General features: G+C 58.6%; 60 protein-coding genes (2 of these 60 only partly in view). 24 read left to right on the top strand and 36 right to left on the bottom strand.

Features of this window, described 5'->3' with window-relative positions; translation table 11 throughout:
• Nucleotides 1–25, top strand: the end of a protein-coding gene (locus U5K34_RS08970; RefSeq protein ID WP_322568045.1) for a hypothetical protein. The gene continues 377 nt to the left of window position 1, outside the view; 25 of the gene's 402 nt are visible here — the last part of the coding sequence; its start codon lies beyond the left edge, outside the window; the stop codon is at nt 23–25.
• 142 nt (nt 26–167) lie between these two features.
• On the opposite strand, the gene U5K34_RS08965 is transcribed toward U5K34_RS08970, so the two are convergent.
• Nucleotides 168–1,094, bottom strand: a complete 927-nt coding sequence (locus U5K34_RS08965; RefSeq protein ID WP_322568044.1) for an adenylate/guanylate cyclase domain-containing protein — start codon at nt 1,092–1,094, stop codon at nt 168–170.
• Nucleotides 1,095–1,186: 92 nt separating this feature from the next.
• Nucleotides 1,187–1,879 carry a DUF2786 domain-containing protein gene (locus U5K34_RS08960; RefSeq protein WP_322568043.1) on the bottom strand — a complete coding sequence of 231 codons (693 nt, stop codon included), beginning with the start codon at nt 1,877–1,879 and terminating at the stop codon, nt 1,187–1,189.
• Nucleotides 1,880–2,162: 283 nt separating this feature from the next.
• Between U5K34_RS08960 and nadA the strand changes: the two genes are divergently transcribed.
• Nucleotides 2,163–3,254 (top strand): quinolinate synthase NadA, encoded by a 1,092-nt coding sequence (nadA, locus tag U5K34_RS08955; protein WP_416224069.1) that lies wholly within the window; start codon nt 2,163–2,165, stop codon nt 3,252–3,254.
• Between the two features lie 72 nt (nt 3,255–3,326).
• A complete protein-coding gene (locus U5K34_RS08950; RefSeq protein ID WP_322568041.1) occupies nt 3,327–4,544 on the top strand; it encodes a GGDEF domain-containing protein in 1,218 nt (405 codons plus the stop codon).
• A gap of 256 nt (nt 4,545–4,800) precedes the next feature.
• On the opposite strand, the gene U5K34_RS08945 is transcribed toward U5K34_RS08950, so the two are convergent.
• The 10 genes from U5K34_RS08945 to U5K34_RS08900 form a co-directional block, all read right to left on the bottom strand.
• Nucleotides 4,801–5,802, bottom strand: coding sequence for a hydrolase (locus tag U5K34_RS08945; protein ID WP_416224047.1), 1,002 nt, complete (start codon nt 5,800–5,802; stop codon nt 4,801–4,803).
• 25 nt (nt 5,803–5,827) lie between these two features.
• Nucleotides 5,828–7,405, bottom strand: coding sequence for a glutamate synthase-related protein (locus tag U5K34_RS08940; protein ID WP_322568039.1), 1,578 nt, complete (start codon nt 7,403–7,405; stop codon nt 5,828–5,830).
• Between the two features lie 76 nt (nt 7,406–7,481).
• Complete coding sequence (gene arfB, locus U5K34_RS08935) at nt 7,482–7,901, bottom strand: alternative ribosome rescue aminoacyl-tRNA hydrolase ArfB (RefSeq protein ID WP_322568038.1); 420 nt, start codon at nt 7,899–7,901, stop codon at nt 7,482–7,484.
• A 7-nt stretch (nt 7,902–7,908) separates the two neighbouring features.
• The gene (locus U5K34_RS08930) at nt 7,909–8,244 is read right to left on the bottom strand and encodes a hypothetical protein (RefSeq protein WP_322568037.1); all 336 of its coding nucleotides are present in this window, start codon (nt 8,242–8,244) and stop codon (nt 7,909–7,911) included.
• Nucleotides 8,245–8,250: 6 nt separating this feature from the next.
• A complete protein-coding gene (locus U5K34_RS08925) occupies nt 8,251–8,706 on the bottom strand; it encodes a YaiI/YqxD family protein (RefSeq protein ID WP_322568036.1) in 456 nt (151 codons plus the stop codon).
• Nucleotides 8,707–8,715: 9 nt separating this feature from the next.
• On the bottom strand, nt 8,716–9,003 hold the full coding sequence (locus U5K34_RS08920) for a hypothetical protein (protein ID WP_322568035.1): 288 nt from the start codon (nt 9,001–9,003) through the stop codon (nt 8,716–8,718).
• 55 nt (nt 9,004–9,058) lie between these two features.
• Nucleotides 9,059–11,725, bottom strand: a complete 2,667-nt coding sequence (gene pepN / locus U5K34_RS08915; protein ID WP_322568034.1) for an aminopeptidase N — start codon at nt 11,723–11,725, stop codon at nt 9,059–9,061.
• Between the two features lie 266 nt (nt 11,726–11,991).
• Complete coding sequence (dinB, locus tag U5K34_RS08910; protein WP_322568033.1) at nt 11,992–13,167, bottom strand: DNA polymerase IV; 1,176 nt, start codon at nt 13,165–13,167, stop codon at nt 11,992–11,994.
• 169 nt (nt 13,168–13,336) lie between these two features.
• Entirely contained in the window at nt 13,337–13,960 is a 624-nt protein-coding gene (locus U5K34_RS08905) for a lytic transglycosylase domain-containing protein (protein ID WP_322568032.1), read from the bottom strand.
• A 64-nt stretch (nt 13,961–14,024) separates the two neighbouring features.
• Nucleotides 14,025–14,690 carry a thiopurine S-methyltransferase gene (locus tag U5K34_RS08900; RefSeq protein ID WP_322568031.1) on the bottom strand — a complete coding sequence of 222 codons (666 nt, stop codon included), beginning with the start codon at nt 14,688–14,690 and terminating at the stop codon, nt 14,025–14,027.
• A 355-nt stretch (nt 14,691–15,045) separates the two neighbouring features.
• Between U5K34_RS08900 and U5K34_RS08895 the strand changes: the two genes are divergently transcribed.
• The gene (locus U5K34_RS08895) at nt 15,046–15,753 is read left to right on the top strand and encodes an MBL fold metallo-hydrolase (protein WP_322568030.1); all 708 of its coding nucleotides are present in this window, start codon (nt 15,046–15,048) and stop codon (nt 15,751–15,753) included.
• Nucleotides 15,754–16,016: 263 nt separating this feature from the next.
• Here U5K34_RS08895 and U5K34_RS08890 read toward each other — a convergent pair whose 3' ends face one another.
• Nucleotides 16,017–16,859, bottom strand: coding sequence for a class I SAM-dependent methyltransferase (locus tag U5K34_RS08890; RefSeq protein WP_322568029.1), 843 nt, complete (start codon nt 16,857–16,859; stop codon nt 16,017–16,019).
• 250 nt (nt 16,860–17,109) lie between these two features.
• Here U5K34_RS08890 and ispG point away from each other — a divergent pair, with 250 nt between their 5' ends.
• Nucleotides 17,110–18,336, top strand: coding sequence for a flavodoxin-dependent (E)-4-hydroxy-3-methylbut-2-enyl-diphosphate synthase (gene ispG / locus U5K34_RS08885; protein ID WP_322568028.1), 1,227 nt, complete (start codon nt 17,110–17,112; stop codon nt 18,334–18,336).
• Between the two features lie 236 nt (nt 18,337–18,572).
• Here the strand turns inward: ispG and mltF are convergent, their stop codons facing one another.
• From mltF to U5K34_RS08870, 3 genes are all read right to left on the bottom strand, one after another.
• Entirely contained in the window at nt 18,573–19,916 is a 1,344-nt protein-coding gene (gene mltF / locus U5K34_RS08880; RefSeq protein WP_322568027.1) for a membrane-bound lytic murein transglycosylase MltF, read from the bottom strand.
• Entirely contained in the window at nt 19,913–20,815 is a 903-nt protein-coding gene (locus U5K34_RS08875; protein WP_322568026.1) for a DMT family transporter, read from the bottom strand. Before U5K34_RS08875 ends, mltF begins: the two co-directional genes overlap by 4 nt.
• A gap of 501 nt (nt 20,816–21,316) precedes the next feature.
• Nucleotides 21,317–21,886 carry a hypothetical protein gene (locus tag U5K34_RS08870; RefSeq protein WP_322568025.1) on the bottom strand — a complete coding sequence of 190 codons (570 nt, stop codon included), beginning with the start codon at nt 21,884–21,886 and terminating at the stop codon, nt 21,317–21,319.
• A gap of 162 nt (nt 21,887–22,048) precedes the next feature.
• On the opposite strand from U5K34_RS08870, the gene U5K34_RS08865 reads away from it, so the two are divergent.
• On the top strand, nt 22,049–22,354 hold the full coding sequence (locus tag U5K34_RS08865) for a hypothetical protein (RefSeq protein WP_322568024.1): 306 nt from the start codon (nt 22,049–22,051) through the stop codon (nt 22,352–22,354).
• A gap of 3 nt (nt 22,355–22,357) precedes the next feature.
• Here U5K34_RS08865 and U5K34_RS08860 read toward each other — a convergent pair whose 3' ends face one another.
• The gene (locus U5K34_RS08860; RefSeq protein ID WP_322568023.1) at nt 22,358–24,250 is read right to left on the bottom strand and encodes an ATP-binding cassette domain-containing protein; all 1,893 of its coding nucleotides are present in this window, start codon (nt 24,248–24,250) and stop codon (nt 22,358–22,360) included.
• 123 nt (nt 24,251–24,373) lie between these two features.
• On the opposite strand from U5K34_RS08860, the gene U5K34_RS08855 reads away from it, so the two are divergent.
• The 3 genes from U5K34_RS08855 to U5K34_RS08845 all read left to right on the top strand — a co-directional run bounded on the left by U5K34_RS08855 (nt 24,374) and on the right by U5K34_RS08845 (nt 25,650).
• Nucleotides 24,374–24,580 carry a YdcH family protein gene (locus U5K34_RS08855; protein WP_322568022.1) on the top strand — a complete coding sequence of 69 codons (207 nt, stop codon included), beginning with the start codon at nt 24,374–24,376 and terminating at the stop codon, nt 24,578–24,580.
• Nucleotides 24,581–24,657: 77 nt separating this feature from the next.
• Entirely contained in the window at nt 24,658–24,951 is a 294-nt protein-coding gene (locus tag U5K34_RS08850) for a PilZ domain-containing protein (protein WP_322568021.1), read from the top strand.
• A gap of 51 nt (nt 24,952–25,002) precedes the next feature.
• Nucleotides 25,003–25,650, top strand: coding sequence for a thioredoxin family protein (locus U5K34_RS08845; protein WP_322568020.1), 648 nt, complete (start codon nt 25,003–25,005; stop codon nt 25,648–25,650).
• Here U5K34_RS08845 and U5K34_RS08840 read toward each other — a convergent pair.
• Complete coding sequence (locus U5K34_RS08840) at nt 25,641–26,516, bottom strand: HDOD domain-containing protein (RefSeq protein ID WP_322568019.1); 876 nt, start codon at nt 26,514–26,516, stop codon at nt 25,641–25,643. The two genes, U5K34_RS08845 and U5K34_RS08840, sit on opposite strands and share 10 nt — an antisense overlap.
• Nucleotides 26,517–26,561: 45 nt before the next feature.
• Entirely contained in the window at nt 26,562–26,861 is a 300-nt protein-coding gene (locus U5K34_RS08835; protein ID WP_322568018.1) for a hypothetical protein, read from the bottom strand.
• A gap of 273 nt (nt 26,862–27,134) precedes the next feature.
• Here U5K34_RS08835 and U5K34_RS08830 point away from each other — a divergent pair, with 273 nt between their 5' ends.
• Entirely contained in the window at nt 27,135–27,374 is a 240-nt protein-coding gene (locus tag U5K34_RS08830; protein ID WP_322568017.1) for a hypothetical protein, read from the top strand.
• A gap of 23 nt (nt 27,375–27,397) precedes the next feature.
• The gene (locus U5K34_RS08825) at nt 27,398–27,859 is read left to right on the top strand and encodes a hypothetical protein (RefSeq protein WP_322568016.1); all 462 of its coding nucleotides are present in this window, start codon (nt 27,398–27,400) and stop codon (nt 27,857–27,859) included.
• A gap of 237 nt (nt 27,860–28,096) precedes the next feature.
• On the opposite strand, the gene U5K34_RS08820 is transcribed toward U5K34_RS08825, so the two are convergent.
• The 4 genes from U5K34_RS08820 to U5K34_RS08805 form a co-directional block, all read right to left on the bottom strand.
• Entirely contained in the window at nt 28,097–28,525 is a 429-nt protein-coding gene (locus U5K34_RS08820) for a hypothetical protein (RefSeq protein ID WP_322568015.1), read from the bottom strand.
• 199 nt (nt 28,526–28,724) lie between these two features.
• Complete coding sequence (gene fliB / locus U5K34_RS08815; RefSeq protein ID WP_322568014.1) at nt 28,725–30,008, bottom strand: flagellin lysine-N-methylase; 1,284 nt, start codon at nt 30,006–30,008, stop codon at nt 28,725–28,727.
• A 21-nt stretch (nt 30,009–30,029) separates the two neighbouring features.
• The gene (locus tag U5K34_RS08810; protein WP_322568013.1) at nt 30,030–31,451 is read right to left on the bottom strand and encodes a M14 family metallopeptidase; all 1,422 of its coding nucleotides are present in this window, start codon (nt 31,449–31,451) and stop codon (nt 30,030–30,032) included.
• 49 nt (nt 31,452–31,500) lie between these two features.
• Nucleotides 31,501–32,283 (bottom strand): M15 family metallopeptidase, encoded by a 783-nt coding sequence (locus U5K34_RS08805; RefSeq protein WP_322568012.1) that lies wholly within the window; start codon nt 32,281–32,283, stop codon nt 31,501–31,503.
• A 255-nt stretch (nt 32,284–32,538) separates the two neighbouring features.
• Between U5K34_RS08805 and U5K34_RS08800 the strand changes: the two genes are divergently transcribed.
• Nucleotides 32,539–32,934, top strand: coding sequence for a hypothetical protein (locus U5K34_RS08800; RefSeq protein WP_322568011.1), 396 nt, complete (start codon nt 32,539–32,541; stop codon nt 32,932–32,934).
• 15 nt (nt 32,935–32,949) lie between these two features.
• On the top strand, nt 32,950–34,452 hold the full coding sequence (locus tag U5K34_RS08795; RefSeq protein ID WP_322568010.1) for a 2Fe-2S iron-sulfur cluster-binding protein: 1,503 nt from the start codon (nt 32,950–32,952) through the stop codon (nt 34,450–34,452).
• A gap of 6 nt (nt 34,453–34,458) precedes the next feature.
• Here the strand turns inward: U5K34_RS08795 and U5K34_RS08790 are convergent, their stop codons facing one another.
• A complete protein-coding gene (locus U5K34_RS08790) occupies nt 34,459–34,749 on the bottom strand; it encodes a hypothetical protein (RefSeq protein ID WP_322568009.1) in 291 nt (96 codons plus the stop codon).
• Nucleotides 34,750–34,944: 195 nt separating this feature from the next.
• Between U5K34_RS08790 and U5K34_RS08785 the strand changes: the two genes are divergently transcribed.
• The gene (locus U5K34_RS08785; protein ID WP_322568008.1) at nt 34,945–35,925 is read left to right on the top strand and encodes a lysylphosphatidylglycerol synthase transmembrane domain-containing protein; all 981 of its coding nucleotides are present in this window, start codon (nt 34,945–34,947) and stop codon (nt 35,923–35,925) included.
• Here the strand turns inward: U5K34_RS08785 and U5K34_RS08780 are convergent.
• Nucleotides 35,879–36,796: an AEC family transporter gene (locus tag U5K34_RS08780; RefSeq protein ID WP_322568007.1), complete on the bottom strand. Its 918-nt coding sequence runs from the start codon at nt 36,794–36,796 to the stop codon at nt 35,879–35,881. The genes U5K34_RS08785 and U5K34_RS08780 overlap by 47 nt on opposite strands.
• A gap of 105 nt (nt 36,797–36,901) precedes the next feature.
• Between U5K34_RS08780 and gloA the strand changes: the two genes are divergently transcribed.
• Nucleotides 36,902–37,288 carry a lactoylglutathione lyase gene (gene gloA / locus U5K34_RS08775; RefSeq protein WP_322568006.1) on the top strand — a complete coding sequence of 129 codons (387 nt, stop codon included), beginning with the start codon at nt 36,902–36,904 and terminating at the stop codon, nt 37,286–37,288.
• 94 nt (nt 37,289–37,382) lie between these two features.
• Here the strand turns inward: gloA and U5K34_RS08770 are convergent, their stop codons facing one another.
• From U5K34_RS08770 to ilvD, 3 genes are read right to left on the bottom strand one after another with little or no spacing between them, the layout of a single operon-like run.
• Nucleotides 37,383–37,745 (bottom strand): nucleotide pyrophosphohydrolase, encoded by a 363-nt coding sequence (locus U5K34_RS08770; RefSeq protein ID WP_322568005.1) that lies wholly within the window; start codon nt 37,743–37,745, stop codon nt 37,383–37,385.
• Entirely contained in the window at nt 37,738–37,971 is a 234-nt protein-coding gene (locus U5K34_RS08765; RefSeq protein ID WP_322568004.1) for a hypothetical protein, read from the bottom strand. The genes U5K34_RS08770 and U5K34_RS08765 overlap by 8 nt, the downstream gene beginning before the upstream one ends.
• 27 nt (nt 37,972–37,998) lie before the next feature.
• Nucleotides 37,999–39,678 (bottom strand): dihydroxy-acid dehydratase, encoded by a 1,680-nt coding sequence (gene ilvD / locus U5K34_RS08760; protein ID WP_322568003.1) that lies wholly within the window; start codon nt 39,676–39,678, stop codon nt 37,999–38,001.
• A gap of 274 nt (nt 39,679–39,952) precedes the next feature.
• Between ilvD and U5K34_RS08755 the strand changes: the two genes are divergently transcribed.
• From U5K34_RS08755 to U5K34_RS08745, 3 genes are all read left to right on the top strand, one after another.
• Nucleotides 39,953–41,944: a transglycosylase SLT domain-containing protein gene (locus U5K34_RS08755; RefSeq protein ID WP_322568002.1), complete on the top strand. Its 1,992-nt coding sequence runs from the start codon at nt 39,953–39,955 to the stop codon at nt 41,942–41,944.
• Nucleotides 41,945–42,025: 81 nt separating this feature from the next.
• A complete protein-coding gene (locus U5K34_RS08750) occupies nt 42,026–42,163 on the top strand; it encodes a hypothetical protein (RefSeq protein WP_322568001.1) in 138 nt (45 codons plus the stop codon).
• A gap of 282 nt (nt 42,164–42,445) precedes the next feature.
• Nucleotides 42,446–42,586, top strand: a complete 141-nt coding sequence (locus U5K34_RS08745) for a hypothetical protein (protein WP_322568000.1) — start codon at nt 42,446–42,448, stop codon at nt 42,584–42,586.
• Nucleotides 42,587–42,695: 109 nt separating this feature from the next.
• Here the strand turns inward: U5K34_RS08745 and U5K34_RS08740 are convergent, their stop codons facing one another.
• Both U5K34_RS08740 and U5K34_RS08735 read right to left on the bottom strand, forming a co-directional pair.
• Nucleotides 42,696–43,157, bottom strand: a complete 462-nt coding sequence (locus tag U5K34_RS08740; RefSeq protein ID WP_322567999.1) for an Rsd/AlgQ family anti-sigma factor — start codon at nt 43,155–43,157, stop codon at nt 42,696–42,698.
• 69 nt (nt 43,158–43,226) lie between these two features.
• Nucleotides 43,227–43,955: a SprT family zinc-dependent metalloprotease gene (locus U5K34_RS08735; RefSeq protein WP_322567998.1), complete on the bottom strand. Its 729-nt coding sequence runs from the start codon at nt 43,953–43,955 to the stop codon at nt 43,227–43,229.
• Nucleotides 43,956–44,055: 100 nt separating this feature from the next.
• Between U5K34_RS08735 and yegQ the strand changes: the two genes are divergently transcribed.
• Nucleotides 44,056–45,414, top strand: a complete 1,359-nt coding sequence (yegQ, locus tag U5K34_RS08730) for a tRNA 5-hydroxyuridine modification protein YegQ (protein WP_322567997.1) — start codon at nt 44,056–44,058, stop codon at nt 45,412–45,414.
• 10 nt (nt 45,415–45,424) lie between these two features.
• On the opposite strand, the gene U5K34_RS08725 is transcribed toward yegQ, so the two are convergent.
• The gene (locus U5K34_RS08725) at nt 45,425–46,873 is read right to left on the bottom strand and encodes a S41 family peptidase (protein ID WP_322568095.1); all 1,449 of its coding nucleotides are present in this window, start codon (nt 46,871–46,873) and stop codon (nt 45,425–45,427) included.
• 107 nt (nt 46,874–46,980) lie between these two features.
• Here U5K34_RS08725 and U5K34_RS08720 point away from each other — a divergent pair, with 107 nt between their 5' ends.
• Together U5K34_RS08720 and U5K34_RS08715 are read left to right on the top strand one after the other, a co-directional pair.
• Nucleotides 46,981–48,450 (top strand): FGGY family carbohydrate kinase, encoded by a 1,470-nt coding sequence (locus U5K34_RS08720; protein ID WP_322567996.1) that lies wholly within the window; start codon nt 46,981–46,983, stop codon nt 48,448–48,450.
• 392 nt (nt 48,451–48,842) lie between these two features.
• The gene (locus U5K34_RS08715; protein ID WP_322566909.1) at nt 48,843–49,973 is read left to right on the top strand and encodes an IS110 family transposase; all 1,131 of its coding nucleotides are present in this window, start codon (nt 48,843–48,845) and stop codon (nt 49,971–49,973) included.
• A gap of 656 nt (nt 49,974–50,629) precedes the next feature.
• On the opposite strand, the gene U5K34_RS08710 is transcribed toward U5K34_RS08715, so the two are convergent.
• Nucleotides 50,630–52,543: an FAD-dependent oxidoreductase gene (locus tag U5K34_RS08710; RefSeq protein ID WP_322567995.1), complete on the bottom strand. Its 1,914-nt coding sequence runs from the start codon at nt 52,541–52,543 to the stop codon at nt 50,630–50,632.
• 43 nt (nt 52,544–52,586) lie between these two features.
• A complete protein-coding gene (locus U5K34_RS08705) occupies nt 52,587–52,808 on the bottom strand; it encodes a DUF2835 domain-containing protein (RefSeq protein WP_322567994.1) in 222 nt (73 codons plus the stop codon).
• 196 nt (nt 52,809–53,004) lie between these two features.
• Between U5K34_RS08705 and U5K34_RS08700 the strand changes: the two genes are divergently transcribed.
• The gene (locus U5K34_RS08700) at nt 53,005–53,466 is read left to right on the top strand and encodes a hypothetical protein (protein ID WP_322567993.1); all 462 of its coding nucleotides are present in this window, start codon (nt 53,005–53,007) and stop codon (nt 53,464–53,466) included.
• Nucleotides 53,467–53,698: 232 nt separating this feature from the next.
• Here U5K34_RS08700 and U5K34_RS08695 read toward each other — a convergent pair whose 3' ends face one another.
• Nucleotides 53,699–54,055 carry an FKBP-type peptidyl-prolyl cis-trans isomerase gene (locus tag U5K34_RS08695; RefSeq protein ID WP_322567992.1) on the bottom strand — a complete coding sequence of 119 codons (357 nt, stop codon included), beginning with the start codon at nt 54,053–54,055 and terminating at the stop codon, nt 53,699–53,701.
• Nucleotides 54,056–54,079: 24 nt separating this feature from the next.
• Nucleotides 54,080–54,490, bottom strand: a complete 411-nt coding sequence (locus U5K34_RS08690; protein ID WP_322567991.1) for a hypothetical protein — start codon at nt 54,488–54,490, stop codon at nt 54,080–54,082.
• Between the two features lie 145 nt (nt 54,491–54,635).
• On the opposite strand from U5K34_RS08690, the gene U5K34_RS08685 reads away from it, so the two are divergent.
• Both U5K34_RS08685 and U5K34_RS08680 read left to right on the top strand, forming a co-directional pair.
• Nucleotides 54,636–55,118 (top strand): CDP-archaeol synthase, encoded by a 483-nt coding sequence (locus tag U5K34_RS08685; RefSeq protein WP_322567990.1) that lies wholly within the window; start codon nt 54,636–54,638, stop codon nt 55,116–55,118.
• Nucleotides 55,119–55,184: 66 nt separating this feature from the next.
• Complete coding sequence (locus U5K34_RS08680; protein WP_322567989.1) at nt 55,185–55,544, top strand: thioredoxin family protein; 360 nt, start codon at nt 55,185–55,187, stop codon at nt 55,542–55,544.
• A 216-nt stretch (nt 55,545–55,760) separates the two neighbouring features.
• On the opposite strand, the gene U5K34_RS08675 is transcribed toward U5K34_RS08680, so the two are convergent.
• On the bottom strand, nt 55,761–55,998 hold the 3' portion of the coding sequence (locus U5K34_RS08675; protein WP_322567988.1) for an FHA domain-containing protein. 185 nt of this gene lie beyond the right edge of the window; 238 of the gene's 423 nt are visible here — the last part of the coding sequence; the start codon falls outside the window, past its right edge — the gene reads right to left on this strand; it ends in the stop codon at nt 55,761–55,763.

The following is a 55,998-nucleotide window of genomic DNA, read 5'->3' as shown; positions in this document are numbered from 1 at the left end:
TGTGCGCAAATTCATGCGTGCCTGAAACCAGTTCCAAGTGCTGAGCCGTAGGCCGGACATAGCAACGCGGTGTCCGGCTTTTTGGAAAATGCCCGATAGCGCGTTGCTATATCGGGCCTACCACTACCGGCTCAGTACTGAGTACTGAGTACTAAGTACTAAGAACTTTAAGTCATCTCCTCAAGGATCTGCCTGACCTCGTCGAACCCCAGGCTGCAGATCCGCACCGGATCGCGTTTACCCTTGATACGTAAATGGTGTGTCTTGCCCTCCAGCCGCCCGGGCGGCAAATGCCGGTAGGCGCTTTCACTCAATACCATATCGCTGCCGAGGATCTTGGTGGCACTTTCCAGGCGAAAGGCAATATTCACGGCATCGCCCAATGCGGTATTGTCGTGCCCGATCCCCATCGAGGCGGCACCGGTATTGATCCCAACGCCAATTTTGACCGGCTCGGGCAACTCACTGAAAGCATCGTTCAGTTCCCGGGTGATGCCGTTGATCAGTAACGCGGCACTCAAAGCCTGTTTAAGCGTTCTGCTCTGATCTTCATCTGATTCCCAGCGCGCGAAGACGCAATCACCAATGAACTTGTCCACCGTTCCGGCGTTATCGAAAATGGCGTTACTGACATTGTGAAACCAGCGATTCATCAGTTTGGTAAGGGTGCGGATATCGACCTGTTCGGACAGGGACGTAAAACCGCGGATGTCCGCCACCAGGACGGTGATCTGCTTGATATCCGGACTGTCGGAGATGACTGTATCCTGCAGTGACAGTTTGTCGAAACTGCCGGTCTCTTTGCTGCTTTGCTCGAACAGGATCTCGAACCGGCCGATCGTAATGCGATCGCCGTTTTTGAGCAGCTTGGGCATGGCCACCCGCTGGCGGTTGACAAAGCTGCCGTTGGAGCTGCCACTGTCGATCAGGTAATAATCGCCGTTGCCAATGCAGCGGATCATGGCGTGGTTACGGGAAGCGTGCAGATCCGGCAGCACGATGTCGCTGTTCATATCGCGCCCCAGCGTCAGCACCGATTTGCACGGTACCTTGCGGACGACCCCGTCGAGTTTATAGGTAATATAGGTGGACATCGGTCATGTCTGCCCCACACAGACCGGAATCAGTAAGCTTACAGAAAATGTAAAAATTTCGCCCGCCCGTCAAGCGAAATCCGCCGGCAAAATCAGGCGGACTGCTTGAGGGGCGGCAGGGAGGGGCGTAGCGAGCGGGCCATGGAGCGAAACAGGGTCACCTGCTCGCCGGCACGCATGCCACTGAGAATATCTTCGTAATCCTCGCCGTCGGTCTGCAGCGTCTCCTGGTACCACTGCTCGCCGGCATCACTGTAGTGCGACCGGATATAGGCGTCGATCGTCTCGCGCGTGGCGGCATGGGCACTGAATTCGGCCACGGTCCGGGCCACCCGCACCAGCCAGGCCTGGACAAACACCTCGCCGCGTCGTGCCTGCTCGGCCCGGTCTTCCACCTCCAGATCGGCGATAAATGCTTCCCGGGCCGCCTCGAGCTGGCGATAAAGCACGCTGAAGCAGTAGCCCGCCACCCGTGGCGCCTGCTCCAGCCCGATAAACCGGAATTCGGGGGCCCGGCCATAGCGACGCGAGACCAGGACCCGACAATCAAAGGCCTCGCAGATCAGATTCGACAGGGCCACGGCCCAGAACGGCGGATTATAGCGATTGCCCGAATCGATCACCGCCTCGGCCACCCCGGCAGCCCGAATCTGGTCTTCCCCGATGCGGTGTTTGTGCATCAAACGGTGCGCCTGACGCAATGCCGCGGCCGCCTCGTTGGGGTTGCCCGACTCGGACAGGCGCAAACACTTGCAGATTTTGTCGATGATTTTCTCGTTATTCACGGCGCTCTTCCTTGCGTGACTTTCCTTAATAATACTATATAATCAGCCCCTTACAAGGTCTTTTTCTCATAATACTTTAAGAATTGCATACCGCTGGTGGTTTGGTGACCAGTCTCATGGATCCCCCCCCTTGAGCGCCGGCTGCACAGGACATAGATCTAAGAGTAGACTGGCAATACAGCCTCGCAGCTCCCCCATCGGCTATATACCGCCAGAATGACTCCGCTGGGTAAGCTATAGCAGGAAACCGGTCACAAAACGCGTTAACCTCTTGGTGAAGATGATGAATTCCACCCAGGCACCCAGTATCGATATTGAACCCATTCGCCAGCAGGCGTTGCTGACCCCGCCGGCCAAACCGCCGAGCGAGGCCGAGCGCCAGGCGCTATTCTCGCGCATCAAGGGATTGCTCAAAGAGAAGGATGCCGTGCTGGTGGCTCACTACTATACCGACGACGATCTGCAACAGCTGGCCGACGAGACCGGCGGCTGCGTCTCTGATTCGCTGGAGATGGCCCGCTTCGGCCACGATCACCCGGCCAGCACCATCGTGGTCGCCGGGGTCCGCTTCATGGGCGAGACCGCCAAGATCCTCAATCCCGAAAAACGGGTGCTGATGCCGACCCTGCAGGCCGAGTGTTCACTGGATCTCAGTTGCCCCGCGGACCAGTTCAGTGCCTTCTGCGATCAGTATCCCGACCGTACCGTGGTGGTCTATGCCAACACCTCCGCCGAGGTGAAGGCGCGTGCCGACTGGGTGGTCACCTCCAGCATCGCCACCAAAGTCGTGCAACACCTGCACGATAAGGGCGAGAAAATCATCTGGGCGCCGGATCGCTATCTGGGCGATTACGTGCAGAAGGTCACCGGCGCCGATATGATCCTGTGGCAGGGGGCCTGCATCGTGCACGACGAGTTCAAGGCCGCCGAGCTGCGCAAACTGCGCGACAAACATCCCGGGGCAGCGGTACTGGTACATCCCGAATCCCCGGCCGACGTGATCGAGCAGGCCGATGTGGTCGGCTCCACCACTCAGCTGATCAATGCGGTGCACGACCTGCCCAACGAGACCTTTATCATCGCCACCGACCGGGGCATCTTCTACAAGATGCACGAAGCGGCACCGGACAAGAAACTGATCGAAGCGCCCACCGGCGGTATCGGCGCCTCCTGCGGCAGCTGCGCTCACTGCCCGTGGATGGCCATGAACGGCCTGCAGAACCTCGCCGACTCACTCGAACAGGGGACTAACGAGGTTCATGTGGATCCCCAAATCGCTCGCCAGGCCAAGGTCTCGGTCCAGCGTATGCTCGATTTCGCCGCCGAACTGAAAACCGGCGCCATCGGGGAAAGCAACATCGCCTCGCCGGCCTGAACAAGCGACATGATTCGGGCCGGATGTCGTTACCGGCAAACAATAAAATAATAAACCAACCAGGGAGAACCGGTGGCGCTCGATCTGCAACGCTCACTCAAAAGTCTCCTGCTGCCTGCCCTGTTATTGCTTGCGGTGTATCTGCTGCAGCAACCGCTCAGCGAACAACTGCTGCCTCTGGACAAGACGCTCGCACGTCTACCCTATGCCCTGTTTATCACCGGCATGGCGTTCGCCCTGCTGTTTCGTCACAGCCGCGAATTTTTCAACCTGCTGATCCTGTTGCTGACCGTACTGGTTCTGGATATCGCTGTCTGGTCAGCCGCGCCGAACCCGCAAAGCGCATTGATTCATGCCCTGCTCTGCCTGCTGGCCCCCGTTAACCTGGTCGTCAATGACCTGTGGCGGGAGAGAGGAATACTCAATCGTTATGGCCTGCAACGCACGGCCGTCATCGCGAGTCAGGTACTGCTGGCATTCTGGATAGTCCACAATCCCCCCGGCGAGTTGGCGGAAAGCCTGGCCTTTACCCCGCTGCCGATCGTGGTGGCCTCCCCCGTGCCGGCGCTGGCGCAACTGGCGATCCTGATCTGCAGTATCGTCCTGCTGGTTTATGTCTTTACTCACCCGACACTGCTGCAGGGGACGCTATTTATTACCTTCGTCGCCCTGGTACTCGCCCTGCATCAGGTCGAGGCGCCGGTCATGGCACAGCTCTATTTATTGTCAGGCGGCCTGCTGATTCTGCTGGCCCTGTTATTCAACATTCGCCAGCTGGCCTATTACGATGAACTGACCGGCTTGCCATCACGTCGCTCCCTGCGACAGACATTACTATCTCAGGGCAGCCGTTACAGCCTCGCCATGGTCGATGTGGATCATTTCAAAAAGCTCAACGATACCTACGGCCATGATGTCGGCGACCAGGTATTGAAAATGCTTGCCACCCATCTGCGCAGGATCAAAGGCGGCAAGGCGTTTCGCTACGGCGGTGAGGAATTTACCCTGGTCTTCCCCGGTAAACTGGCCGATGAAGCGCAGGCCCCGCTCGAACAATTACGCGAGACCATCGCCAGCACGCCCTTCAAGGTGCGACACAAGTCCCGCCCTGCCAAACGTCCGGAAAACCCTCAACCAAAGAGCGATCCCCCCGAGCTGTCGATCAGCGTCAGCATCGGCGTCGCCGACACAACCCTTGCCGACGACCCCCAGTCGATCATGAAACGTGCCGACCAGGCGCTCTACCAGGGCAAGAAAAAAGGCCGCAACCGGGTGGTCGTGGCAGGTTGAGATAAAACTATGAGAAGAATCAACTTTGGCATGTTCACCGCCAAAACCCATTATCTCTCGCAAAGACGCCAGGGCGCGGAGCAACATAAAACTTTTTATTCTCAGCGGACTCGGCGCCTCAGCGAGAGTTAATTTTATCTGGCGTGGGTCAGGCCGGGGTTCAGATGGAACCGCTTCGCTTGTTCCACCCTACAGCGGAGGGGACGGGGATTGGGAACGTTTATATAGTTTCACCTGATGTCGTCATCGACCCGGATCAGAAAAACCGGGCGAGATAATCGGGCACCGCCTCCGTCAACCAGTAACGGGGTCGTATCAGCGAACCGCTGACAAAGCCGACATGCCCGCCGTGCGGACTGACCGCCAGTTGCACGTTGTCGGGCAGTCGCTGCGCATCGGGCAGAATCGCCGGGGTCATGAACGGATCATCAAATGCCTGGATCATCAACGCCGGTTGCCGGATATCGCCAAGATAGCCAAAGGCACTCGACTGCCGGTAATAATCATCGGCATCGGCAAAGCCGTGGATCGGCGCGGTGAACAGGTTATCGAAACGACGAAAGGTGCGTGCTTTTTCGATCTGTTTCGGCGTCAATCCAATCAATTGTTTGTAATCGTGGTCGGCAAATTTCGCCAACACCCTGGCCACCAGGCTTTTGACCAGGTGGCGTTCGTACACTTTCGAAAAGCCCTGATTGATGCGATCGGCGCAGACGTCCAGTTTCAGGGGCGCCGACACCGACACTGCCGCACGCAGCGGCGATACGTTACCCCACTCGGCCTGCAGCTTGAGCAGCATGTTGCCGCCCAGCGAATAACCCACGGCCGCCAGCGGCGCATTCGGATACTGCTCGTGCAACCCGCTGAGAAAATAACGCGCATCGCCGGTCTCGCCGCTATGATAGGAACGCGGCAGGCGATTGATCCGCCCGGAGCAGCCGCGAAAGTGCATCAGCACCCCGTGCCAGCCGCGCTGTTCGATGGCGCGCAATATGTCGCGCGCATAGGGCGAACCGAGCGACCCTTCCAGGCCGTGGAATACCGCCACGATCGGCGTCGTCGTGGATGACTCCGGCTGAGTACGCCAGGCAAGGTCGACGAAGTCGCCGTCGGGCAGCGGCAACGCCTGCCAGGTTACATCCAGCGGACGGCGATTGATAAACCGGGGCAACAGAGTCTGCAGATGGGGATTGCCCAACCCCCGGGCCGGTATAAAAGCGGACGGGCTGTTGGCTTGAGACTGGCTCACATCAATCATTGCTCAGCTTGTTTATCGCTCGGTGTCATGGCTGACCGGCCATACCGGCATAAACGATACCCGACAGCCGCGCCATTTCGTAATCGAAGCTCGCCAGATCTTTTTGATTGAACTGATCAAGCCGCGCATGCCCGCAGGCCCGCGCCATCACCTGCATCAGGCGCGTCGACGATTGCAGAAAGCGCGCCAGCCGATGGGCGCCGTCATCCACGTCCAGTCGCTTGCGCAGTTCGGGATTCTGGGTGGCGACCCCCGAGGGACACTGATTGGTGTGACAGATGCGCGCCGCCACACAACCGATCGCCTGGATGGCGCTGTTGGCCAGAGCGATGCCATCGGTCCCCAGTGCCAGCGCCTTGATAAAGTCGGCCGGGGTACGTAACCCGCCGGTGATGATCAGAGTCACCTTGCCGCTGACACCCTGTTGATCGAGATAACGCCGCGCACGGGCCAGCGCCGGAATGGTCGGCACGCTGATGTGATCCCGAAACAGTAACGGTGAAGCCCCGGTGCCGCCACCGCGTCCGTCAAGGATCACATAATCAGCACCGGCCTGCAGCGCAAACTCGATATCCCGTTCAATATGGTTAGCGCTCAGTTTGAACCCGACGGGAATCCCGCCGCTGATCTCGCGTACCCGATCGGCGAAACGCCTGAAGTCGGCCGGCTCGCGCAGTTCGGCAAAGGTCGGCGGCGAATAGGCCGACTTCCCTTCGGGTATGCCGCGCACCGCAGCAATTTTCTTGCTCACCTTGGCGCCGGGCAGGTGCCCACCGGTGCCGGTCTTGGCCGCCTGCCCGCCTTTGAAGTGAAAGGCCTGTACTTTTTCCGGAATCGACTCGTCATAGCCGAATTGCGCGCTGCCCAGCTCGAACAGATAGCGGCTGTTGGCCTGCTGTTCTTCCGGCAGCATGCCGCCCTCCCCGGAACAGATCCCGGTGCCGACCTGCTCGGCCCCTTTGGCCAGGGCCAGCCGCGCCTCTTGCGACAGCGAGCCGAAACTCATGTCGGAGACCAGCAACGGGGTTTTCAAACAGAGGGGTCTTTGACTTTGCGGGCCGATCACCAGTTCGGTATCGACCGTCGCGTCATCGTCCAGTGGCTTGTCGTGCAACTGCGCCACCATGATCTGGATATCATCCCAGTCCGGCAACCTGTGGCGCGGCACACCCATCGCCGCCACCGGTCCATGTCTGCCCAGCGTCTCCAGACCGTCTTTCGCCAGCTGATGAATCAGCTCAAGGGTCGGCTCCTCCTCGGTGGCTTTCGGATCGGGCTGTTTTGACTTTTTATGATTTCCCAGCTTGTCATTATCGCTACCGCTATCCGCACCGGGACCTTCCTTGCCCACCTGGCTCTCACCAAACCGATTATGGCTGCCGTCGCAATAGGGCAGATTTGCGCTGTGCTTGCAGTTGCATAAAAAGGCCTCGCCCTCTTTTTGCGGCGTAAAGGCCAGCGGTTCAAAACCGGTGCCGGCATGCGAACCGTCGCAAAACGGCTGGTTCTGTGAGCGACCGCAGACGCAAAAATAGTATTCCTGATCGGTGGAAAGATTAACTTTGGCGGGTTTGTTATCGGCGATAACCGGTTTGTTTGCCATAGGCGCCACAGCTTCCGTGATTCAAAAACCAGCGGATAGTATAGGAATCTGTCGATTCCGGTACAACCGACACAAGCTACTCGTCGGGACGAACCTTGCCGCGATTACGCTTGATTTTACTGCGCTTTTGTTTGGTTTCCAGGCGGCGCTTGACCGACGCGCGGGTCGGTCGGGTCGGCTTGCGCTTTTTATGTGTCACCAGCACCGAGCGGATCAGTTCACGCAGCCGTTCCAGTGCCGCCTCGCGGTTTTTCTCCTGACTGCGATAACGTTGTGCCTTGATCACGATCACCCCATCACTGGTGATACGCTGATCGGCGAGCGTCAACAAACGCTGTTTGTAAAACTCGGGCAGGGATGAGGTATTGATATCGAAGCGCAGATGAATGGCCGAGGCGACCTTGTTGACATTCTGACCGCCCGCTCCCTGGGCGCGGATCGCCTGCATCTCGATCTCGCTGTCGGGGATCACCACATTCTGGGAGATGCGCAACATGCTCTGTTCAATCCCCAAGTACCGTGGCGGTGGCCGCACCGGTGAGCCGATCGATGACCAGCATCATCTCGCAATAAGCCGGTTTGTGTACCGGCTCGTCTCCGCAACTGCAGTTGGCCACGACCTCGGTAAAAAAGACCCCGATGCGGGCATGCAAGACCTGAGCATCCTGATCGATACCCAGCACGGTCACCTGCAAACCGCTCGCATCACTGTAACCGCCCTCAGAGGTGCCCTGATCCAGCGGCAGGTTCGCTCCGACACCCGATTCCAGTTCCCGCTTCAGGGTCCGGATCAGGGTATCGGTATCCTGTTGTTCGATGGTGTGCAGCAATTTCAGCATGATGGTTCAGCCCCGGGGTTGGCTGTGGGTGAGGAGCCTGTCCAGGTGATTGGCAAATGCCTGGCGCTCGGTCTGGCTCATCGCCGCCTGTCCGCCGGTGTCCACCCCGCTGGCCCGCAGCGTGTCCATGAAATCGCGCATATTCAATCGCGAGCGGATGTTCTCGAGAGTAAACAACTCGCCGCGAAAACTCAGTGCCTGCGCCTCTTTTTCGATCACCTCCGCCGCCAGCGGGATGTCACTGGTGATGACCAGATCACCCGCTTCGACGCGCCGGACAATCTCGTTATCCGCCACATCAAACCCGTGCTCGACCCGCAGGGATTTGATATAGCGGGATTTGGGCGCCCTGACATACTGATTCGCCACCAGCGTGGTCAGCGTTTGCGTGCGCTGCGCGGCGCGAAACAGGATCTCCTTGATCACCGCCGGACAGGCATCGGCATCGACCCAGATTTGCATGCTGAATAATTATTTGAAGCGTGAAGTCGCTGATTTGATTGAATCACGCAGATCATCCCAGGCAATTTCAATACCAGCTTTGAGATCTTCCCAGGCATCCTCGCTGGCATTTTCCAGTTCTTCCAGTTTATTGCGCGCGACTTCCTGTTTTTCTCGCAATGACTCGATCTGTTTGTAGTATTCCAGCTGCACATCAGCCTCGGCTTTGTCCGCCCGGGCTTTGAGCTTGTCGATTTCGGTTTTCCATTCATCCAGCTGGGCTTTCAGTTTCTGTTCATAAGCTTGCTTGAGGCTCATGGTCTTCTCCTTTTTTCCGGTAGCTTTTATGTAGTAGTCACAACCTGTTACAACTTCAAGCATCAAGGCTCTTGGAGGCCACCTCGTAGACGTCTTTGGATAACCCTTCCTTGTCCAGAATGCGCTCCAGCTGCTGCTTCATCAACCCCTGGCGTTTTTCATCGTAACGCTTCCAGCGACTGAGATTTTGCACCAGCCGGGCGGCGATCTGGGGATTGAGGCTGTCGAGTTCCAGCACCTGATCCCCGAGGAACCGGTAGCCGCTGCCGTCGGCGGCATGGAAGTTGATGGGATTGCCGGCGCAGAAGCGGCCGATGAGCGCTCGCACCTTGTTGGGGTTTTTGATGCTAAAGGCTTCGTGTTCCATCAACTGCCTGACGTGCTGCAGGGTCCGCGGCAGACGCGATCCGGCCTGGATGGCGAGCCATTTTTCCACCACCTGCTGATCATGCTGCCATTTCTGGTAAAAGCCCTCCAGCGCCTGGTGGCGTTTGGGGATAGCGAAATTGGCCAGCATCGACAGGGCCGCCAGGGTGTCGGTCATATTGTTGGCCCGGCTGTACTGTTGCATAGCCAGATCGAACATGGCCTGCTCCTCGGTTTCCAACAGGTAACCCAGGCAGAGATTGCGCAGGGCACGACGCGCCATCTCCTCGGCATTGAATGCATAGGGTTTATCGCTGCTGTTGGCCTGATAGATCTGCTGCCATTCGTCCTTGAGTTCAAAGGCCAGGGTCTGACGCATGAAATGACGCACTTCAAAGATTGCCTCGACATCCACAACCTCGCACTGATCGGCGATATAACCTTCCGAAGGCAGGCTCAGGGCCTGGGCGATCAGGGCCTTGTCGAGATCAGCATTGAGCAGGGTCTTGCGAAAGGCAAGGATGAAAGACTCATCCAGCGTCAGCGGCTTTTTCTGTTGATACTGCTCGATCAATCGCAGCAGGATGTTCATCGCCAGTTGCTGGCCGGCATCCCAGCGATTGAATTCGTCGCTGTCGTGGGCGAACAGAAAAGCCAGCTTGTCATCATCGTAACCGGCCTGGATCCTGATTGGCGCGGAGAAGCCCCGGCCCAGCGAGGCCACCGGCTGATGGGTCATGCCGGTAAAGGTAAAGCTCTGTTCCGGTTCGGTAACCGACAGCACCCGGGTGCGGGCTTCGGCCGGGGCACTCTCTCCCTCCAGCTGTAGCACCAGATCGTCGCCCTGGCGATCCAGCAGGCCGACGGCCAGGGGAATATGAAACGGCTGTTTCTCCGGCTGGCCGGGTGTGGGCGGACAGTTCTGTTTGATATGCAGGGTGTAGGTCTGCGCCTGTTCGTCGAATTCCTCACCAACCTTGAGTACTGGCGTACCCGCCTGGTTGTACCAGCGCATGAACTGACTCAGGTCGATATGGTTGGTCTCTTCCATCGCCCTGACAAAATCCTCAATCGTGACGGCCTGACCGTCGTGCCGGGCAAAGTAGAGATCAGTTCCCCTGCGAAAGCCCTCGCGACCGACCAGGTTCATGATCATGCGCACCACTTCGGCACCCTTGTTGTAGACAGTCACCGTGTAGAAGTTGCTGATCTCCATGTAGCGGTCCGGGCGCACCGGGTGGGCCATGGGGCCGGCGTCCTGAGCGAACTGATGGGTGCGCAGGATGTTGACATCGTCGATGCGTTTGACCGCGCGCGAATTGAGATCGGCGGAAAACTCCTGATCGCGGAACACGGTAAAACCTTCCTTGAGACTCAACTGGAACCAGTCACGACAGGTGACGCGATTGCCCGACCAGTTATGAAAATATTCATGGGCGACGATACTCTGGATATTATAAAAGTCGTGATCAGTCGCGGTTTCGGGACTGGCCAGCACGCAGGAGGAGTTGAAAATATTCAACCCCTTGTTCTCCATGGCACCCATGTTGAAGTCGTTGACCGCCACGATCATGTAGATATCCAGATCATATTCACGGCCATAGGTCTCCTCATCCCAGCGCATGGCCTGTTTGAGCGAGGTCATGGCGTGATCGCATTTGTGACGATTTTCTTCTTCCACGTAGAGGCGCAGTACCACCTCACGGCCGCTCATGGTGGTGTAAGTATCTTCCTGACAAACCAGTTGCCCGGCCACCAGCGCAAACAGGTAACTGGGTTTGAGACTGGGGTCCTCCCAGCGGGCCCAGTGGCGACCGTCATCGGTCTCGCCGGCTTCCACCCGATTGCCGTTGGAAAGCAGCACCGGATATTTGGCCTGATCGCCGACCAGCGTGACGGTATAGCACGACATCACATCGGGGCGGTCGGGGAAATAGGTAATGCGGCGAAAGCCCTGCGCTTCGCACTGGGTGCAGAGCATATTGCCCGAATAATACAACCCTTCCAGCGCGGTATTGGCGGCCGGATTGATGCGGGTTTCGATAATCAATTCAAATTGCTCAGGCACGTCGGAAATCGTCAGTTTCTCTTCAGCGAGCCGGTACTGTGCTTCGCTTAGCGGCTCGCCTTCCAGACGCAGGCTCAACAGTTCAAGATGACTGCCATCCAGAGACAGGGGCGGATTGGTGTCAGGGTGTTCGGGATTGCGTCGCACTTTCAGCGTGGCCCGGACCTGGGTGGTGGCGGCATCCAGGTCAAAATGCAGATCCACCTTGTCGATCAAATAGGCCGGCGGGGTGTAATCCTTGAGATAAACCACATTGGGACCGGACTGATTACCTGCGAGATCGGCCATGAATACTCCTTGAATATAGGGTGCCACTTTGCCTCATTGTAACCCAAGAAACGTGAGGGCGTGAGGGCGTGAGGGCGTGAGGGCGTGAGGGCGTGAGGGCGTGAGGGCGTGAGGGCGTGAGGGCGTGAGGGCGTGAGGGCGTTTAAAGTATGAGTCGATGGATCAATATGTCAACAAAGAAACTGCAAATAATTCTGTGTAACTGCCCGGATCCCGATCTTCATACCTCACAATCTCACGAGCTCGCGATCTAACGCCCTCACGCCCTAACGCCGTGTAATTCCGCCGCCGCGGCGCAATTGCTGTTTGCCGAACCGGTTGTTGATCGCATCGGCCAGCTCATCGAGCTCCTGTTGTTTCTTTGTGGACGTCTCTGCCCCGGCGAACAGATCCCCCTGCTGTGGTGCCAGCCGCACCTCTGCCAGGCCGCTGACACCGACGCCGAGCAGGCGTATTGCCGGTGAGCGCGGTGTCCAGGCTTCCTCCAGCAGGGCGAGTGCGGTATGGCAGATCGCCTGCGTCGATCGGGTGGCCTCATCAAGCGTATGGGCACGCGTGATGGTTTTAAAATCGGCGAAGCGCAACTTGATCTGGATGGTGCGTCCGTAAAAATCCTGCCGGCGTAACCGACACGCGACCTGTTCGGCCATATCCATCAACCAGGCACGCAGAATCGATGCCTCGCGAATGTCCGTGGCAAACGTATTTTCCATGGAGATCGATTTGGCCCGATGATCGCTGATGACCGGGCGGGGATCCAGGCCGTGCGCCAGCTCCCACAGGTGAGCGCCGAACTTGCCGAACTCCATCTGTAAAAATTCAGCAGTACGCCCGCGCAACTGACCGATGGTGCGAATGCCCAGTTGTTCGAAGCGGGCGCCGGTGGCCTTGCCCACGCCCCATAAACGGGAAACCGGTAACGGATCGAGAAAGGTCTGCACCTGGTCCTGCGCCACCTCGACCAGGCCATCAGGCTTATCGAGGTCCGAGGCAATCTTGGCCAGGAACTTGTTGGGCGCAATGCCCACCGAGGCGACCAGCGACAATTCATCCCGAATATCCTGCTTGATCCGCAGGGCAATCTCCCGGGCCGTCCCGAACAGCTTTTCACTGGCGGTCACATCCAGAAACGCCTCGTCCAGCGACAACGGTTCGATCTCGGGGGTATAACGGGCGAAGATCGCGCGGATCTGCTGCGAGATTTGCTGGTAGAAATCGAGCCGCGCCGGCAAGCGCACCGCCTCGGGACACAAACGCAGCGCCCGGGCCATGGGCATGGCACTGTGCACCCCGAACCGGCGCGCCTCGTAACTGGCCGCCGCCACTACGCCCCGTCCCTCGGCCGAGCCACCGACGATCACCGGCCGACCGGCCAGCGCCGGCTGCTCACGCACCTCCACCGAGGCGTAGAACGCATCCATGTCGACATGCAAAATAGCCATACAGCGATACTACCTACCCTGTAAAATATCTTAACGCAGAGGAACGCAAAGTCCTTGGGTTAATTATATCAGTACGTGCACCGGCTTTCGCTGTATAACAAACCATAAAAAAGCAGGTCCGTAGCCTGCTTTTCCTCGTCACTCGTTACTCGTACCTCGTCCCTTTTATCTAGGGCCAGTTACTGTAAAACGTATGTTTTTTCAGAACTTTTTTGACGTACTTGCGGGTTTCGGGATAGGGAGGAATGCCCTGATAGCGGTCCACGGCCTGTTCGCCGGCGTTGTAGGCGGCCAGCACGAGTTTGAGTTGCCGGGGATAGCGTTGCATCAGATCGCGCAGATAGCGCACACCGCCTTCGATATTCTGGCGCGGGCTGTAGAGATCGGTGACGCCATAACGCTCGGCGGTGGCCGGCATCAACTGCATCAGGCCGGAAGCCCCCTTGTGCGAGGTGGCATTCGGGTTGAAGAAGGACTCGGTGTGGATCACCGCCTTGACCAGCGCCGCGTCGATCTTGTGCCGGTTGGCCACGGCATGGATGATGTTCTCGAAGCGCAGATAGTTGGCGGCGGGCGCAGTATTAAAGGTGCTGTGACCGGCGGCATAGCGCCCCAGACCGACCGGATTGCCGCTTTTGCGCACCAGCTTGTGCGCGCTGTCGAATTTGGGGCGATCGGTGATTACCCGGGAACCGTCGGGCAACTGGTATAAATAGTATTCGGCCTGGACCGGCGAGGCGATTCCCCACAACAGTCCCAGTGACAGCACGGTGGCGATGACAGGCAGTTTCATGGCGCGCTCGGTTCCTGTTTTTCTTTCACGGGCAAGATTATATCGGTCGCCGACCGGGAGGAGTTTAGGGCTTTTTTAGCGGCGTCAACCGAAAGACCGACTCCTGCAGCCAGTCCAGCCCCCGTTTGCGGAAGCGCTCGTTCTGTGCCAGCACGTCTTCCGATTCCAGGCAGTCGATTTGATAGTGCTGCCCGTACAGCTCCCGGACCTCCGCGTCACTCACGGCAAAGGGCGGTCCGTCCATTTTGGCGGGATCGTAATCCAGGGTGATGAGCAGATGCGGGACTGTGGCTGACACCAGGGTATCGAGCGTCTCGACATAACGGCGACGCAGCGCCGACGGCAGGGCGATGAGCGAGCCGCGGTCATAGACTGCATCGATCACCCCCAGATCCTGCGCGGTCAGGATAAACAGATCGCCGCATAACAGGGTGATCGATTCGCCCCGCCAGATATCGCAGCGCTGGTTTTCGATGCGGTTCGCCCGCAAATGGTTCTCGGCAAAAAAATCCTTGACCGCAACCGGGCTGACCTCCACGCCGATCACCTCGTAACCCTGATCCGCCAGCCAGATCAGATCCAGACTCTTGCCGCACAACGGCACCAGGACCCGGGCACCCGGCTCGACTGCCAGACTGCCCCAGTGGGCGCGCAGATGGGGATTGACCTCATCGAGATGAAACCCGATCAGGTTATTCTCCCAACGCTCGTGCCAGAACTCCGGTTCCATGCTCTGCTCCATCAATCAAACGGCCCGACAGTTTACCCTTTCCCGGTCCGGATCCGAACCCCGCAAAGAGCCCATGACACCGATTTTCATCGGGACTACCGCCGGAATAAAACCCGTGATGACGACTCACCACCGAAACACCGACGACACCGAAAGCACTGAAACAGTGCCGTCAGTCCATTATCTGGCTGTTTCGGTGTATTCAGTGAACTCGGCGTCGTCGGTGGTTAACTTTGCCGTGCAGCGGCCCAAGCCGTATCCCCGACAATCAGGGCAACATCATCGCGTACGGGTTTTATCCGATGGGCTGATTGGCCTATGATGAGGGGACGATGAATTGAAGCGGAGATGCGCCATGACCCAGATTATAAACAACGAGCAGTACCGAATCGACGCGCTGGAACTGGGGCCGATGGAGAACTTCATTTACGTGATCACCGATCACGCCAGCGGGCGTGCCGCCGTAGTGGACCCGGCCTGGGAAGTGCCGGAGATCCTGGCGCTGGCCGAACAGCGCTGCATCAATATCAGCGACATCCTGCTCACCCACAGTCACCACGATCACATCAATGGTGTCGAACAGGTGTTACAGCAATACGACGCCCAGCTGCATCTGCTCAAACCCGAGGCCGAATTCTGGGGCAAGCACCTGGACCTGCCGACCCTGCATCACGGCGGCGATACCATCAAGGTCGGCGATACCGAGATCCGGATCCTCCACACGCCGGGCCACACCCCCGGTTCGGCCTGTTATCACATTCACGATCAGCTGATCACCGGCGACACTATGTTTGTCTGGGGTTGCGGACGCTGTGATCTCAGCGGCGGCGATCCGGAACAGATGTACGACACCCTGAACAAGCTGGCCAAGCTGCCAGGAAACACCGTCACCCTGCCCGGCCACAACTACGCGGATAAGACCACCGCGACCATGGAAGAACAGGTCAGGGGTAATCCCTTCATGCACTTTCACGACAGGCACAAATTCGTCGACTACCGCATGCACATCCACGACCGCGTCCGCGAAGAGCCCTACCATGCCGAGCCGGCGGACGACGAATGAGACGCTTTTGGGGTAATAGCCTGGGCGGTGGAAATAACGCGGAGAACGCGGAGACGCCAAGGACGCAAAGAATAAAAATCATTATATGAAAATAAAAAGGCGCCAAGGCGCCTTTTTATTTTTTTGGGCATCATCAGAACACCATGATTATTCCACTAAAGCCACCCATTGCAGTTTCCGGTAAAAACATATTATTTATTCTGCTTTGCGTTCTCCGCGTCTTTGCGTCCTTTGCGTTACTTACAGAAACATAAAGAAGTGAGTTATTTCTCGGCGACGATGTAGATCATCCAGGATTCCTGGTTTTCCACTTCAGTCACTTCTTCGTATTCACCGGTGCCTTCCAGCTCGTCTTCGTCGTCATCGCTTTCTTCGTATTTTTCCCAGTAGACCCGTGACTTGCTGAAGCCGGCTGCTTCGAGCATTTCGCGGACTTCGGGAATGGCCCACAGGCGCCATTCGTAGGTGAAGGCGTTTTGCATGCGCGAGCCGTCGTCGAATTCGAAATGGATGGCGCATTTCATGTGATGGTCGATGGGGTTGAAGGCGACGTGTTCCCAGATGTAGGTGGCCGGCTCGTCCTCGAGCTCGGTCTCCTCTTCGATCACGTCTTCGCACTCGGTGCCGCCGAACAAATCCAGAATCAACAGGCCGTCGTCCACCAGACTCTGGCGGGCCTTTTTGAAGTAGTCGATCAGTTCATCGCGCTTTTCGAACAGGCAGTAGCTGAAATTGAAGGCGCAGACGATATCCACCTGCGGCTCAGTCACGTTGCGCACGTCATCGATGTGCAGGGTAATACGCTCGGCCAGGTCGCCGCCTTCGGCTTCGATGTTGTGCTTGCGGCCCCATTCGACGGTCTCTTCGTCATAATCCACGCCGATGGCGGTACGTTGCGGATCCGACTTGCACCATTCGGCGGCCAGATAGGCGGTACCGCAGAAGTCTTCTTTCATGCTCAGCGCCTTGCGGCCACGCAATTCGGGGAACACCTGGTCAAAGAAAGCGACTTCCGCCTCCGGGGCCTGCACCGACTTCTGGTACAACACATGCCGGTCTGCCTGATCGGCCATGGTCGGTTTCTTGCCTGCCTGTTGTTTTGCCATTTCCTGTCCCCTGTTTCGATTGCGTTGGTATTCGTATTTCGGGCGCTATTATATAGGGTTTACACTGTTTTTGTATGAGCGATTGCGCGGAAATTGCCTGTTTCCGGTAATGGCGCTGGTCGCAGGTTGTTCGGTGCATTCGGTGGTAACCCGATATCCACTGGCGCCGGCGAAATTTTGTCTCAGGCCCCACTGGTATAAAATGGATATGGTATGATCCTGCCTTTGCGGTCAATGGCTTACAGATAACATGAGCAATCCGGTTCAGCGCCAGCGTACGGTTCCCGTCCAGGTCGGCCATGTCACGGTCGGCGGCGATGCTCCGATCGTCGTGCAATCAATGACCAATACGGACACCGCCGATGTGGCCGCCACGGTCCGGCAGGTCCGCGAACTGAGTCAGGCCGGCTCCGAGCTGGTGCGCATTACCGTCAACAGCGCCGAGGCCGCCGCGGCCGTTCCGCGGATTCGCGCGGCCCTGGATGAGGCCGGCTGCAGCACCCCGCTGGTGGGCGATTTTCATTTCAACGGCCACAAGCTGCTGAGCGACTATCCCGACTGTGCCGCCGCACTGGCCAAGTACCGCATCAACCCCGGCAACGTGGGCAAGGGCAAAAAACGGGACGAGCAATTCGCGCGCATGATTGAAACGGCGATCCATTACGACAAGCCGGTGCGCATCGGGGTCAACTGGGGCTCGCTGGATCAGAGCCTGCTGGCCCGCATGATGGACGAAAATGCGAAACTGCCCGAGCCGCGCGAGCCGACCGCGCTGATGCACGCCGCGGTGGTCACCTCGGCGCTGGAGAGTGCCCAGCAGGCCGAGGAGCTGGGCCTGCCCCACGATAAAATCATTCTTTCCTGCAAGATGAGCGGCGTGCAGGATCTGATCAGCGTCTACCAGGATCTTTCGGCCCAATGTGATTATCCGCTGCACCTGGGGCTGACCGAAGCCGGTATGGGCTCCAAGGGCATCGTCGCCTCGACCGCCGCGCTGGCAGTGCTGTTGCAGCAGGGCATTGGCGACACCATTCGCATCTCCCTGACCCCGGAACCGGGCGGCGACCGCTGCCAGGAAGTGGTGGTCGCCCAGGAGATCCTGCAATCGATGGGATTACGCGCCTTCACACCGATGGTCGTGGCCTGCCCCGGCTGCGGTCGCACCTCCAGCACCTACTTCCAGCAACTGGCGATGGATATCCAGAGTTACCTGCGCCAGCAGATGCCGCAGTGGCGCCAGCAATATGCGGGGGTCGAAGAGATGAGCGTGGCGGTGATGGGTTGCGTGGTCAACGGCCCCGGCGAAAGCAAACACGCCAACATCGGCATCAGCCTGCCCGGCACCGGCGAAAAACCGGTCGCGCCGGTCTACGTGGACGGCGAGAAAACCGTCACCCTCAAGGGCGACAACATCGCCGGGGAATTCCAGCAAATCATCGACGACTACATCCAACGCCACTACGCACGTCATGACTGACACTGCCATTTCTTGAATTTCTGGAGATAACGCGGAGAACGCAAAGACGCAAAGAACGCAGAGAAAGATTATCTATGGAGTTACTTGCCAACATGTGGCTTACTGACAACAAGACAATACTCCTGTACTCCATACAATACCTACTTTGCGTCCTCTGCGCCTCCGCGTCCTTTGCGTTTATTTCCAGAGCATCGGAGAAAGGGGATATATCTCGTCCCTCGTCCCTGCTCTCAAGGTCATTCGACCTTGAGAGCCTGTAATAGCATGTCGTGGTAGTTGCGGATGCGCCGCACGTAGCGTACCGGCTCCGAGCCGCGGGCATAACCGTAGCGTAAATCCTTGTAATATTTTTTCTGCGACAGCAACGGCAGAACTTCACGGAATTCGTGCCATAAGTTTGGATCCATCCCCTGTTCACGCGCCAGTTTGCGGGCGTCGTAGACATGGCCCATGCCGACGTTATAGGCCGCCAGGGCGATCCAGGTGCGATCCGGTTCGCTGATCTCATCCGGTAACCGACCAAGCAGGTTCGCCAGGTATTTGGCCCCGCCCATGATGCTCTGCTCGGGATCCAACCGGCTTGAGACCCCGACTTCCCTTGCCGTGGTGCGGGTCAGCATCATAATGCCACGCACCCCGGTGGGGCTGCGTGCCAGGCGATCCCAGTGAGATTCCTGATAGGCCTGGGCCGCCAGCAGAATCCAGTCGATACCGTATTTCCTGCCGGCTGCCTGGAACATTGCCTTGTATGTGGGCAGGACGCGCTTGACCTTGCGCTTGAAGGCACGAGTGTCGACATAGTCGAACACCTCGATAAAGCCATAATACTTGTTGATCAGGTGTTCCAGAACGCCGTCGTCACGAAACCCGGACAGCCAGTTATTAACTGCACTTTGCAAGCCATGGGCTTCGGCAGGCATGGCCCAGGCCAGCGGCTGGGGTTTGCTGATATCAAAGCGCACCAGCAATTCAGGCATGTATCGCTGGTTGACCTTGACGATATTCGAATCAGCGACGGTACAGTCGAGCTTGCGGCGCCAGACCCGCTCCAGTAGATACTCGGTATCGTGTTCGGCATCCACTTCCCAGGTCAGCTCCGGAACCTCTTCTTGCAAACGCTGTAACTGATCGACATAGCTGGTTTCGGACGGCACCGTGAGAGACAGCCCAACCAGGTCTTCGGGCTCTTCGGGATAGGCCCCGCCACGGCGACAGACCACCTGCTGGGTGACCTGCTGGTAACTGTCGGAAAAGCGATAACGATCTTTACGCTGTTCGGTGCGAGTCAGGCTGGCTGCGGCCAGATCCACCTTGCCCTCCTCGAGCAAACTGAGGATTTCAGCCGGGTTATTACGCACCATCAGCTCCAGCTCCACGCCGAGATCATCGGCAAAAGCGGAAACCAGGTCGTATTCAAAGCCCGTCTTCCCGTCACGATCGACATAATAGGTCGTCGGGGCGTTGCGGGTGACCACTACCAGCTTGCCCTGTTCCTTCACACGGTTGAGATACGTTTCCTCGCCACAACCGGCAAGCAAGATGGTCAACAGCAGCAAGCCGCCATAGCGCAACTGTTTCAATCCGGCTCGCTCACCGCCCGATAGCGCAGGGTACGAATAACCAGTCCACCCCATTGATAGAGTCCCATTCCCAGCAGGATCAACATCGCTCCCAGATAAAGCTCGAGACCGATCTGCTCCTGGTTGAACAATCGCCCAAACAACAGGGCAAGTACAGGTGTCAACAAGGTTACCAGCGCCACGCGACTGGCATCAATCTGTTTCAGCACATAAAAGAACATGACAAAGCCCAGCACCGAGCCGAATATGGCCAGATACAGGATCGAGGCGGCCGCCCGTGGACCGAGGTCCGCTGGCCACTGGCCATCGAACAGCAACCAGACCAGTAAATAACAGGGCGCCGCCACCAGCAACGCACCACTGGTCGATTCCAGCCCCGACAACTGCGCATCGATCTTTTTCACCAGCACCATGCTCAGCGAATGCAGACAGACCGCCAGCACGATCGCGCTGATCCCGTATCCGGCCTGCTCGCCCAGGTGCAGACCCCGGGCAAAAACCACGCTCAAGCCGCCTAACGCCAGAACGATACCGCCGAGTTTGTGCCAGCTCAGGGCCCGCTCCTGCAGCCACAGGGCCGCCATGACGCCGGTGACGATCGGCGTCAGACCAAACAGCACGGAAATCAATCCCGAGGGAATATACTGCGCCCCCCAGTAAACACTGGTCATGGCACCGAACACCCCGATACCCCCGGCCAGATAACTTTTCAGGGCGGCACGATCGCGGGGCAGCCCGCGGGACAGCAATGTCAGCAAGATCACACAGACCAGCGCCCCGAGCCACATGCGCGCGGCCACGCCGAACAAAAAGCCCGGCCCTTCCCCGCTCCATTTGATCGCCAGCGGCGTGGTCGACCAGATCAACACCACCCCGATATAAGCTGTCGGCACCGACATCTTTTTCTCCCTGATAATGTCCAAAACGAAAAAAGCCACAGTTTTCAGGCTGTGGCTTTTGGAAAATCCGGTATTGCTTGTACTTAACGACTGTTACAACACCCTCTCCGTCCGCCACGCACGGTCCATTGCCCAGACACGCAGGCGTACCGGGCAGGCAGAGATCTTGGCAGAATGAATGGCGTTAAACATGTTATTGAGTTTGCGTCGAGAATCGGCGGGTGTCAAGTACAGGTACTTCCACTTTTTAAACTTCCTAAAAATAACGCGAAGGACGCAAAGACGCAGAGAACGCAAAGAAAAATATTGTGGGCCAGAGGACTGCGTGCGACTCACAATTTTCGACTCGGAATTACAATGCCACGACAAGTACCTTCGCTTGAACCCAGCGCCGCATTCGAATTAGATCAGAATTTAAAGCCAATCATTTCTCCGCGCCCTTTGCGTCTTTGCGCCCTCTGCGTTATTTACAGAGCCCTCAAGAAGAGGCAATGCCAGGCGTTACCGGACGTAGATATATTTCCAGTCGACACCGGTGGCGTCGCGCAGGCGTTTGAGGATGCCGTCGGTGGGCACGGCTTCGTGGGGATAGATGTTGTAAAGCTCGATAAACAGCCGGGCGAAGGCCCCGCTTTTGCGCCAGTTAAGTTCCGTCGCGGCGGACTCGGCGCCACACCGGGGACAGCTATAACGGTAACGGTCCGGATCGACCTGCCAGGCGTCGATGATGTCGGCCCAGTTCTCTTCCCGATGGCGACACTGGCGACAATACACCTGCACCTGTTGCGGGCCGCCACGAAACTGCAACTGCTCGCTATAACGGAGACCGACATGGCAGAACTGATCGGAACCGGGCGCCTGGGGTTCGAATTCCACCGCCGGCGAGCAACCGAGAAAACTGATGTGCTGCAAAAATGCCGGGCCCGCCTGATAGCGTTCGCCGGGGAGGTCCTCGAGTGTGTCGCCAATCAGCCCGGACTGCTGAAGAAGTTCGATCAGGGCGGGCGGATCGGCCGGGCGATAATCGGGATCGAGTGGATACAGCAGCAATGACGGCAGGGAGGAGAACATCGAAATACCTGGATCAAACCGGAGCGCCAGTATACCAGCCCCGCCGACGTGATTAACCCCATGAATTGTCATGTATCCGCCGGATTTCGGGGCGATTCCGCCGGCACAAAATGCTAGAATCAACACCTGAACACGTATAGTGATAACTCAATGGTATTGGCGATGAGCGGTAAAGAGTATTCCAAAGAAGAGCAGATTCTGCAGACGATGCGCAAGGTTTTGACCGATGTGGCCAAGGACACCTATACCAAGCCCGGACTCAAGCATCCGCTGTCGGAAGACACTATTATTTCGATTCGCGACTGCCTGGGACTGATTTCCGCCCGCGAGAAGGAACTGGCCGAGGAAGCCGGGCGCCCGAGCAAGATGCGCCCGCGTTATATCGACGAACCGCAGGATTCGGTCGTCATTCCGCTGGATATGACCGGACTGAAGAAAAACAAATCCTCCGACCCCGATTCCAAATAACGCTTACTCCAGCGTTTCCCAACGCGCAAAGCAGGCCTCCAGTTCGGCGTTGATCTGATCCAGGCGCTGCAGGGTGGTGGCAATGGTGTCACTTGCCTGTTGATAAAAGGCCGGATCGCTGATCTTCTCCTGCAACTGCTGCTGTTCCTGCTCCAGTTGTTCGATCTTTTGGGGCAAGGCCTTGAGTTCCTGTTGCTCCCGGTAAGCGAGTTTGCGCTTGCTGGCCTGCGGCGCGGGTGTTTCGGGCACCGGCGCGGTGCCGGTGGAATCGGCGCCGCTACTGTCCCGCGGCGTTAACGGGTGCTGCTGGCGATAGCGATACCAGTCGTGATAGCCACCGACATATTCATTCACCACGCCTTCCTCCTCGAACACCAGCACGCTGGTGACCACGTTATCGAGAAAGGTCCGATCATGGCTGACCAGTATCAGCGTCCCGTCATAGTTCAGCAGCAGATCCTCGAGCAGCTCGAGGGTTTCCACATCGAGATCGTTGGTCGGTTCGTCCAGCACCAGCAGGTTGGCCGGCTGGGTGAACAGTTTGGCCAGTAACAGACGGTTGTGTTCGCCCCCGGAAAGGCTTCTGACCGGCGCATGCACCTGTTTGACCGGGAACAGAAATTCGCGCAAATAACCGATGGCGTGGCGCTTGCGCCCCTGCACCTCGACCATCTCGCTGCCTTCGTTGAGATTGTCCAGTACCGATTTTTGCGGGTCGAGGATCGCCCGGTGCTGATCGAAATAGGCGATTTCCAGTTTGGTCCCCAGACGCACCCGGCCGCTGTCCGGTTTGACCTCGCCGAGTAACACGCGGATCAGGGTACTTTTGCCGACGCCGTTGGGGCCGATGATCCCGATACGGTCGCCGCGCATGATGCGGGTGGAAAAATCTTTCAGGATCGGCTTGCCGTCATAGGCAAAATTGACGTGCTCCACCTCCGCCACCAGTTTGCCGGAACTCTCCGCTTCGTCCAGGTTGAGCCGGACCTGGCCCTGGCGATCGCGACGCTGGCGCACCTGATCGCGCATCTCCTGCAGGGCACGCACCCGGCCCATGTTGCGGGTGCGCCGGGCCTTGATGCCCTTGCGGATCCAGGCTTCCTCTTCGGCCAGTTTCTTGTCCTGCCGGGCACGCTGTTTTTCCTCGGCCTCCAGCAGCTGTTCCTTTTTCTCCAGGTAATGCTGGTAATCACCCGGCCAGGAAGTGAGCTGGCCGCGATCCAGCTGAATAATCCGGGTGGCCAGATTCTGTAAAAAGCTGCGGTCATGGGTGATAAAGACCAGGCACCCCGGATAGCCAAGCAGGAACTGCTCGAGCCAGGTGATGCCCTCGATATCCAGGTGGTTGGTCGGCTCATCCAGTAATAACAGATCCGGTTCGCTGACCAGTGCGCGGGCCATCAGCACGCGCCGCTTCATACCGCCGGACAGGGTCGCCAGTGGCGCCTGTTCGGGCAGATCCATTTTACTGATCGCGGAAGCCACCCGCTGCTCCAGTCGCCAGCCGTCCACTGCTTCGAGCTGATGTTGCAACTCGCTCAGCCGTTCCACCTGCTGCGGGGAATTATCAAACTGTTGCAGTGCCTGATGATAGGCGCTCAGTAACGCCCCCGCCTCCTGCAATCCGCCGGCCACGACCTCGAAGACCGTCTGCCCCGCCTCCTTCGGCACATCCTGATGCAGATGGGCGATGCGCAGGGTATCCGGATGCCAGATTTCACCGTCATCGGGCCGGATATCGCCATTGAGCAGGTGCATGAGGGTCGACTTGCCCGAGCCATTACGCCCGACCAGACAAACCCGCTCGCCCCGTTCGAGCTGCAGCTCGACCTGATCCAGCAACGGTTGCTCACCGAAGCTGAGGCTCACATTCTTGAAGGTTAAAATAGGCGGCATCGACATCCATCACCGGTTGGAAGGGCGGGCAGTATAACGTATTCGCCGGCGCCGGTCAGGGCGCTTCCGCCCCCCGCGCGATTGAGCTAAAATTGCCCTCCCTTTGTAACCGGTTCCACTGCTATGGATGAACACGAGGCTGCACAATTACGTGACAAGCTGCAGACCCTGGTATCCGAACATCGGGATCTCGACGATGTCATCAATCGCCTGGCCCAGGATCCCACCATCGATCAGTTGCAGCTGAGCCGCATGAAAAAACGCAAACTGCAGCTCAAGGATCTGATCGCCCGGGTCCGCAGCCGCCTGATTCCCGATATGGAGGCCTGATTCGCCTGCCGCCGGCTTGCGCCGGCTGATCCGGCAGGATAAAGTTATTCGCAGATATTCAGCCCCCGGATCACAGCATGGCCAGCGAGCCGGTCAGTGATAAACGCAATCATGCCCGTTTTGCCCTGGCACTGGATGTCAGGGTGAGCTTTGAGGATGACAGTTTCATTCTCAAAACCCGCGATATCAGCGACGGTGGCGTGTTTCTGTCGGTCGAAGAGGAGGCTATCACGCTGCCACCACTGGGCAGTCGGGTCAGCCTGCAGGTCCAGACCCCGCTGCAGGACGATGAGCCCGCACCGGTGGTCGAAGGCGAAGTGGTCCGCCGTACCGACGACGGTATCGGCATCCGGTTTTTGGAAGAGGCATGACCGGCACGCCCCGCCTGTTTGAATCCGTTATTGTCCGAGTCGAAATCCGTCATGTCACAAACACCCCCTGACGCTGAAATCCTGATTGCCACCGGCTGCGCCCACTGCCCCACGGTGTTGCAGGCCCTGACCGACCTGATCAAAGAAGGCGTGATTCATGAATTGCGGGTCAGCAATATCGTGGTCGATCCCTCGCGGGCGCAGGAGCTGGGGGTGCGTACCACGCCCTGGACCCGCATCGGCCCGTTTACCCTGGCGGGCAACTATTCACCGAAGGAGTTGCGCCACTGGGCCGAGCAGGCCGGCAGTGACTCGGGCATTGCCGATTACATCCGCCACCATCTCAAGGAAGGCGAATTGCAGACTATCGAGACATTTTTGCGCCAGCAGCCCGAATGGCTCAGGGTGATCATCGGTCTGCTGGAAACGGAAGACCTGGAGATCCAGGTTCGCCTCGGACTGGATGCGGTACTCGAGTCACTGGCCGGCAGCGACGCGTTAAAACAACTGGCCCCGGAATTTGCCCGCCTGTCGGAAAACGATAACGCCCAGATCCGGGGCGATGCCACCCATTATCTGGCCCTGACCGGCGACCCCGGGGTTCGGCTCCAGCTGGAAAAACGGCTGCAGGACGACTCCCCCGATATTCGCGAGATTGCCCGCGAGGGGCTGGATCAGCTGACGCAAACTCAGGCCTGATCGAGATCGCCGCGCAATAACTGATACATCTCGTTGAGCTGCGCATCGGCCTCGTGCCGGGCTTCCTCGGCCAGCTCCGGCGATAAACCGACCAGCGACCAGATGGCGGGATCCAGCCGCTGCTCCTGCTCCGCCTCCGGGCGACGTTCCTCTTCCGACGGGGTGGACAGGCCGTTGGCCAGATGCACGATCGCCGCCTGTTGCGGGTAGTGTTGCGCATGGCGGGGCTGATGGTGGTGAGCGATACATTCGACCAGTAATAACGGCAATTGCCAGTGCTCGGCCAGCGCGCCGCCCAGTTCCGCATGGTCGAAGCCGAATTCACGCCGTTCGCCCAGATAAAACGGTGTGGCCCCATTCTGGCGGTGCGTGTGCTCCAGCGCCCGGCGCGCGTAGTCGGGATAGCGGCTGAACATGACCAGCCGGCCAATATCGTGCAGCAACCCGGCCACAAACAGGCTGTCCGGCTCGCGCAACCGGACCCGGCTCGCCAGATGCCGGGCCAGTAATCCGCAATGAATGCTGTGCCGCCAGAACGCCTCCAGTGAACCCAGTTCCTCCGGGATGCCCTCGAACGCCTGTACCACCGAGGTGGCCAGAATCAGATCCCGCACCCGACGTGTCCCGATCACGGTAACTGCCCGCGAAACCGTGTCGATCTCGTGGCTCAAACCGTAATAGACGCTATTGGCCATGCGCAGCAGGCGCACGGTCAGACCGGGATCCTGGGCAATGACCTCACCGATCGCCTGCATCGGACAGCCGGGATCGTCCACCATGCGATTGATGCGTACGAAGACCCCCGGCAGGGTTACCACCTCATTGGTCTGCCGGACGACCTCGTTCAGGGAAAGCGGATTGGTCATGACAACAACAAATTACCACATAAATGACGAGGAAATAAACCAGTCCTATTCGTCGCTCGCCAGCCGCTGCAGCGCCGCCTCCAGCTCGGCCGGTTCGATGGGAAAGGGTAACGCGGCGTGAATGGGAAAGCGCGCCGCCACCCGCTCGAACTGGTGCAGGTATTCCTTTTCATAAAACACGATCACCCGGGTGTCGGGCAGGCGCTGAACGAGCGCCATCAGGGTCTCCAGACTGCTGGTCCGATCGCGAAAATCCGACTGGAAATTGAATTCGGTGACAATCACCCGCGGTCGTTGTTTTTTTAACACCTTGGCCGCCTTGCGCATCGAGTCGGTGGTCTCCACCTGATAGCCATACTGGCGGTACAGCGGGGCAAAATCGGGATAACCGCCCAGCTCGACGATCGCCAGCAGTTCACGTGAATTCTGTGTGGAAATGGCGGGACTCCCTTGAAATACAGGCCAGTAACCGCATGTATACTAGCATACTGCCTGTGAGTTATTGAGCCATTGCCGCTCAGCCAGTATGCTTGTCAAGCTTTTCACAATCGCCATGCAGCCCGGTTCATTCGCGGGGCTGTACGACATTCAATCATATCGGTGCACAAGGTGGGGACTATGCCGTATTACGTATACAAGATGAACGAAGGGCTCAACTCGATGGTCAAGAACCTCGAATGCCTGGACGAGTTTGAATCCTTCAAGGAGGCCAAGAATTTTGCCCGCGCCCGGCGCAGCGAGCAGAGCGAGGGGGATGAGGCCATCGTCAAGGTCATCTTTGCCGCCAACCAGCTGGCTGCCGAAGAGATGCTCACCGAAAAGCGGGAAGAACCGATCCTGCGCGAGTGGGAAAAGTAACGGTCTGAAACCCCGGGCTTGGCGTGGAAGAAGACGAATACAGATCCACTTATCACGAGATCAACGAGCGCCGTTGTATCTTCGAAAAGACGATTAATTCCCGTCGCAGCACCTGCGAGCATGGACGCCGCTTTAACCTCGCCGATCGCGAAGGCGTCGCCTGCAGTTCCGAAGCCGGCAACGTCCGTTGCCAGGCTTTTCTCGATCTCATGCGCAAAAACGCCAGCTTCGCCCTGCAACAGCTGCACATCGACGGTCCACTGCCCCATGCCAAGGAAGTGAAGGTGCAAACCGGCGGTCTGCTGGGACTGCAGGCCCAGCTGTATCCGGAGAAAAAGGATGCCGCGCAAGTGGAGAACATCGCCGGCATTTTGCGTGACGCGCAGGATCGTTACGGCGAGTTCGAGAAGCTCCCCTTCACCGAACTGGTCAAGACCATCGTCCGCTTCGAAGGCCGCAGCAAACGCCGGCGTGACCGGCGTTAAACCCAACGCAGAGGCGCAAAGACGCAGAGGACCGCTGAGGATAAATATCAATTGGTCCGATCCTGTCGATTACGCTGGCGATAGCCTGCGAGTCAGCAGACAAACTGGACATAACCACTGAATCACACCCAAAACCCCCACACTTCGGCGGGGTCTGAATCATTGATATATCGGGGAGTTTACTCCACGTCCCGTTAAACGGTCTGCGGCATCGTAGTATGCCGGAACCGACGGGGTTCAGTCGTCGCTGCTGGCGGACTTGCTGTCGTTAAACCAGTCGTAGGCGCAATCGAGATGCGCGCGAATACGCATAATGCCATCGATGCCGTCGTCGACCATGACTTTCAGGGGAGTGCGGTTCTGAAACTGCTTGTTACGTTGTTTCATCCACAAGGCGCCCATGGACGGGTTATGCGGATAGGTCGTGCGCAGAGCGTCGACGATTCCAACAATGTGTTCGAGCCGTTCGTCCACTTCGTTGGTTTGCGGAAACGGCGTGTCTTCGCGATAACGGCGCAGCGCACGGGTCGGTGTTTTCGGCGGCAGATTCAGCAGGTCCACCTGTTGCTGGGCGGACATTCCCCAGCTGTCGAGAATCGACATAATAACGCGGGTCAGCTCGACCCGTTCTGTGGAACTCAGTTTGCCTGTGTGAACTTCACTCATGATAATCCTGTCTGGTATACCGGCTTGCGTATAACCCAGTTTAATTTGTCATTCGCCATTGTACAATAAACCGCATCCGCAGTGGTGCCTTGAAAGGCGCGATACAGTGATAATCATCGGTGAGCGAGTGGATCCGGCCTTAAAAACCGGAGAGTTGACGCGGGATATGAACCCGATCCGGTGACAGGTATTCGATCAATCAGAATTTGATAAACGGTAACGAATAGTCGAAGTTCATCATCTGCTGTTCCCCCAGGGCGTTGTACAACACCTGCAGGAACGGCAGATTCTGATCCACATCCCGGCAAAAGCGGTACGTGGTATTTACCGCCAGTTCAAAAAAATGTTGTTCCAGTTGCGTCTCATTGAGTTCGCCCCGGGAGTATGCCTCAAGCAGCCGGGCAACCTCGGGATCGGCGATCAGCAGAAAACGCAACATGGCCGTACGCACCAGCAGCATTTGAATGTAGGTGAAGCTGTCCGGCATGGTGTAAAACCATTCCCGGAACAGGCAGTTGTACAGATAACGGGTGATGTAGCGATCAAGCAGCATGGATAACGTCTGTTCAACCTGCTGTTCACGTTCGGCAAACAGTTCGGTCCAGTTTCTCTGAGTCTCTTCATCCGCCCAGGCACCGAATATCCGCTTTGCCAGTTGACTGGTTTTTTCCTGCGGAAACTGCTCCTGCTTTAACTGCAGAATGGACTGGATCACAATCAGTGCCATGGGCTCATCAGACTGGTATTGATCCAGGTAGTCGGACCAATAAACAAAAGCCTCTTCGGACTCCGCCCGTTGCAACTCTTTTTCCAGCAATGATGCTTCAAACGCTTCACAACCGCGGTGATAAAAACGGGAAAGCCGGTTAGCCACACTGGCCAATGCGTACAAACGAACGGCAAGCGGTTTTTCCTCCCGGGCCATAATGGACAGAAAACTGTCTCTGACCTTTGAAAAATAACCGGCGTAATGGTCCGATTCGCCACGCGGCAACTCGCGCGTAATCGGGTACTCGGCACGCGGCAGATCCGCGGGGCTGAAGCGAACCAGCGACGGCAGAGCCTGCTGGGACAGGCAACGGCGAACCACTTCCGGACAGGAAAGCGCCCCCGACATTTCCACGTCGTTGCCCCGGCGCACGATCACACGTGGAAAAAACGTACAGATATTACCCAGCGGCTCTACCCCGTGCGCACGGTGAATGTCGCATAACCCGTCGTCGCTCAACATGGGACAATAACCGTTATCCGCCATGTTGATATGGGCGTAGTCATAATCGCCCAGCACAGGTTTGTCATTGATCCGGATATAGGTTTCAAACAGGGTGCTTTGTCGGGTATCCTCGGACATGCGTGCCTGCAACAGTTCATAATGCCGGCGATCCAGTTTGATCTCCCAGCGCTGGCAACAGGTATCCGGGCAATCGCCCCCGAGGCATTGAAAATCGCGAAAGTAATCCTGGGTTTTATAAGTCAGAGCCATCAATCAATACCGCGTTGGAAGTCAATCAGCCTGTGGTGGATAATACGCCAGATCGACACCGGCATCGACAGAAGGCTGTTGAGTAAAGTCCGCCAGGATCATCCCGCTGAACTTATCGCCACGATAGACTTCTACGCGAAACTTTCTCGCCTTTCTGTCGATAGAAAACCGTGGCATGAAGTTTTCGTGTGAAATGAACACGCCAGCTTCATCATCCACGCCATCGTGTACGTAGCCGATAATATTAACCCGGTAGTCTTCCTGGGGAATCACCATGAACTTACTGCGCACCCTGATTTTTTCACCCGGCCTGACCAGTTTGTAGCGATCATCCACCAGCACCGGGATGTATTTCAGGCTCTCGTCAAATTCCATGAATTCGGGATGCAGATTGGTCACCCCCCGGTTTCCGTAACGTACCTTGTAGTGCCGCCCCGATCCAACGACCGCCAGTAACGGGTTACTGGCTTCCACCTGCATGGGTTGTCGTGGTGTCATTGGCACATACCGCAGCCAGTCCCGGGCATTTGTCATATCCAGGAAAAGCCGTTTATTGAACATGGCAAGATACAGTTCTTTTTCGATCGCCTGTTTGACATGGGCCGGATCAAGTGCAAAGTCGCGTCGATATTCAATGCCCATTTCCTGCATGAATGCTTCGATGACATTCAGGTGGTAAAAAGCACGAAATTCGGTATTCAGTGATTTACTGGCTTCAACGCCGAATGCGGCCTTATTGTTGCGTACAGCAAAATAGGTCAGGGTTTTTTCCATCTCCCTGTCGCCGTTGCGGGTGCGGGTATTCTTGAGGTGATAACGGTGTTCAGGATCAAGCAGTCGTTGATTAACACGCCGGATCACCCGTTCTCCCGTTTCAGACAGGTTTCCATAACGCGCGTCCCCCAGTTCGGCCTGATCAATAATCAAGCTCTGGCCCCAGCGGTGCGGGCCTCGTAGCGAGTCCTGATGCCGGGGACGATAATAACCGCTGCCATCATGCAGGTTAAGAACAATATCGATCTGGCTGTTCAAAATAATGTTTTTTATTTTCTGTACTGTATCATATTCCGGATCCTCTTCAGCCAGATCCAGAAACTTGCGATTCATATCGCCATGCAGCCCGCGCGAGCGATGAACAATACTCTCAAAATTCAGGTTGGGAACCACCCAGACATTGCCATAATCAATTTGATAATCCGTCACCAGCAGGGAAGCGGCATTAAAACCGCCCGGCTCATCCCCCTGGATCCCCCCGATAATCAGTAACGTCGGTGCCGAAAGACCGCCTCCCTGTTTGTGCAGGGTAAAATCGAGATTCGATGTCGCCGCCGGCATCGCCATGGATGGAAGCAGGATCAGCAGGCACAGCATCAATCCGGAATATAACCACATAAAGTAGTATCGTCCATTACCGGCGGCACCATTACCTGGTTGTATTGTCATTGCCTGTCGTTGTTCCAGCATCACACTGTCCGTTTCACAGAACACCTGCTCAGATGACCTTGATATGCCAGGGCTCGTAACGAACCCCCAGCTTATTCCCGTCGGTATAACGGATATCGACATAGCCCAGCTGAACCAGTCGCTCAAAGACATCGGTATCGGCAAATTCGGCGGTAAAATTGGCGTAACCCAGGTTGCGCTTGCCCACATCGAAATCGCCAATACCGTGAAAGGAGTAACCGGGCGGTGCCAAAGAATGCGAGGCCAGGGCCAGATCACCCCGTGTCTCAACGGCTTTTGCCAGAAACAGATACAGCTGCTTGACCACGCCGCGAATCCCCGAGGTCAGTACCAGATCTTCACCCACGTCTTTTTTCAGACGCCGGTAAAGCTGCAGCGACGCATCCCTGTACAGATAATTGCCGGTATACGGCACTTTTATCGTAGCATGATCCCTGATGTTCTCAGTCAACCGGGCAATGACTTTCTCGCCCATAAACCCGTACTGATGTGCGTCTGTCTCGAATACCCGCTCGAAGAAGTCAAGTTCCGCCCGGCTGAACTCGCCGACTGCCGGATAGTTACGCGCATAGCTCAGCATCTGATCAAAGCCAAGCAGGGCAAAATTACCATGCCCCACCAGTTTCTGGACTTTTTCCAGATGCGCCACGCTTTGTTTGAGCAGCGATAGCTGCCCGGCATCGAGCTGTATGTCTGTCGCTTTGTCCGGCGCCGGTTTGACCGCCTGTTCCAGTTGATCGCGTATGGCTTCATCATCCAGGCCCGCCAGTGGATTGCTGTAGGCAAATACCTCATTCCCGGTCCCGGCCATCTCGACCGATCCGCCCTGGCCTGATGATTTATAGGCTGTACGACATCCCCCCAGGAGCAAACCGGTTGCCGAGAGCACGGAAAGGAATTTACGTCGATGCAGATTCATGATTTTATGCTTAAACTCACAGTGTCAGTGATGGGTATTGCCCTGCGGCAATCCCCGGTCCGGCGTGACAGCGACCGGACTTGCCCAATATAATGCTGTTTTAGCGACTACAGAACCCGTTTTTTTAATATTTCAGAGTCACAATCCATGGATGAGGTACCTGCCGGGCTCCGGGAACTGCGCCAACAACTGGCACAACAGGGGCGTCGTTATCTGGCGCTTTCCCCGATCGACCAGCCGCGAGTCCGGATCCGTTTCCCCGGTCAGTTCGAAGGCCAGGCGATTATCTGGGATGCCGATTTACGGACCCTGCACTATGAATATGAACAGGCCCGCGCAGAAAACCCGACCAATGCCGACGCATTTCACCAGTATATTCATATACAGTCGGCAGAAGGCGAGCGCGTTCCGATTATCGTCGCATTAAATGTGCCACAATTTGATGAACCGGCAATACTCAAGACCCTGATCATGATCCATAATTACAAGAGACTTCGGTTGGGCCGGCATGAATTCGGTCCACCGGTGCATTTTTCCGATTAGACAGGCGGCTGAAAGATGGATCGACTGCTGACAGTTTCGCGCGCGGCACGCCTGGTTGGTGTCTCGCGTGGCACCTTGCAAAAACAGATCCAGGACGGTGACCTGCCCAGTTTTGAAGGCATGGTCCGGCTTGAAGATCTGAACCAGGCCTATCCCAATGTCGAGATGGAAGATAACACCATGCTCGAGAAGATCGAGCATATTATCGACAATGCCCTGCAACGCGCCCGGGGCGACAAGCTGCGCAAATTACTCACTCCCGATCTGGGCACCCTGGCCGCCCGCGTCTCCCAGCTGAGCAAGGAGCTGGCAGCCGCGCGTTACACCTCGGAGCGACTCCAGCAATTACTGGAAGAAACCCGACAGCGTCTGGATGAGCTACAGCAACAGCCGGCGCCACAGCAGGAACTGCAACAATTAACCCGCTGGCTGGACACCTCTCTGGCCAAAGCCGCCGAAACCCCGAACCCGGACCGGTTATTGACGCAGGATACCCTGCTGCGAGTAATTCTTGCCCAGGTCCACATCATGCCCAGTGGGCATGAGTTTTTTGTCGAAGGTAACAACTCCATTCTGGATGCGGCGCTCAGTGCCGGAGTCGCGCTCAATTACGGCTGCAGCAACGGTAACTGCGGCAAATGCAAGGCCCGTCTGATTTCCGGTGAGGTACGCAAAATCCGCGATCATGAGTACAGACTGAGTGAAGCGGAGCAGAACCAGGGGTATCTGCTGGCCTGTTCCAACACCGCCGTCACCGACGTTGTCCTGGCTGCCGATGAAGCACTCGATGAAGAAGATATCGAAACACAGACAGTGCCGGCCTATATTAAAAAGATCACCCACATATCCGATGACCTGGCGATCATGAATCTCAATACAGTACGCCGTCAGCGTCTGCGTTTTCTTTCCGGCCAGAAAGCCCTGCTAGGCAACGAGACGGGAGATAGTAACCATTATCACATCGCCAGTTGTCCGTGTGATGATCGCAATCTGCAGTTTCATATTACCCGCGATGGCACGCCTTTCGCCGACTATATCTTTGCCCGGGCCAAACCCAATGATGCGCTTGAGATCACCGGTCCGCGGGGTCACTTTGTATTACATCGTGAACTCGACAAGCCGCTGCTGTTTTTTGCAGTGGATGGCGGCTTTGCCCCGATCAAGAGTCTGATCGAACATGCCCTGACACTGGAGCTGGCCGACCATGTACATCTTTACTGGATCGCCACCGGCCACCATTCTCATTACCAGCATAATCTTTGTCGCGCCTGGATGGATGCCTTCGATCATTTCCACTATACCGCCTGGTCACTCGATGACGCCGGCAACCGCGAACAATGGCAGGAGCAACTGAAGCAACTGGCCACGGACTATCCGGATTTATCCGAGTATGCCGTCTATTTCTGTGGCTCGAAAGAACTGGCCGAGACCGCCCGCCAGCACTTTGCCGCGCACGGTCTGCCAAAGAAGATGATGTTTACTGAAGAGCCCCAGGAAGGTACAGGGGACCCGGGATAACCCGGATTAATCTGAATCCTTGAGCCAGGTCTGCAAGGCATCGATGATCTTCTGGGCCTGATCCCGACTGGAGATATTGAACTTGGATTTTTGCTGATACTGCCCGTTACGCTTCTGATAACGGCGGATGGTAAACTTGTCGGGACCAAATTCGCCGGTTTTACGATCCAGATCCTGGTAACGGAAAATAATGGTCGACCAGGCGCCCTTGGTCAGAATTACCTTGTCCAGTTGCTTTGAGACCAGATTACCATCTTCATGATAATCCACGGTCAATTCATCAATCTCTGCCGACATGGCGGGTTCCTCGTCTTTCGTCTGCCGAATAATGGCGCCTAGAATATCACAACAACCCCCGGGGCGTTCCAGCAGCGGCAACAAAAACCGGGGCCACTGGCCGTCATGGTGCGCCCTGCACTAGAATAGCCCGGTTATCTGGCCATTACCCCGGAGTCCGCTCTGTTCACCCTCAACCAACATCGTTTGCGCCTGTTGGCGATTTCGCTGGTCCTCGCCGCGGGCGTCTACCTGGGCTTTGCCCTGATCGGCGGCCTGCCCGCGCTGGGGCATCTGATCAACCGGCTGGGAATCAGCGGCGGGGCGATCCTGCTGGCCTGCTCGCTGGTCAATTACCTGCTGCGTTTTGTGCGCTGGGCCTTTTATCTGCGTAGCCTGCAACACCGGCTGCCCGGCCTGCGGCATCTGGGTTATTACCTGTCCGGCTTCGCCCTGACCACCACGCCGGGCAAAGCCGGCGAAACCATCCGTTCCTTTTATCTGAAACGTCACGGCGTCTCCTATACCGACAGCCTGGCCTGTTTTTTTGTTGAGCGGTTTCTGGATGTGGTCATCATCACCTTGCTGGCCACACTGATTTTTATCTCTCACCGCGATTACCAGCTGTTTGTCATCCTGGTACTGATAACCCTGCTGCTTCTGTTACCCCTGCTGCAAAGCCGGCTGCCATTGCGGCTGTTTCACTTCCTGGCGCAGAAGCTGGCCAACACGCGTCTGGCGACGTTATTCGCGCATACCGCCACGTTGCTGCAGCAGGCGCACCGGTTACTTTTACTGCGTCGACTCTATCCGGGGCTGTTACTCGGAGCACTGGCCTGGCTGGTGCAGGGCATGGCGTTTTATTATCTGCTGCAAATCAGTGGCTCTACTTTGTCAGTCAACGCGGCACTGGGGATCTACGCCCTGAGCCTGCTGGCCGGCGCCCTCTCCTTTATTCCCGGGGGTATCGGTGCCACCGAAGGCGTCATGGCGCTGTTATTACTGGCCCACGGGGTCGAGCGTGAGATTGCCTTCAGCCTGCCGATTATCAACCGCGTCACGACGTTGTGGTTCGCCGTTGCCCTGGGACTGCTTGCCAATGCCCTGCTGGCCTGGCGCGGCATTCCCGCGCCAAACGAGGAGGCCGATGTCAAACCGGCAACCAGCCATACCACAACGGCAGGGAAAGCAGACTGAGCAGGGTACTTACCGTCACGGCCGCGGCATACACCGTGGTATCCAGTCCGTAGCGATCGCAGATGACCACGCCGATCACCATGCTCGGCATCGCCGCTTCCAGCACCACTGGCGCCAGCAGGCGGGCATCAAGATTGAGCACGCCGGCGCCGCCCCACACGACCAGCGGCATAATGATTAACTGACTGATTACCACCACCATCACCGACGGCAGGCGCTGCCAGCGCAAGACCTCCCAGCGCAAACTCATCCCCAGTACCAGCAACATCAACGGAATCACACTCTCGCCCAGTAGTGACAGGGTATTTTGCAGCAAGGCGGGAACGGGAACCCCCGTCAGGTTCAGTACCACGGCCAGCAATGCGGCCCACAGAGGCGGAATGCGTAACAGGCGATGACCGATGGACTCCCGGGTGTCAACCTGCCCGAACTGCTGGGCCAGTAAAATCCCCAGGGTGAACAGTAACGGCGTCGAGGCAAACAGATCGTACTGAATGGCAATACTGGCGGACCATTCACCAAACACCGAGACCAGCACCGGCAGGCCGAGATAGTTGGCATTGGGGAACGCGGCGGCCAGCATGACCGCGCCGGTGACCGGGCGCGGCATCCGGCAACCCCGGCAAGCCAGCCACGCAAACAGCAGGCCAACAAGAATCCCCAGCGCGGCCAGCACACTGATCTTGATCGAGGAGAGCCCCAGCGGCGCTTCCCACAAAATGGACAATATCAGGGCCGGCAACAGCAGGTTGTAAACCAGTCCGGTAATCACCTGACGTGCCTTGTCGCCATCGACGCCGCCGGGGGCGAAATAGCGCCACAAGGCCCCGCAGGCGATGATAACCATCATTGAGAACAGGATATTAATCATGCGCTTGCATCACCCTGGATTGTTCGGCACGGCATTGGCATAGTCTGACACAGCCTCGCATGGCCCATGTTATACTTTTTTGAAAATTTGTTGAGGAGAGACTGCATGCGAATTTTGCATACCATGTTGCGCGTCGGCGATCTGCAACGTTCGATCGATTTTTACACCAATGTGCTGGGGATGAAACTGCTGCGACAAAAAGACTACCCCGAGGGCGAGTTCACCCTGGCTTTTGTCGGTTACCAACCCGAGTCCGAGGGTGCGGTGATCGAACTGACTTATAACTGGGACACGGACAAATACGATCTGGGTGACGGTTACGGCCACATAGCCCTGGAAGTGGACGACGTCTACCAGGCCACCGACGACATTCGCCAGCGCGGCGGCAAGATCCTGCGCGACGCCGGCCCCATGAACGCCGGCACCACTATCATCGCCTTCGTCGAGGATCCCGATGGTTATCCGATCGAGTTAATCGGCAAGAAAAGCTGATCTGAATAATTCTCGCAGAGGCGCGGAGAATGAGATTGATTGCTTTGCGCTCTTCGCGCCTCTGCGAGAGGCCCATAAAAAGGCCCAGTAGAAACTATTTCGTTTTGTATTCGGTATATTTCTTATAGCTGCCACGCACCTGCTCGGCGGGGTATTTGTCGGCGTTGAGTTTCATTTTCTGCTGCACGGCATCCAGCAAGTCGATATCCAGCCGTTCGGCCAGCCGTAACAGATACACCAGAATGTCAGCCATCTCGTAGGCGACTTCCTGATGTTTTTCCGGTGGCAGGTTTTCGCTTTCGGACTGCTTCAACCACTGGAAGTGTTCCACCAGTTCGGCGGCTTCGACGATCAGCGCCATGGCCAGGTTCTTTGGCGAATGAAACTGCTCCCAGTCGCGTTCCTCGGCGAACGCCTTGAGTTGCAACTTGAGCTGCTGTAAGTCGGTATCACTCATTGGTAACTCGGGTGCCGGCGTGGCGCTGGGTGACGCTCAGCATATCGCGATGCAGTTCCATGCAATACCAGTCGCCAATGGCAACGATCTGCCGATGTCCGTCGAGATACTCCAGCAACAACGCCGACAGGTATTCGTGGCGATAAACCGCCAGGCGCACCCGCAACAACTCACCCTCGCGCGTGGTGTACCAGTTGCCCACCACCGGATCTTCAGTCAATGACATAATCTTTACCCCTTGCTGTACGGTTGCTCACTCGTCGGTAACGCAACCCTGTGACGCATCCTTGACGATTTTGATGTATTTGAACAGCGTTCCCCGACTGGCAACATAGGGCGGCATCACCCATTTCTTGCGCCGACGTTCCATCTCCTCGTCTGAGACATCCACATCCAGACGCCGGGTTTCGGCATCGATGGTGATCACATCGCCGTTTTCAATCAACCCGAGCGGACCGCCTTCCTGGGCCTCGGGCACCACGTGACCGATGATAAAGCCGTGCGAGCCCCCGGAAAAACGCCCGTCGGTGATCAGCGCCACATCGCCGCCCAGCCCGGCACCCATAATGGCCGAGGTCGGGGTCAACATCTCGGGCATGCCCGGGCCGCCCTTGGGCCCTTCGTAACGGATCACCACCACGTCGCCTTTTTGAATCTCGTTGTTCTCCAGCCCGGCCAGCATCGACTCCTCACGGTCATAAACCCGCGCCGGACCGGAAAAGTGTAACCCTTCCTTGCCGGTGATCTTGGCCACCGAGCCGCCCGGCGCCAGGTTGCCCTTGAGGATCTGGATATGCCCGCTGGACTTGATCGGCTTGTCCAGCGGCATGAAGACCTCCTGACCGTCCTTGAGCGCGGGAAGTTCGGCCAGGTTCTCGGCCATCGTCTTGCCGGTCACGGTCAGGCAATCGCCGTTGAGCAGATCGTGTTCCAGCAGGTATTTCATCACCGCCGGGGTGCCGCCGGCGTTGTGCAGATCTTCCATCACGTATTTACCGCTGGGCTTGAGATCGGCCAGGAACGGCACCTTGTCGCTGATGGTCTGAAAATCGTCGACCGTCAACGGCACCTCCACCGCGCGGGCCATGGCGATCAGATGCAGCACGGCGTTGGTCGAACCGCCCAGCGCCATTACCATCACAATCGCGTTCTCGAACGCCGCGCGGGTCATGATGTCACGCGGCTTGATGTCCCGTTCCAGCAGATGGCGAATGGCATGGCCGGCCTGCAGGCATTCATCCAGCTTGCCCGAATCCACGGCGGGAATCGAGGAACTGTAGGGCAGACTCATGCCCAGCGCCTCGATCGCCGAGGCCATGGTGTTGGCGGTATACATCCCGCCGCAGGAGCCCGGTCCGGGACAGGCGTGTTCCACGATCGCCTCGCGCTGCGGTTCATCGATACGACCGCTGATGAATTCGCCATAGCTCTGGAAAGCCGAAACAATATCCAGTGTCTTGTCGTGCCAGTGGCCCGGCTTAATGGTGCCGCCGTAGACCATCAGCGAGGGACGGTTGATGCGGCCCATGGCGATCAACACGCCCGGCATGTTCTTGTCGCAGCCCGGCAGGGAGATATTGGCATCATACCACTGGGCGTTCATCACGGTTTCGACGGAGTCGGCAATGATGTCGCGCGATTGCAGCGAATAACTCATGCCGTCGGTCCCCATCGAGATGCCGTCCGACACGCCGATGGTGTTGAAGCGCATGCCGACCAGCCCGGCCGCCTGCACCCCTTCTTTGACCTTGGCCGCCAGATCGTTGAGATGCATGTTGCAGGTATTGCCTTCCCACCAGACGCTGGAGATACCCACTTCGGCCTTGTTCATGTCCTCCGGGGTCAGGCCGGTACCGTAGAGCATGGCCTGCGAGGCGCCCTGGGACTTGGGCTGGGTGATACGGGAACTGTATTTATTCAACTTGTCTGACATGCAAGGGCTCCTGAACCTGAACGAAAAACCCGGCTACAACAGCGCGGGGTGACGCAGTATAAAACAATCCGCCCGGCCGCGACGAATCCGACGTGGCGACGGGCCTGGGACACAAATCCGGCAAAAAACCATCAACCCGGCGGGCCAACGGGTCGATACAAACCAGGATGAAATCGTTAACCGGGATAGCCAAACCGCCAACCGTACCATACACTGTGTTTACAAATACTTAGCCCCAAAAGCTTGAAACAGGTTTAATAACAGAGGCCTCAGCATGGCGTGCACACGCAGAATCGGTCAGCGCATTATCACCCTGTTACTGGGGTGCGGCCTGCTGGGTGGGGTACAGGCCCTGCCCGACGAGGACCGCCTGCCGCAGCGTTTCCAGTTCCAGGAGGCCCTGCAGGCGCTGGAGGCCGGAAACCGGGCCCGTTACGAGCGCCTCGCCGACAAGCTGCACGACTATCCACTCTATCCGTATCTCGAATACGCCGATTTGCGCCGCCGTCTGTCGCGCGCCAACCCGGAAGACATCCGGGATTTCGTTCGCAATTATGGCGACACGCCCATCGCCGGACTGCTCCACCAGCGCTGGTTATACCGCCTGGCGCGCCACGGCCGCTGGCAACCGCTGGTGGACAATTACCAGATCACCAACGACAAAACCCTGCGCTGTCACTACACCCGGGCCCTCTATCAGGTCGGCCAGGCGCAACGGGCGCACGCGGCGATGGAAAACCTCTGGCTGACCGGCCACTCCCTGCCTTCGGCCTGCGATCCGGCGATCGAAGCCTGGCGCAACGCCGATCGCCTCAGCAACGATCTGGTCTGGCAACGCATCCAGCTGGCGATCAGTGCCGGCCAGATTCGCCTGGCCCTGTTCCTGGCCGATTACCTGCCCGAGTCGGAGCGCTTCTGGGTCAATATCTGGTCGAAGATTCGTCGCAATCCGGAGTATCTGCACGAAGTGACCAATCACTTTAACGATGTCGAGCAGCCTGTATTGCGCTGGATTACGGTCTATGGTCTGCGCCGACTGGCCGGTCGCGATCCGGTCCGCGCCGCCCGCTACTGGCAGGAACTCAAGCCGGATTACCAGTTCAGCGATCAGGAACAGGAACGCATCGAGCGGCGGCTGTCGCTGGCGCTGGTGCGCAGCGACGATCCGCAGGCCCCGCAATGGCTGGCCAAACTCAAACTGGGCAACGAGCGTACCGAAGTCAAAACCGCGCATATTCTCTCGGCCCTGCAGGATCGCGACTGGTCGGCGGCGCTCGACTGGCTCAACCAGTTACCGCCCGCCGCGGCCCATGCGCCGCGCTGGCGTTACTGGCGCGCCCGTTCCCTGGAGGAACTGGGGCGCACCAGCGAGGCCCGTTCCCTCTACCAGCTCACTGCCGGCGATCGCAGTTATTACGGTTTTCTGGCCGCCGATCGGGGCGGCAATGCCTATCATTTCGCTCACCGGCCGTTACTCTTCGGTCAGGATGATCTGCGCGCCCTGCACGACATCCCGGCCCTGCAACGGGCGGCCGAACTCTATGCCCTTGGGCGGGTGGCCGATGCCCGTCGCGAGTGGAACCACTTGCTGCCCCGACTGAATGAGGACCAGCTGCTGCGCGCCGCCAAGCTGGCCGAGGAATGGGGCTGGCACGATCGGGTCATCATGACCCTGGCGCGGGCCCGTTACTGGGACGATCTGGAAATGCGCTTTCCCCTCGCGCACCAGCAAACCGTTCTCAACCAGGCCCGCGATCAGCAGATCGATCCGGCCTGGGCCTTTGCGGTCATTCGCCAGGAAAGCGCCTTTACCCGCGACGCCCGCTCCCATGCCGGTGCCCTGGGCCTGATGCAACTGTTGCCGCGCACCGCCCGCAGTGTCGCCCGCAACCTGCGCATGCCGATGCGTAGCCAGTGGGATATCCTCGATGTGGATAACAACATCACCCTGGGCGTGCGCTATCTGCGCAAGGTCAAGGATCGCTTCCACGGACATCCGGTCCTGGCCACCGCCGCCTACAACGCCGGCGGGCGCAACGTACGCCGCTGGCTGCCCGAGGACCAGGTGCAACCGGCCGATCTCTGGATCGAGTCGGTCCCCTTTGGCGAAACCCAAAAATACCTGCAGCGGGTACTCACCTACACCGTCATCTATCAACAGCGTCTGGGCCGCCAGCCGGCGCCGATGCTCGAACGGATGCCGCCCATTTCCGCCAACCCCGAGGTGACGCTCTCCAAAACGGCCCCCGCCAGGCGCGATTCCTGATCCGGTAACCGGTCACGCTTTTGTCCTCAAGCCGTCGGTCGTCACGCCGATAGGTCAGAGAGAACAACACGGGGAGATACCATGATCGAGACGATTTTGCTGCTGGGCCTGGTCGCCCTGCTCACCTTTCGGCTGGGCTATTACATCGGTCACCAGATCGGCCGCACCGAGCACCTGCGCAACTACCTCGCCGAGACCCGCAATACCTCCCGCCAGTAAGCCCGTCTGCGCTGTCACCCGGCTATCCGGACGGCCCCTGAAAAGGCAATAATTCAATATATTTCATTGAGTTATTGCCGACTCTTGATATTTTTTCTAAATATAGGTATATCTTGGCAATCTACCGGCCTCGCCGGTGGGCACGGCCCCCGGGGCATATCCCCGGCCCGGGCCAGAGTATCGGTCACACTCCCTAAAAATATCAACAACTTAAAAGATATACTTGATATTTTACTTTAAGTATGTAAACTATCCCTATGATAGTACTTGGGAGGAAAGACCATGCACGAAGAGACTATCCCGCTGTACGAGGTTGAAGAGCTGAGCCTGGAAGAAGCCATCCTGGCGCTGGCCTCGGACCAGGAAAAACAACAAACGATCTACACCCGGGCCTCCGAACGGCTGCTCGGGCTGGTGGCCTGAGCCACACCTGACGTTTTACCCCTTGGGACAGGGATGTCCCAGCCTATTACGCAAAAGGCCGATATGCAGCGCATATCGGCCTTTTGCATTTGCCCCGTCGGCCTGCGAATCAACGCGTCGACATGGCGCGAATGATCTTGTCCTCGTACTGAATCCGCTCGGCCAGGGCCTCGCCCAGCACAGCCAGCTCCTGATCCAGATTGGCCAGATCCCCGCTGCGCTCCTCGGACTCGTACTTTTCATTGAATTCGAGAATCAGACGGGTGGTTTTGGCGATGCGCGGATAATACTGCCCGGCCAGCTCGAGTACCGGGGTGCGGCGTTCCTGATCGGATTCGATATAGGAATAGAGCTGGAAGTGGGCGCTGGCGGAATAATCCACCAGCGACTCGCAAAACTCCTGCAAGACCATTTGCACATCGGCTTCCGGCTTGAAAGGCCGCATACCGATCAGCGAACTGAACAGAGCGAGGGTTTCGGTGCGGGTCTCCAGCAGGGTGTGGAACTTGTTGCGCACCGTTTGACGGCGTTCTTCGAGTTGTTCAACGTTCACCGTTTGAGCCTCATCCATGCAAATGTGTCAGTTAATATGCCCTTTGCCAGAGTACGGTTCAAGCGTGAATTGACCCACGTTCGCCGCTCAGGCCCCCGGGCGCGCCCACAGCGGAACCTGATCCACCGCCGCGCGCAGTGCCCGATCCCGCTGTCGATAATCGGGCAACACCTTTTCCACCTGTTGCCAGTAGCGCGGCGAGTGGTTTGGCTCGCGCAGATGACACAGCTCGTGCACCAGCAGGTACTCCACCAGCGACGGTGGCAAAAACAGCAGATTGCGATTGAGATTGATACGCCCGTTCGAGGAACAGCTGCCCCAGCGGGTTTTCTGGGCACGCACGCTCACTCCCGTACAGATCAAGCCGAGCCGTTCGGCCAGTTCCTGCAACCAGGGCGAGAGGAACTGTTTGGCCTGCTGCTGCAGCCAGCCCTGCAAGGCCTCGCGCGCGGCCGCCTCCCCCGCGTCGGCACGCAACTGCAAGCGACGTGGATTGCTCTGCTTGCGCCAGCGTCGCGACCCCGACAACACGCCATATTCAACGGCCCAGTGTTGCTCAATGGCCTCCAGAGTCACGCTTTGCGGGGACAGACCGAGCTGCCCGGGCAGTTGCGCCAGGCGCGTCTGAAGTTCCGCCAGCCGGGCACAAACCCACGCCTGATGCTGACTCAGCAGTTGCTGAATCTCGCGCTCGGCCAGTGGCCGCGGCAATACCACGACCACTTCGCCGTGTGCCTCGACGCTGATTCGGGCGCGCCGGGCGCGGCGGTTGACCCGCACCCGGTAAGCAAACGGCACGGTTGCCGGGTCTGTCATCGATGATTCAATCCCCATGATTTTCGCGCCATTGTACGCCATTGAATCGGTTATAATTGACCCTCATACACGGTTTTCCATTTTCTGCGGAAGCAACATCATGCCAGCACGCCCCGAACTGCTCCTGCCCGCCGGTACCCTGCGCAATATGCGCTACGCGTTCGCGTTTGGCGCCGACGCGGTCTATGCCGGTCAGCCGCGCTACAGCCTGCGGGTGCGCAACAATGACTTCACACTGGCGAATCTGGCCACCGGCATCGGCGAGGCCCACGCCCGGGGCAAGAAATTCTTTGTCGCCAGCAACCTGATGCCGCACAACAGCAAGATCAAAACCTATCTCAAGGACATGGCGCCGGTCATCGAACTGGGGCCCGATGCGCTGATCATGGCCGATCCCGGCCTCATCATGATGGTGCGCGAGCGCTGGCCCGAGATGCCGGTGCACCTGTCGGTGCAGGCCAACACGGTCAACTACGCCGCGGTGAAATTCTGGCAGTCGCTGGGCCTGTCGCGCATCATCCTCTCGCGCGAGCTGTCGATCAACGAGATCGAGGAAATTCGTCAGCAGTGCCCGGAGATGGAGCTGGAAGTGTTCGTGCACGGCGCGCTGTGCATCGCCTACTCCGGCCGCTGCCTGCTGTCGGGCTATTTCAACCACCGCGATCCCAACCAGGGCACCTGCACCAACTCCTGTCGCTGGAGCTACGGCATGCACAATGCCGAGGAGGATGTCAGCGGCGATATCCAGAAGATCGACTTCGACGCCATGGCGGCGATCAACGACCCGGAGCTGTTCCCCGAGGAGAAGATCGAGCGTCATCCGCTGGCCGACCGGGCCTATCTGATCGAGGAGGGCAACCGCCCGGGCGAGCTGATGCCGATTCTCGAGGACGAGCACGGCACCTACATCATGAACTCAAAAGACCTGCGCGCCATCCAGCATATCGAACGGCTGACGAAGATCGGCATCGACTCCTTCAAGGTGGAGGGGCGCACCAAGTCCCACTATTACGTGGCGCGCACCGCCCAGCTCTATCGCCAGGCGATCGACGATGCCATCGCCGGGCGCCCCTTCGATGCCAGTCTCTATGGCAAGCTCGAGGGGCTGGCCAACCGCGGCTATACCGACGGCTTTTATGTGCGTCACCCGGATCAGGCCTATCAGAATTACCTCTCCGGCTATTCGAGCAGCGAACAGCAGCGTTTCGTCGGCGAGATCACCGACTTCGATGCCGAGCGGGGACTGGCCAGCGTGGATGTCAAAAACAAGTTCGGCCGGGGCGACCGGCTGGAGGTCATTGCCCCCGACGGTAATCGCACTCTGACCCTGGAATACATGGAAAGCCTCAAGGGCGAGCCGATGGACGAGGCCCCCGGCGGCGGCTATCAGGTGCGCATCGCGCTGCCGGCGGGCAATTACGACAAGGCCCTGCTGGCCCGCTTCAACAACGCCGCCTGAAACGGCCCTCTCAGGGTTCGGGCAACGCTTCGATCCGCCCTTCAAGCAAATCCCGATATAACGGTTTGTCGGCCACAATCCGTGCCGCCCGACTCAAAACCGGATCCTTGCCCGCGGTGATCGGCCCCGCCTCCCGCGGGCAATCCGGCGTCCCGGCGCGGCCGCTGATGAAGGCCTCCCCGTTGGGCACACAGATATCCGGCACAACCCCGTGCGGCGCAATCGCGTCCCCGGCGGGGCGATACAGATGACCGATGGCGAGCTTGAGACCGCGATGGTCGGGCAGCTTGAAGACGGAATAGAGCCGCCCCGCCCCGCGACTGCGCTGACCGATCAGTAACGCGCGCCGGTGATCCTGCAAGGCGGCGGCGATACTCTCGGCGCCGGCAGTCGTCTCGCCATTGATCAGGACCACCAGAGGCAGATCCTGTTCCAGAATTTGCGAGCGCGGTTGCGCCATATACCGGGTCTGTTCCGATTCCACCCGCCCGCGCAGGCTCAACAGGGTGCCCTCGGCCACGAACAGATCCGCCAGTTGCACGGCGGCATCGAGCACGCCACCGTGGTTATCGCGCAAATCGAGAATCAGGGCCCGGGGGGCCCGCTGCTTGCGAATCAGGCCCAGAAACGTTTCGTTAAATTGCGCCACCGTGGTATCGGACAGGGCGCGCAAGCGGACATGGGCGATCGCGCCGGGCAGCCAGCGCCCCTCCACCAGGGGCCGATCCAGAAATTCACGACGCAGTTCGATCTCGCGCGTGTCGCCCTCGGCAAAGCGAATCCGCAATGCCAGGCGGGAACCGGGCTGGCCGAACAGGCGGGTCATCACCTGATCCCGGGATTGGCCGGCCACCGGTTCCCCGTCGATGGCGACCAGCTCATCGCCCGGCCCCAGCCCCGCCCGATCGGCCGGCGATCCGGACAGGACTTCGCGAATCACCACCTGTTGATCGCGATGCCCGGTCAAAACCCCGACCCCGGCGCGCTCGGCGGACGGCCGCTGCAACAGCGCGAACTGGCGACGATCGAAATAGAGACTGCCATCCCCCAGACTGCGCACCACATTCTCGAGCGCCGTCTCCACCGCCGGCAGGATCGGCTGATCCGGATGGCGCCGGTGCAGGGCACGGATCACCCCGGCCAGGCTCGCCTTTTGCGGTGACGGCGGCGGTTCGCGCCAGGGCCCCTCGCTCAGTTGTGCCGCGAGCCGTTCGCCGAAACGGGCATCAAGGACATCGGCCGGGATCGGGGTAACATGCTGTTGCCCGATGCGCTCCAGCGTCGCCCGGGCCAGGCGCGTCGCGATGCCCAGTTGCGGATCGAGGCGGAGGGTCGGCTCGGCCGGCGTGACAGCCGGTGGTTCGTCCGGCGGGGGGATCGGACGGGCGCAGCCGACCAGCCACACCATCACCAGTGCCGCCGTAATCCATCTGCCCTGCAGCCAGCCGTTTCCCCGCATTGTCACGCCGTGCACTCTCCCTGAAAAACCGCTAGCCTAGCACAATCCCTCGTCCGCAGACCGCACCCGGCTCTGCCTTGCGAATTAACCGGAGCGTCAGAATCCCCATGTGTGCCCGTGTCAACGACCCGCTTTATCTGTGCCTGGATCAGGGCGGTCACGCCAGTCGCGCGCTGGTGTTCGATGCCCACGGCCGCCAGCGCTATCACGCCCGCCAGCCACTGGTGGCGCAACAGACCGCCCGGGGCTGGATCGAATACCCGGCCGAAACGCTGCTCGATTCGCTGCGTGCCTGCCTCGATGACATCCTGCAACAGCTCGGTACGCAACGCCAGCGACTGACCGCCGCGGCACTGGCCACCCAGCGCTCCAACATTGTCTGCTGGGATCATGACAGTGGCGCGGCACTCAGCCCGGTCATCAGCTGGCAGGATACCCGCCACGCCGACTGGCTGCGGCAGTTCGAACCCCGGGCCGCCCGGATTCACGAACTGACCGGCCTGCCCCTCTCGCCGCATTACGGCGCCAGCAAACTGCGCTGGTGCCTGGATAACCTGCCGGCGGTCCAGCAGGCGCAACGCGAGGGCCGTCTGCGTCTCGGCCCCATGGCCGCCTGGCTGGCCGGCCGGCTGACCCGCGAGGGCGAGGCCCGGGCCGATCCGGTCAACGCCTCACGCACCCAGCTGTGGTCCCTGCAGGATCATGACTGGCATCCCGAGCTGCTGGAACTGTTCGGCATCCCCGGGGAACTGCTGCCCCCCTGCCTGCCGAATCTGAGCGACTATGGCCGGCTGGTGGCGGGCGAGCTGGAATTGCCCCTGGCGCTGGTCAACGGCGATCAATCCGCCGCCCTGTATGCCTATGGCCCGCTGCGCGAGGATACCGCTTATCTGAATCTGGGCACCGGCGCCTTTGTCTCGCGCCCGGTCGGCCAGCGGCCGCTGTTCGATGATTGTTTGCTCAGCAGCGTGGTGCTGCAAGGCCCCCACCAGTCCAGTTATGTCCTGGAAGGCACCGTCAATGGTGCCGGGGCGGCACTCGACTGGCTGGCCCGGCAACACGGGCAGGAGGAACTGGCGCCGGCTCAACTGGGCAAGTGGCTACAGAGCGAGTATGCCTCCTTGCCGCTGTTTCTCAACGGCGTGGCGGGGCTGGCGGCCCCCTACTGGCGAGCCGATTTTGAATCACGCTTTATCGGCGACGGCGATCTGCCCCAACAGGCGGTGGCCGTGCTGGAGAGTATCGTCTTTTTGCTGCAGACCAACCTGCAACGCATGGCCCGACATCGCCCGGCCCCCCGGCGACTGCAAATCACCGGCGGCCTCTCCCACCTGGACGATCTCTGCCAGCGCCTGGCCGACCTCACCGGCCAGCCGGTTCACCGCCCCGCTGACTGCGAAGCCACCGCCCGCGGCAGCGCCTTCCTGATCGCCGGTCAACCGGATAACTGGCCGGAACCCGGCCGGGGCCGCGAATTTTCACCCACACGCAACACCTCTTTGCAGGAGCGTTACCACTCCTGGCAGGATGCCATGGACACGGCTCTCGCGGCCCAGGGGCTAGGGGCTAGTATCTAGGACCTAGCATCTAGGACCTGACGAGGTAGGCCCGATATAGCGATAGCGGTATCGGGCATTTCCCCCGGGTTGCCGGACACCGCGTTGCTATGTCCGGCCTACCCCATAGGACTTGGGGGCCAGGATCCAGAACCTGGGACCTGGCACCTGATCTGGTAGGCCCGATATAGCGATAGCGGTATCGGGCATTTCCCCGGGTTGCCGGACACCGCGTTGCTATGTCCGGCCTACCCCATAGGACTTGGGGCCAGGATCCAGAACCTGGGACCTGGGACCTGGCACCTGATCTGATCGTAGACATAATGGATTGACCTGCCCAGCCTCGACAACGTGGGTTATGTTAGGAGGTTGGGAAAACCCATTAACACAGAGCCACATCGAGGGGGCAGGTCATGAACGAGTTTAACAACATTTACGTTGGTTTGGATGTTCACAAAGCCACGATTGCGGTTGCCGTTGCCAGGGAGGGACGTGGCGAGCCGGAATATCACGGCGAAATCGAGAACAGCTGCGCCGCTGTGGCCAAGCTGATCAACCGGCTGAGCCCGGATGGCGAGGCACTGCGCTTCTGTTACGAAGCCGGCCCGTGCGGTTACGGTCTCTATCGGCAACTGATCGGCCTGGGTCATGCGTGCGAGGTGGTTGCTCCCTCGCTCATTCCTCGCAAGTCCGGCGAGCGGATGAAGACCGATCGGCGTGATGCGCTGATGCTGGCCCGGCTGCATCGCTCCGGCGAGCTGACGGCGGTCTGGGTACCGGATGAAGAACAAGAAGCCATGCGTGATCTGAGTCGGGCCCGGGAGGACATGAAAAGCCTGGAGCTCAAGGCACGGCAACGGTTGGGCGCGTTTTTGCTGCGTCATGGCAAGCGTTATCCCGGGAAGAGCCGATGGACCCAGGCACATTGGCGCTGGTTGGAGGGCGTCAAGTTCGAACAGGTGCTCCAGCAACTCGTGCTACAGGAGTACATCGATAGTGTCAGGTCGGCCCAACGGCGCGTGGCACAGCTGGAGGCGCAGATGCGCGACCATCTTGGCATCTGGTCGCTTGGCGTGGTGGCCGAAGCGCTGATGGCGCTGCGCGGGGTGAGTCTTGTCACGGCCGTGACAACGTTGGCCGAGCTGGGCGACATTACCCGTTTTGACTCGCCCCGGGAACTGATGGGCTATCTTGGACTGGTGCCCAGCGAACACTCCAGCGGCCCGTCACGACGTCAGGGCGGGATTACCCGCACGGGCAACGGCCATGTGCGACGCGTGCTGGTGGAGGCCGCCTGGAATTACCGCTTTGCCGCCCGCAAGACCCACTGTATTGAACGGCGTGCCGAGAAAACGTCCCCCCAGGTTCAGGCCATCGCCTGGCAGGCACAAAAACGCCTGTGTGGACGCTACCGAACGCTGATGCAGGCGGGCAAGGATAAAAAGCAGGTGACCACCGCCGTGGCGCGGGAACTAGCGGGCTTTATCTGGGCCATCGTCTGTGAAGTTCAGGGGAAAGCCCACGGCAGCAAGGCACTGGCATGACGCACGGTCAGTGGCTTCGGCTCAGGGTATGGGAGGCCGGTGAGGAGAACCCCTGCCGGGCCTATGTGGCGTCCTTTTTAGGGAGGGCAGACCCACGACTGTAGAGAAGGGCAGCTCCGCGACGAAGTGAAGTCAGGTCGGTAACCAACCCACGCATATCAGAGTGATCCACCGTCGCTAATTGCCTTTCATATCCTGAGCCGAAGCCATTGATAAGGAAATGAAAACAACATAATCAGTGCAAGCGTTTGACAGGTCAATCCATATCAGGCCCGATATAGCAAAGCGGTATCGGGCATTTCCCCCGGATTGCCGGACACCGCGTTGCTATGTCCGGCCTACCCCATAGGACTTGGGGGCCAGGATCCAGAACCTGGGACCTGGCACCTGATCTGGTAGGCCCGATATAGCGATAGCGGTATCGGGCATTTCCCCGGGTTGCCGGACACCGCGTTGCTATGTCCGGCCTACCCCATAGGACTTGGGGCCAGGATCCAGAACCTGGGACCTGGGACCTGGGACCTGGCACCTGATCTGGTAGGCCCGATATAGCGATAGCGGTATCGGGCATTTCCCCCGGGTTGCCGGACACCGCGTTGCTATGTCCGGCCTACTCCTGAGTACTGAGTGCTGTCAGTCCCGACAAACCCGCCTCGTCACTCGTCCCTCGTACCTCGTACCTGTTCCAGAGGGAGCTGCGCTGTGTCCTGACACCGCCGCGGTTCGGGTAACCAGCGTCGCAGGGCATGCATGACGTCCTGCGCCGTGGCGCGATAGCCGGTCAATTTACCCCCGTAGAGACTCACGACCCTCGGCAGGGAAACATCGATCAGCGTATCGCGCGGACGGTTGAACAGACTCGATTCGCTGCGCGGTAATACCCGCAGTCCGGCGAAGCTGTCGACCACGGTGGCGTCGCTGGCGGGGAAGTAGTGGCGGTAAATCCGCTGCAGATAGTCGATTTCCGACGCCTGCGGCGCCACGGCGGCGGGATCCCCCGTGTAGGCGGTTTCGGTCGTGCCGATCAGGGTCCGCCCGTGCCAGGGCATGACAAACACGGCCCGTCCGTCCTGGGGCGATTCCACGTAAAACACCCCCGACGGCGCCGGGTCGGCCACCACGATATGGGTACCCTGAACCAGGTCGAACGCCCGCCGTTGCGGTGCCGGAGTCACGCCGTCCAGCACCTGGTCCACCCACGGGCCGGCCGCGTTGATCAGCACCCGGGTGGTCAATTCCTGTATCTGGCCCTTATGTTGAAACCGGACCGTCACCTGATCGGTCTGCGCCTGTGCCGAAACAAATCGCGCGGGACACTGCAGTTGTGCGCCAAGCGCTCGGGCCGAGGCCATCACCGCCCGGGTCAGGGCCGCATCGTCGGTCCGGGCGTCCCAGTAGCGAAAGACGCAGCGCAGTGACTGTTGTTGCAAGCCATCGAGCTGGGGCCAGCGGGTGCGCGACAGGCGTCGAAACCTTGCCTGGCGATCCAGCCCGCCCAGCAGGGCATAGAGTGACAGGCCGGCCCGCAGGGTCCAGGGGCCCCGGCTGCTGTGGTGATAGACAGGAATATAAAACGGCACCAGGCGCACCAGATCGGGGGCGATTTTGAGCAGAATGCGCCGCTCCTGCAGGGATTTGCGCACCAGGGCGAACTGACCCGATTCGAGATACCGCAGGCCACCGTGGATCAGTTTGCTGGAACGGCTGGAGGTGGCGGCCGCCAGATCGGTTTGCTCCAGCAAACGCACATCATACCCGCAGGCTGCGGCGGCCTGGGCCACCCCCACGCCCTGGATCCCGCCACCGACGATCAGCACATCGCAATCCACGCCCTGGTCGTCTCCTCGTTCCAGCGCCTGGCGCATCTCGCCAATGGCAAAGGTTTCGACCAGATCCACGCCGCGCGCCAGCAATTGCCGGGCCTGCTGCGGATCCACGGTTTCAAATACCGCCAGCTGAGCGCCGGTCCGTTGCAACGGACCGTGTTCGGGTAACGATTCAAGATTGCAGAACAGGTAATCGCTGTGCAATTCAACCAGCGCCGGTGCCTCGTGCTCCGACCAGTCATCGATCACGGCGCCGATAGGCAGTGTCGTGCGTTCCCGCACCCGCTTTAACGCCGCCAGTTGATACGAGATCACACAACATTGCCCGGCCACGGGTTGCAGTATCGGCAATACCGCCTCCAGCACGGGCTCAATCCCCGATTGTTCGAATGCCACGCGCTTGAGCTCGATAAAAAACCGCACCCCGGGCATTGTCGGGATGACAGTCACAAGATCGCTCAGGGCCGCTAACGGTGCCCGCGACAGGCGAGGCACGTCGCTATCGGTATGAACCTCAAACGTCTGCAACTGCGACCAGGTGTAATCGTGAATCGCACCGGGGCGATGACACAATCGCTGCAGGTCACGATCATGGCACAGCACCGGTACCCCGTCGCGACTCAGTTGCACATCCACTTCCACATAGCGGGCACCACTGGCCAGCGCGGCCTGAATCCCGGCCAGGCTGTTCTCGGGATAGTGCCGGGGATATCCCCGGTGTGCGACCAGATCGTCGTGTGACATCAGCGTTCCTGTTCGGTTAGCGATCGATCCGCCTGCGACGCCATCAACACAGTCGCTCCAGTGCGATCAACCGGTTACCGGCATCCAGTTGTAATACGAAACGCCCGTAAACGCCATCGTGTCCAATATAGGGCAACAGGGCCCGGGCGGGAAAGCGCACCTGCCGACCATCATCACTTTGTACCTGCACATACCGAACCCGCCCGGCATAGTACTTCTCGCACTGGCCGCCGCTGAGATCGAGGGAGAAGGTTATCTGTTGCATGTCTGTCACTCATCGCAACTGTGGCAGCAAGCATAGCCTGAAACCCCTCTATCTGTCCCGCCGATCGAGACGCGCGCGACTCAAAAGTGTAAAATGCCCGCCTGTTTGACGAGAAACAGACCCGTGATCCGCCAGCCCAATGCCTCTGCAGTGGCGGAATTTTGTTAAAACTATCTGAAGCGTGTGATGGAGTGCCATGAAGTTTGAATTCCCAACTCTCAAGACTGTAATCCAGATTGTTCTTGTCAGCGTCATCCTGGCTGTTGTCGCCTATTTCCTCTTTCCGTTACTTGCGCTGGAACAGGTCCCCGGACAACGCCTGTTTACCTATGGCATTCTGGCCGGTGCCCTGCTTGGCGCCCTGCTCAGCCATACCCGGATTTATCCGGCCACCAGCACCGAGGTGGAATCCATTTTTGTCGGCAATCTGGCTTTCAAAGCCTCCCCCAATGCTCTGCGCAAGTTGTTTGAGGATTATGGCGAAGTTCATGCCGTGCGACTGATGACCGACCGCGCCACCAAACGGCCGCGCGGTTTCGGCTTTGTCGAAATGAAACGCAAGGATGCCCGCAACGCCATCAAGGCGCTCAACGGCACCGAATTCTATGGCCGCGAACTGAAAGTCAACGTGGCCAACGAGCGCAAGAACAACGACTAACCAACCGAACCAGGGAAACAAAAAGGGAACCGTCAGGTTCCCTTTTTTATTTTAAAAACCTCAACGCAGAGGCGCAAAGGTGCAGAGTAAAATATGTTTATCTTTTACGTATACAGACTGATTTTTATCTCTAGAAGCATTGTCCATTACGAGACAATCACGTCGCGAGGAGACTAAAAAAACAACTTTGTGTTCTCTGCGCCTTTGCGCCTCTGCGTTGGGTGTTTTTTCTCTAACCGCGCACCTGCAGCAGTTCGACTTCGAAGATTAACGCTGTATCGGGCGGGATGACGTCGCCGGCGCCGTTGCTGCCATAGGCCAGCTCGGGGGGAATGATCAGGGTGCGCAGGCCGCCGGTTTTCATGCCGACCAGGCCTTCTTCCCAGCCCTTGACCACCACGCCGGCACCCAGCGGGATGGTGAACGGTTCGCGCTCGTAGGAGCTGTCGAATTCCTGCCCCTTGTTATCCTCGGCCTCATCGTCATACAACCAGCCACGATAATGAACGACGACAAGCTTGCCTTTGACGGCCTCATCACCTTCGCCGGTTTTTTGATCAATTACTTGCAGTTCCTCGGGGATAGCCATGCGGTACTCCTGAATTTGTTGTCATTAACGGCGGTGCTGTCGTCGTTTGAGTTGATAGGCCGTTATGGTGTCAACTAAACCGGCATAGGGCAAGCTGTCTATTCCCCCGTATTGTTTGGCGGCCTGGTCCAGCAGGTGATCAATATCCACACGTTGTGCGGGTTCGATACCCAGCTGGTTCTGCAAACCGCTCAGACTGCCGAACTGGATTTTCTGAATCACGCTGTGCGGCATGCTGGTCAGATCATCTTCCACCCCAAAGACCGGCAGGCTCACCTGTTTGAGCCATTCGAACACCGCCTCGCAACGGGAACAGGCCGCGGCGTCGCGACAGGCGACCTCGGTCCCGCCGCGGCGGACGACCTGTTCGCCAAAGTGACAGGTGTATTGTTCGGCGATCAGCGGGCTGCTGAAAGCACATCGATTATCCGACATCGTCTTTACCTCCTTGACTGCCTCACCGGCCGCGCGGAGCAGTTACCACTCCCCGGCGCCCTGTACTGATCCTAGCCAGTTAATCGGCTTTTGTAATGGGTCGGCCACAGTGGCGGGCAGGCAGCGCAAACCTTACCATTGAGACATGACGATTTTGTTTTGCCTGTTCCTGTTGCTGGTGGCCAATGGCGCGCCCATCCTGGCCCGTCTGCTGCCGGGACTGCGCCGCTGGAACCGGCCCCTGGATGGCGGTTATCGACTCCCCGATGGTGAGCCCCTGTTCGGGGCGCACAAAACCTGGCGCGGCATCGTTGCGGCGACACTGCTCACCGCCGTGGTTGCCGGGCTGGCAGACTACCCCCTGTGGCTGGGCGCGGTATTCGGCGCCCTGAGCATGCTCGGCGATCTGCTCGCCAGTTTCACCAAACGTCGCCTGAAATGGCGCAGTGGCGCGCCCGCGCCGGCCCTGGATCAATTACCGGAGGCTCTGCTACCGCTGATATTCCTTGCCAGCCCGCTCGAACTCGACGGCCCATCGATCCTGTTGATTGCGGTCCTGTTTACTGTGCTGGACCGGGGCTTGTCACGCGTGCTTTATGCCTGGCGTCTGCGTCACCATCCCTGGTAAGCCGGGTGACGCGAACCACCCCCCTCGCCTATAATCCCGCTCTTTGACTGGCATGACGACTCCGCGATGAATGACACCCCGGCTGAAGCTGCGATTTTCGACGTCGATCTGGAACAATTCGATCAAAAAGTCCTGGCGGCCTCGCATGAGCGGCCGGTACTGATCGACCTGTGGGCCGAATGGTGTCCACCCTGCATCAGCATCGCGCCGGTATTGAAACAGGTCATCGACGAGTATGCGGGCCGGGTGCAACTGGCCAAGGTCGAAGTGGATGAAGGCGACAACATGAAACTGGCCGGACGCTATCAGGTCCGCGGCTTCCCCACCATCATCCTGTTTCGCCACGGCGAGGAACAGGCCCGTTTCAGCGGCGCACAAACCGCCGGCTATATCCGTGACTTCATCGAACAACATGCCGGGTTCTGAGTTCTGAGTTCTGAGTGCAACGAAAAAGTTGGCAGCAGGCAGTCATCAGTTTGCAGTTTTCGGTGCGTGGGACGCACCCTACTTAGCTGAGTGCTGAGTTCCGATTTCCGATTTCCGATTTCCGATTTCCGAATATTCAAAATTCGACATTATTTTCAGCCTCTGCGCACTCCGCGTCTCTGCGGTAAAATTTTTCTTCCGAATACCGCCTCAGCTTTAACGTTTCTTTTTTGAGGTTTTTTTCTTTGTCTGTTTTTTCTTTTTGCCGGTATAGAACACGCCGGGGATCCAGGTTTTGTAGAGCTGGGCGGTTTCCTTGGTGTCCTCACGGGATTCATCCACGAATTTGAACAGATTGATTCCTATCCGTATCACGTCACCATGGCGCAGTTTGTGCAGCACTATAGGGCAGTCGTTGACATACGTCTGGTTGGTGGAGTCCAGATCCTGGATC

Origin of the sequence: Thiohalophilus sp. (assembly GCF_034521165.1) — a bacterium.
Classification (GTDB): domain Bacteria; phylum Pseudomonadota; class Gammaproteobacteria; order UBA6429; family Thiohalophilaceae; genus Thiohalophilus.
This window is presented reverse-complemented; position numbering and strand designations above follow the sequence as displayed.

Coding starts and splice junctions, on each gene's coding strand:
- U5K34_RS08965 (WP_322568044.1), bottom strand. CDS start 1,094: ATGTCCACCTATATTACCTATAAACTCGACGGGGTCGTCCGCAAGGTA.
- nadA (WP_416224069.1), top strand. CDS start 2,163: ATGAATTCCACCCAGGCACCCAGTATCGATATTGAACCCATTCGCCAG.
- U5K34_RS08945 (WP_416224047.1), bottom strand. CDS start 5,802: ATGATTGATGTGAGCCAGTCTCAAGCCAACAGCCCGTCCGCTTTTATA.
- U5K34_RS08940 (WP_322568039.1), bottom strand. CDS start 7,405: ATGGCAAACAAACCGGTTATCGCCGATAACAAACCCGCCAAAGTTAAT.
- arfB (WP_322568038.1), bottom strand. CDS start 7,901: ATGTTGCGCATCTCCCAGAATGTGGTGATCCCCGACAGCGAGATCGAG.
- U5K34_RS08930 (WP_322568037.1), bottom strand. CDS start 8,244: ATGCTGAAATTGCTGCACACCATCGAACAACAGGATACCGATACCCTG.
- U5K34_RS08925 (WP_322568036.1), bottom strand. CDS start 8,706: ATGCAAATCTGGGTCGATGCCGATGCCTGTCCGGCGGTGATCAAGGAG.
- U5K34_RS08920 (WP_322568035.1), bottom strand. CDS start 9,003: ATGAGCCTCAAGCAAGCTTATGAACAGAAACTGAAAGCCCAGCTGGAT.
- pepN (WP_322568034.1), bottom strand. CDS start 11,725: ATGGCCGATCTCGCAGGTAATCAGTCCGGTCCCAATGTGGTTTATCTC.
- dinB (WP_322568033.1), bottom strand. CDS start 13,167: ATGGCTATTTTGCATGTCGACATGGATGCGTTCTACGCCTCGGTGGAG.
- U5K34_RS08905 (WP_322568032.1), bottom strand. CDS start 13,960: ATGAAACTGCCTGTCATCGCCACCGTGCTGTCACTGGGACTGTTGTGG.
- U5K34_RS08900 (WP_322568031.1), bottom strand. CDS start 14,690: ATGGAACCGGAGTTCTGGCACGAGCGTTGGGAGAATAACCTGATCGGG.
- U5K34_RS08895 (WP_322568030.1), top strand. CDS start 15,046: ATGACCCAGATTATAAACAACGAGCAGTACCGAATCGACGCGCTGGAA.
- U5K34_RS08890 (WP_322568029.1), bottom strand. CDS start 16,859: ATGGCAAAACAACAGGCAGGCAAGAAACCGACCATGGCCGATCAGGCA.
- ispG (WP_322568028.1), top strand. CDS start 17,110: ATGAGCAATCCGGTTCAGCGCCAGCGTACGGTTCCCGTCCAGGTCGGC.
- U5K34_RS08875 (WP_322568026.1), bottom strand. CDS start 20,815: ATGTCGGTGCCGACAGCTTATATCGGGGTGGTGTTGATCTGGTCGACC.
- U5K34_RS08870 (WP_322568025.1), bottom strand. CDS start 21,886: ATGTTCTCCTCCCTGCCGTCATTGCTGCTGTATCCACTCGATCCCGAT.
- U5K34_RS08865 (WP_322568024.1), top strand. CDS start 22,049: ATGAGCGGTAAAGAGTATTCCAAAGAAGAGCAGATTCTGCAGACGATG.
- U5K34_RS08860 (WP_322568023.1), bottom strand. CDS start 24,250: ATGCCGCCTATTTTAACCTTCAAGAATGTGAGCCTCAGCTTCGGTGAG.
- U5K34_RS08855 (WP_322568022.1), top strand. CDS start 24,374: ATGGATGAACACGAGGCTGCACAATTACGTGACAAGCTGCAGACCCTG.
- U5K34_RS08850 (WP_322568021.1), top strand. CDS start 24,658: ATGGCCAGCGAGCCGGTCAGTGATAAACGCAATCATGCCCGTTTTGCC.
- U5K34_RS08845 (WP_322568020.1), top strand. CDS start 25,003: ATGTCACAAACACCCCCTGACGCTGAAATCCTGATTGCCACCGGCTGC.
- U5K34_RS08840 (WP_322568019.1), bottom strand. CDS start 26,516: ATGACCAATCCGCTTTCCCTGAACGAGGTCGTCCGGCAGACCAATGAG.
- U5K34_RS08830 (WP_322568017.1), top strand. CDS start 27,135: ATGCCGTATTACGTATACAAGATGAACGAAGGGCTCAACTCGATGGTC.
- U5K34_RS08820 (WP_322568015.1), bottom strand. CDS start 28,525: ATGAGTGAAGTTCACACAGGCAAACTGAGTTCCACAGAACGGGTCGAG.
- fliB (WP_322568014.1), bottom strand. CDS start 30,008: ATGGCTCTGACTTATAAAACCCAGGATTACTTTCGCGATTTTCAATGC.
- U5K34_RS08810 (WP_322568013.1), bottom strand. CDS start 31,451: ATGACAATACAACCAGGTAATGGTGCCGCCGGTAATGGACGATACTAC.
- U5K34_RS08805 (WP_322568012.1), bottom strand. CDS start 32,283: ATGGCCGGGACCGGGAATGAGGTATTTGCCTACAGCAATCCACTGGCG.
- U5K34_RS08800 (WP_322568011.1), top strand. CDS start 32,539: ATGGATGAGGTACCTGCCGGGCTCCGGGAACTGCGCCAACAACTGGCA.
- U5K34_RS08795 (WP_322568010.1), top strand. CDS start 32,950: ATGGATCGACTGCTGACAGTTTCGCGCGCGGCACGCCTGGTTGGTGTC.
- U5K34_RS08790 (WP_322568009.1), bottom strand. CDS start 34,749: ATGTCGGCAGAGATTGATGAATTGACCGTGGATTATCATGAAGATGGT.
- U5K34_RS08780 (WP_322568007.1), bottom strand. CDS start 36,796: ATGATTAATATCCTGTTCTCAATGATGGTTATCATCGCCTGCGGGGCC.
- gloA (WP_322568006.1), top strand. CDS start 36,902: ATGCGAATTTTGCATACCATGTTGCGCGTCGGCGATCTGCAACGTTCG.
- U5K34_RS08770 (WP_322568005.1), bottom strand. CDS start 37,745: ATGAGTGATACCGACTTACAGCAGCTCAAGTTGCAACTCAAGGCGTTC.
- U5K34_RS08765 (WP_322568004.1), bottom strand. CDS start 37,971: ATGTCATTGACTGAAGATCCGGTGGTGGGCAACTGGTACACCACGCGC.
- ilvD (WP_322568003.1), bottom strand. CDS start 39,678: ATGTCAGACAAGTTGAATAAATACAGTTCCCGTATCACCCAGCCCAAG.
- U5K34_RS08755 (WP_322568002.1), top strand. CDS start 39,953: ATGGCGTGCACACGCAGAATCGGTCAGCGCATTATCACCCTGTTACTG.
- U5K34_RS08750 (WP_322568001.1), top strand. CDS start 42,026: ATGATCGAGACGATTTTGCTGCTGGGCCTGGTCGCCCTGCTCACCTTT.
- U5K34_RS08745 (WP_322568000.1), top strand. CDS start 42,446: ATGCACGAAGAGACTATCCCGCTGTACGAGGTTGAAGAGCTGAGCCTG.
- U5K34_RS08740 (WP_322567999.1), bottom strand. CDS start 43,157: ATGGATGAGGCTCAAACGGTGAACGTTGAACAACTCGAAGAACGCCGT.
- U5K34_RS08735 (WP_322567998.1), bottom strand. CDS start 43,955: ATGACAGACCCGGCAACCGTGCCGTTTGCTTACCGGGTGCGGGTCAAC.
- yegQ (WP_322567997.1), top strand. CDS start 44,056: ATGCCAGCACGCCCCGAACTGCTCCTGCCCGCCGGTACCCTGCGCAAT.
- U5K34_RS08725 (WP_322568095.1), bottom strand. CDS start 46,873: ATGCGGGGAAACGGCTGGCTGCAGGGCAGATGGATTACGGCGGCACTG.
- U5K34_RS08720 (WP_322567996.1), top strand. CDS start 46,981: ATGTGTGCCCGTGTCAACGACCCGCTTTATCTGTGCCTGGATCAGGGC.
- U5K34_RS08715 (WP_322566909.1), top strand. CDS start 48,843: ATGAACGAGTTTAACAACATTTACGTTGGTTTGGATGTTCACAAAGCC.
- U5K34_RS08710 (WP_322567995.1), bottom strand. CDS start 52,543: ATGTCACACGACGATCTGGTCGCACACCGGGGATATCCCCGGCACTAT.
- U5K34_RS08705 (WP_322567994.1), bottom strand. CDS start 52,808: ATGCAACAGATAACCTTCTCCCTCGATCTCAGCGGCGGCCAGTGCGAG.
- U5K34_RS08700 (WP_322567993.1), top strand. CDS start 53,005: ATGAAGTTTGAATTCCCAACTCTCAAGACTGTAATCCAGATTGTTCTT.
- U5K34_RS08695 (WP_322567992.1), bottom strand. CDS start 54,055: ATGGCTATCCCCGAGGAACTGCAAGTAATTGATCAAAAAACCGGCGAA.
- U5K34_RS08690 (WP_322567991.1), bottom strand. CDS start 54,490: ATGTCGGATAATCGATGTGCTTTCAGCAGCCCGCTGATCGCCGAACAA.
- U5K34_RS08685 (WP_322567990.1), top strand. CDS start 54,636: ATGACGATTTTGTTTTGCCTGTTCCTGTTGCTGGTGGCCAATGGCGCG.
- U5K34_RS08680 (WP_322567989.1), top strand. CDS start 55,185: ATGAATGACACCCCGGCTGAAGCTGCGATTTTCGACGTCGATCTGGAA.